The 54092-nt window shown below is 59.3% G+C and carries 67 protein-coding genes (1 of these 67 running past the window's edge); 49 read left to right on the forward strand and 18 right to left on the reverse strand.

The window, feature by feature from the left end; translation table 11 throughout:
* The 7 genes from DUPY_RS01180 to DUPY_RS01210 form a co-directional block, all read left to right on the forward strand.
* Positions 1 to 939 (forward strand): type II and III secretion system protein family protein (locus DUPY_RS01180; RefSeq protein ID WP_371851722.1); only part of this gene is annotated, 939 nt, incomplete at its 5' end.
* A 15-nt stretch (positions 940 to 954) separates the two neighbouring features.
* On the forward strand, positions 955 to 1218 hold the full coding sequence (locus DUPY_RS01185; RefSeq protein ID WP_070245897.1) for a hypothetical protein: 264 nt from the start codon (positions 955 to 957) through the stop codon (positions 1216 to 1218).
* A gap of 9 nt (positions 1219 to 1227) precedes the next feature.
* On the forward strand, positions 1228 to 2412 hold the full coding sequence (locus DUPY_RS01190; protein ID WP_070245898.1) for a CpaE/TadZ family protein: 1185 nt from the start codon (positions 1228 to 1230) through the stop codon (positions 2410 to 2412).
* A 10-nt stretch (positions 2413 to 2422) separates the two neighbouring features.
* Complete coding sequence (locus tag DUPY_RS01195) at positions 2423 to 3778, forward strand: TadA family conjugal transfer-associated ATPase (RefSeq protein ID WP_070245899.1); 1356 nt, start codon at positions 2423 to 2425, stop codon at positions 3776 to 3778.
* A 3-nt stretch (positions 3779 to 3781) separates the two neighbouring features.
* Complete coding sequence (locus DUPY_RS01200; RefSeq protein ID WP_070245900.1) at positions 3782 to 4768, forward strand: type II secretion system F family protein; 987 nt, start codon at positions 3782 to 3784, stop codon at positions 4766 to 4768.
* A gap of 22 nt (positions 4769 to 4790) precedes the next feature.
* The gene (locus tag DUPY_RS01205) at positions 4791 to 5723 is read left to right on the forward strand and encodes a type II secretion system F family protein (RefSeq protein WP_070245901.1); all 933 of its coding nucleotides are present in this window, start codon (positions 4791 to 4793) and stop codon (positions 5721 to 5723) included.
* 14 nt (positions 5724 to 5737) lie between these two features.
* Positions 5738 to 6520: a LytR C-terminal domain-containing protein gene (locus tag DUPY_RS01210; RefSeq protein WP_070245902.1), complete on the forward strand. Its 783-nt coding sequence runs from the start codon at positions 5738 to 5740 to the stop codon at positions 6518 to 6520.
* A gap of 99 nt (positions 6521 to 6619) precedes the next feature.
* Here the strand turns inward: DUPY_RS01210 and DUPY_RS01215 are convergent, their stop codons facing one another.
* The 3 genes from DUPY_RS01215 to DUPY_RS01225 all read right to left on the reverse strand — a co-directional run bounded on the left by DUPY_RS01215 (position 6620) and on the right by DUPY_RS01225 (position 8651).
* Positions 6620 to 7387, reverse strand: a complete 768-nt coding sequence (locus DUPY_RS01215; RefSeq protein WP_070245903.1) for a GIN domain-containing protein — start codon at positions 7385 to 7387, stop codon at positions 6620 to 6622.
* Between the two features lie 28 nt (positions 7388 to 7415).
* The gene (locus DUPY_RS01220) at positions 7416 to 7622 is read right to left on the reverse strand and encodes a hypothetical protein (protein ID WP_070245904.1); all 207 of its coding nucleotides are present in this window, start codon (positions 7620 to 7622) and stop codon (positions 7416 to 7418) included.
* 135 nt (positions 7623 to 7757) lie between these two features.
* On the reverse strand, positions 7758 to 8651 hold the full coding sequence (locus DUPY_RS01225) for a LysR family transcriptional regulator (protein WP_070245905.1): 894 nt from the start codon (positions 8649 to 8651) through the stop codon (positions 7758 to 7760).
* A gap of 170 nt (positions 8652 to 8821) precedes the next feature.
* Here DUPY_RS01225 and DUPY_RS01230 point away from each other — a divergent pair, with 170 nt between their 5' ends.
* The 3 genes from DUPY_RS01230 (at position 8822) to DUPY_RS01240 (ending at position 11807) form a co-directional block, all read left to right on the forward strand.
* A complete protein-coding gene (locus DUPY_RS01230) occupies positions 8822 to 9691 on the forward strand; it encodes an alpha/beta fold hydrolase (protein ID WP_229255200.1) in 870 nt (289 codons plus the stop codon).
* A 185-nt stretch (positions 9692 to 9876) separates the two neighbouring features.
* On the forward strand, positions 9877 to 10872 hold the full coding sequence (locus tag DUPY_RS01235) for an alpha/beta fold hydrolase (protein ID WP_071651563.1): 996 nt from the start codon (positions 9877 to 9879) through the stop codon (positions 10870 to 10872).
* A 146-nt stretch (positions 10873 to 11018) separates the two neighbouring features.
* On the forward strand, positions 11019 to 11807 hold the full coding sequence (locus DUPY_RS01240) for a transporter substrate-binding domain-containing protein (RefSeq protein ID WP_084640487.1): 789 nt from the start codon (positions 11019 to 11021) through the stop codon (positions 11805 to 11807).
* A 42-nt stretch (positions 11808 to 11849) separates the two neighbouring features.
* Here the strand turns inward: DUPY_RS01240 and DUPY_RS01245 are convergent, their stop codons facing one another.
* The 5 genes from DUPY_RS01245 to DUPY_RS01265 form a co-directional block, all read right to left on the reverse strand.
* Positions 11850 to 13928 carry a TonB-dependent receptor gene (locus DUPY_RS01245; protein WP_070245906.1) on the reverse strand — a complete coding sequence of 693 codons (2079 nt, stop codon included), beginning with the start codon at positions 13926 to 13928 and terminating at the stop codon, positions 11850 to 11852.
* Entirely contained in the window at positions 13928 to 15826 is a 1899-nt protein-coding gene (locus tag DUPY_RS01250) for a M56 family metallopeptidase (RefSeq protein ID WP_070245907.1), read from the reverse strand. Before DUPY_RS01250 ends, DUPY_RS01245 begins: the two co-directional genes overlap by 1 nt.
* Positions 15823 to 16215, reverse strand: a complete 393-nt coding sequence (locus tag DUPY_RS01255) for a BlaI/MecI/CopY family transcriptional regulator (protein ID WP_070245908.1) — start codon at positions 16213 to 16215, stop codon at positions 15823 to 15825. The genes DUPY_RS01250 and DUPY_RS01255 overlap by 4 nt, the downstream gene beginning before the upstream one ends.
* Positions 16216 to 16268: 53 nt before the next feature.
* Positions 16269 to 16535, reverse strand: coding sequence for a hypothetical protein (locus tag DUPY_RS01260; RefSeq protein ID WP_070245909.1), 267 nt, complete (start codon positions 16533 to 16535; stop codon positions 16269 to 16271).
* Between the two features lie 153 nt (positions 16536 to 16688).
* On the reverse strand, positions 16689 to 17000 hold the full coding sequence (locus DUPY_RS01265) for a HigA family addiction module antitoxin (RefSeq protein ID WP_070245910.1): 312 nt from the start codon (positions 16998 to 17000) through the stop codon (positions 16689 to 16691).
* A gap of 218 nt (positions 17001 to 17218) precedes the next feature.
* Between DUPY_RS01265 and DUPY_RS27650 the strand changes: the two genes are divergently transcribed.
* From DUPY_RS27650 to DUPY_RS29095, 8 genes are all read left to right on the forward strand, one after another.
* The gene (locus tag DUPY_RS27650; RefSeq protein ID WP_141749369.1) at positions 17219 to 17602 is read left to right on the forward strand and encodes a hypothetical protein; all 384 of its coding nucleotides are present in this window, start codon (positions 17219 to 17221) and stop codon (positions 17600 to 17602) included.
* A gap of 140 nt (positions 17603 to 17742) precedes the next feature.
* The gene (locus DUPY_RS28260; RefSeq protein ID WP_167359008.1) at positions 17743 to 17880 is read left to right on the forward strand and encodes a hypothetical protein; all 138 of its coding nucleotides are present in this window, start codon (positions 17743 to 17745) and stop codon (positions 17878 to 17880) included.
* A gap of 16 nt (positions 17881 to 17896) precedes the next feature.
* Positions 17897 to 18388, forward strand: coding sequence for a type II toxin-antitoxin system antitoxin DNA ADP-ribosyl glycohydrolase DarG (gene darG / locus DUPY_RS01270; RefSeq protein WP_070245911.1), 492 nt, complete (start codon positions 17897 to 17899; stop codon positions 18386 to 18388).
* A 354-nt stretch (positions 18389 to 18742) separates the two neighbouring features.
* Positions 18743 to 20080: a tyrosine-type recombinase/integrase gene (locus DUPY_RS01275; RefSeq protein ID WP_070245912.1), complete on the forward strand. Its 1338-nt coding sequence runs from the start codon at positions 18743 to 18745 to the stop codon at positions 20078 to 20080.
* 539 nt (positions 20081 to 20619) lie between these two features.
* On the forward strand, positions 20620 to 20997 hold the full coding sequence (locus tag DUPY_RS01280) for a hypothetical protein (RefSeq protein ID WP_070245913.1): 378 nt from the start codon (positions 20620 to 20622) through the stop codon (positions 20995 to 20997).
* A 163-nt stretch (positions 20998 to 21160) separates the two neighbouring features.
* The gene (locus DUPY_RS28760; protein WP_071651564.1) at positions 21161 to 21535 is read left to right on the forward strand and encodes a hypothetical protein; all 375 of its coding nucleotides are present in this window, start codon (positions 21161 to 21163) and stop codon (positions 21533 to 21535) included.
* A gap of 168 nt (positions 21536 to 21703) precedes the next feature.
* Positions 21704 to 21895 carry a hypothetical protein gene (locus DUPY_RS27655; protein WP_141749370.1) on the forward strand — a complete coding sequence of 64 codons (192 nt, stop codon included), beginning with the start codon at positions 21704 to 21706 and terminating at the stop codon, positions 21893 to 21895.
* A gap of 803 nt (positions 21896 to 22698) precedes the next feature.
* Positions 22699 to 24339 carry a methyl-accepting chemotaxis protein gene (locus DUPY_RS29095; protein ID WP_084640488.1) on the forward strand — a complete coding sequence of 547 codons (1641 nt, stop codon included), beginning with the start codon at positions 22699 to 22701 and terminating at the stop codon, positions 24337 to 24339.
* Between the two features lie 267 nt (positions 24340 to 24606).
* Here DUPY_RS29095 and DUPY_RS01295 read toward each other — a convergent pair whose 3' ends face one another.
* Together DUPY_RS01295 and DUPY_RS01300 are read right to left on the reverse strand one after the other, a co-directional pair.
* On the reverse strand, positions 24607 to 25236 hold the full coding sequence (locus DUPY_RS01295) for a tyrosine-type recombinase/integrase (protein ID WP_070245916.1): 630 nt from the start codon (positions 25234 to 25236) through the stop codon (positions 24607 to 24609).
* Positions 25237 to 25366: 130 nt separating this feature from the next.
* On the reverse strand, positions 25367 to 26263 hold the full coding sequence (locus tag DUPY_RS01300; protein ID WP_056140013.1) for a LysR family transcriptional regulator: 897 nt from the start codon (positions 26261 to 26263) through the stop codon (positions 25367 to 25369).
* 144 nt (positions 26264 to 26407) lie between these two features.
* Here DUPY_RS01300 and DUPY_RS01305 point away from each other — a divergent pair, with 144 nt between their 5' ends.
* Positions 26408 to 27400 carry an aromatic alcohol reductase gene (locus tag DUPY_RS01305; protein ID WP_371851723.1) on the forward strand — a complete coding sequence of 331 codons (993 nt, stop codon included), beginning with the start codon at positions 26408 to 26410 and terminating at the stop codon, positions 27398 to 27400.
* A gap of 124 nt (positions 27401 to 27524) precedes the next feature.
* On the opposite strand, the gene DUPY_RS28775 is transcribed toward DUPY_RS01305, so the two are convergent.
* Genes DUPY_RS28775 through DUPY_RS01315 form a run of 3 tightly spaced genes read right to left on the reverse strand, consistent with a single transcriptional unit; the run spans position 27525 to position 29190 of the window.
* Entirely contained in the window at positions 27525 to 27875 is a 351-nt protein-coding gene (locus tag DUPY_RS28775) for a substrate-binding domain-containing protein (protein WP_229255201.1), read from the reverse strand.
* Positions 27875 to 28132 carry a substrate-binding domain-containing protein gene (locus DUPY_RS28780; protein WP_229255202.1) on the reverse strand — a complete coding sequence of 86 codons (258 nt, stop codon included), beginning with the start codon at positions 28130 to 28132 and terminating at the stop codon, positions 27875 to 27877. The genes DUPY_RS28775 and DUPY_RS28780 overlap by 1 nt, the downstream gene beginning before the upstream one ends.
* Before the next feature lie 47 nt (positions 28133 to 28179).
* Entirely contained in the window at positions 28180 to 29190 is a 1011-nt protein-coding gene (locus DUPY_RS01315; protein WP_056139903.1) for a YeiH family protein, read from the reverse strand.
* 100 nt (positions 29191 to 29290) lie between these two features.
* On the opposite strand from DUPY_RS01315, the gene DUPY_RS01320 reads away from it, so the two are divergent.
* The 7 genes from DUPY_RS01320 (at position 29291) to DUPY_RS01350 (ending at position 34442) form a co-directional block, all read left to right on the forward strand.
* A complete protein-coding gene (locus DUPY_RS01320) occupies positions 29291 to 30175 on the forward strand; it encodes a LysR family transcriptional regulator (RefSeq protein ID WP_056139900.1) in 885 nt (294 codons plus the stop codon).
* 88 nt (positions 30176 to 30263) lie between these two features.
* Positions 30264 to 30695 (forward strand): nuclear transport factor 2 family protein, encoded by a 432-nt coding sequence (locus DUPY_RS01325; RefSeq protein WP_056139895.1) that lies wholly within the window; start codon positions 30264 to 30266, stop codon positions 30693 to 30695.
* An 11-nt stretch (positions 30696 to 30706) separates the two neighbouring features.
* Complete coding sequence (locus DUPY_RS01330; RefSeq protein WP_056139892.1) at positions 30707 to 31225, forward strand: RNA polymerase sigma factor; 519 nt, start codon at positions 30707 to 30709, stop codon at positions 31223 to 31225.
* A complete protein-coding gene (locus DUPY_RS01335; RefSeq protein ID WP_070245918.1) occupies positions 31222 to 32013 on the forward strand; it encodes an anti-sigma factor family protein in 792 nt (263 codons plus the stop codon). The genes DUPY_RS01330 and DUPY_RS01335 overlap by 4 nt, the downstream gene beginning before the upstream one ends.
* Positions 32010 to 32450 (forward strand): DUF305 domain-containing protein, encoded by a 441-nt coding sequence (locus tag DUPY_RS01340; RefSeq protein WP_082488630.1) that lies wholly within the window; start codon positions 32010 to 32012, stop codon positions 32448 to 32450. Before DUPY_RS01335 ends, DUPY_RS01340 begins: the two co-directional genes overlap by 4 nt.
* A complete protein-coding gene (locus DUPY_RS01345; protein WP_070245919.1) occupies positions 32437 to 33837 on the forward strand; it encodes a YncE family protein in 1401 nt (466 codons plus the stop codon). The genes DUPY_RS01340 and DUPY_RS01345 overlap by 14 nt, the downstream gene beginning before the upstream one ends.
* A 14-nt stretch (positions 33838 to 33851) precedes the next feature.
* Entirely contained in the window at positions 33852 to 34442 is a 591-nt protein-coding gene (locus DUPY_RS01350; RefSeq protein ID WP_065306379.1) for a uracil-DNA glycosylase, read from the forward strand.
* A 10-nt stretch (positions 34443 to 34452) separates the two neighbouring features.
* Here the strand turns inward: DUPY_RS01350 and DUPY_RS01355 are convergent, their stop codons facing one another.
* Positions 34453 to 35694 carry a TDT family transporter gene (locus DUPY_RS01355; protein ID WP_084640489.1) on the reverse strand — a complete coding sequence of 414 codons (1242 nt, stop codon included), beginning with the start codon at positions 35692 to 35694 and terminating at the stop codon, positions 34453 to 34455.
* On the opposite strand from DUPY_RS01355, the gene DUPY_RS01360 reads away from it, so the two are divergent.
* Positions 35688 to 35993, forward strand: a complete 306-nt coding sequence (locus tag DUPY_RS01360; protein ID WP_070245920.1) for a MafI2 family immunity protein — start codon at positions 35688 to 35690, stop codon at positions 35991 to 35993. The two genes, DUPY_RS01355 and DUPY_RS01360, sit on opposite strands and share 7 nt — an antisense overlap.
* Before the next feature lie 158 nt (positions 35994 to 36151).
* Here DUPY_RS01360 and DUPY_RS01365 read toward each other — a convergent pair whose 3' ends face one another.
* The 4 genes from DUPY_RS01365 to DUPY_RS01380 all read right to left on the reverse strand — a co-directional run bounded on the left by DUPY_RS01365 (position 36152) and on the right by DUPY_RS01380 (position 41532).
* Positions 36152 to 36577 carry a TetR family transcriptional regulator gene (locus DUPY_RS01365; RefSeq protein WP_141749371.1) on the reverse strand — a complete coding sequence of 142 codons (426 nt, stop codon included), beginning with the start codon at positions 36575 to 36577 and terminating at the stop codon, positions 36152 to 36154.
* Positions 36531 to 38621 (reverse strand): site-specific integrase, encoded by a 2091-nt coding sequence (locus DUPY_RS01370; protein ID WP_070245921.1) that lies wholly within the window; start codon positions 38619 to 38621, stop codon positions 36531 to 36533. The genes DUPY_RS01365 and DUPY_RS01370 overlap by 47 nt, the downstream gene beginning before the upstream one ends.
* Positions 38618 to 40234, reverse strand: a complete 1617-nt coding sequence (locus DUPY_RS01375; protein WP_167359009.1) for a site-specific integrase — start codon at positions 40232 to 40234, stop codon at positions 38618 to 38620. The genes DUPY_RS01370 and DUPY_RS01375 overlap by 4 nt, the downstream gene beginning before the upstream one ends.
* A gap of 101 nt (positions 40235 to 40335) precedes the next feature.
* Positions 40336 to 41532 (reverse strand): tyrosine-type recombinase/integrase, encoded by a 1197-nt coding sequence (locus DUPY_RS01380; RefSeq protein ID WP_070245923.1) that lies wholly within the window; start codon positions 41530 to 41532, stop codon positions 40336 to 40338.
* Between the two features lie 283 nt (positions 41533 to 41815).
* Between DUPY_RS01380 and DUPY_RS01385 the strand changes: the two genes are divergently transcribed.
* The 22 genes from DUPY_RS01385 to DUPY_RS01470 all read left to right on the forward strand — a co-directional run.
* Positions 41816 to 42487 (forward strand): tyrosine-type recombinase/integrase, encoded by a 672-nt coding sequence (locus DUPY_RS01385; RefSeq protein WP_070245924.1) that lies wholly within the window; start codon positions 41816 to 41818, stop codon positions 42485 to 42487.
* Positions 42488 to 42676: 189 nt separating this feature from the next.
* Positions 42677 to 42868 (forward strand): hypothetical protein, encoded by a 192-nt coding sequence (locus tag DUPY_RS01390; protein WP_070245925.1) that lies wholly within the window; start codon positions 42677 to 42679, stop codon positions 42866 to 42868.
* A 580-nt stretch (positions 42869 to 43448) separates the two neighbouring features.
* Positions 43449 to 44051 (forward strand): hypothetical protein, encoded by a 603-nt coding sequence (locus DUPY_RS27665; protein WP_141749374.1) that lies wholly within the window; start codon positions 43449 to 43451, stop codon positions 44049 to 44051.
* Positions 44052 to 44718: 667 nt separating this feature from the next.
* Positions 44719 to 44919, forward strand: coding sequence for a hypothetical protein (locus DUPY_RS27670; RefSeq protein WP_141749375.1), 201 nt, complete (start codon positions 44719 to 44721; stop codon positions 44917 to 44919).
* A 59-nt stretch (positions 44920 to 44978) separates the two neighbouring features.
* Complete coding sequence (locus DUPY_RS27045; protein ID WP_071651566.1) at positions 44979 to 45389, forward strand: GNAT family N-acetyltransferase; 411 nt, start codon at positions 44979 to 44981, stop codon at positions 45387 to 45389.
* A 451-nt stretch (positions 45390 to 45840) separates the two neighbouring features.
* Positions 45841 to 46047: a hypothetical protein gene (locus DUPY_RS27675; protein ID WP_141749376.1), complete on the forward strand. Its 207-nt coding sequence runs from the start codon at positions 45841 to 45843 to the stop codon at positions 46045 to 46047.
* A gap of 240 nt (positions 46048 to 46287) precedes the next feature.
* Positions 46288 to 46515, forward strand: coding sequence for a hypothetical protein (locus tag DUPY_RS01405; protein WP_070245928.1), 228 nt, complete (start codon positions 46288 to 46290; stop codon positions 46513 to 46515).
* Between the two features lie 341 nt (positions 46516 to 46856).
* The gene (locus tag DUPY_RS01410; RefSeq protein ID WP_070245929.1) at positions 46857 to 47129 is read left to right on the forward strand and encodes a hypothetical protein; all 273 of its coding nucleotides are present in this window, start codon (positions 46857 to 46859) and stop codon (positions 47127 to 47129) included.
* Between the two features lie 12 nt (positions 47130 to 47141).
* Positions 47142 to 47948 carry a hypothetical protein gene (locus DUPY_RS01415; RefSeq protein ID WP_070245930.1) on the forward strand — a complete coding sequence of 269 codons (807 nt, stop codon included), beginning with the start codon at positions 47142 to 47144 and terminating at the stop codon, positions 47946 to 47948.
* Between the two features lie 50 nt (positions 47949 to 47998).
* Positions 47999 to 48289: a hypothetical protein gene (locus tag DUPY_RS01420; RefSeq protein WP_070245931.1), complete on the forward strand. Its 291-nt coding sequence runs from the start codon at positions 47999 to 48001 to the stop codon at positions 48287 to 48289.
* A gap of 21 nt (positions 48290 to 48310) precedes the next feature.
* Positions 48311 to 49132, forward strand: a complete 822-nt coding sequence (locus tag DUPY_RS01425) for a restriction endonuclease (protein WP_070245932.1) — start codon at positions 48311 to 48313, stop codon at positions 49130 to 49132.
* A 19-nt stretch (positions 49133 to 49151) separates the two neighbouring features.
* A complete protein-coding gene (locus DUPY_RS01430; RefSeq protein ID WP_070245933.1) occupies positions 49152 to 49340 on the forward strand; it encodes a hypothetical protein in 189 nt (62 codons plus the stop codon).
* 17 nt (positions 49341 to 49357) lie between these two features.
* The gene (locus DUPY_RS01435; protein WP_070245934.1) at positions 49358 to 49639 is read left to right on the forward strand and encodes a DUF6283 family protein; all 282 of its coding nucleotides are present in this window, start codon (positions 49358 to 49360) and stop codon (positions 49637 to 49639) included.
* A gap of 12 nt (positions 49640 to 49651) precedes the next feature.
* Positions 49652 to 50041 carry a hypothetical protein gene (locus DUPY_RS01440; RefSeq protein WP_141749377.1) on the forward strand — a complete coding sequence of 130 codons (390 nt, stop codon included), beginning with the start codon at positions 49652 to 49654 and terminating at the stop codon, positions 50039 to 50041.
* 34 nt (positions 50042 to 50075) lie between these two features.
* Positions 50076 to 50324, forward strand: coding sequence for a hypothetical protein (locus DUPY_RS27680; RefSeq protein ID WP_141749378.1), 249 nt, complete (start codon positions 50076 to 50078; stop codon positions 50322 to 50324).
* A gap of 97 nt (positions 50325 to 50421) precedes the next feature.
* Positions 50422 to 50772, forward strand: coding sequence for a hypothetical protein (locus DUPY_RS01445; protein ID WP_070245936.1), 351 nt, complete (start codon positions 50422 to 50424; stop codon positions 50770 to 50772).
* 285 nt (positions 50773 to 51057) lie between these two features.
* Positions 51058 to 51318 carry a hypothetical protein gene (locus DUPY_RS01450; protein ID WP_070245937.1) on the forward strand — a complete coding sequence of 87 codons (261 nt, stop codon included), beginning with the start codon at positions 51058 to 51060 and terminating at the stop codon, positions 51316 to 51318.
* An 8-nt stretch (positions 51319 to 51326) separates the two neighbouring features.
* Positions 51327 to 51770, forward strand: a complete 444-nt coding sequence (locus DUPY_RS01455; protein WP_070245938.1) for an HD domain-containing protein — start codon at positions 51327 to 51329, stop codon at positions 51768 to 51770.
* 14 nt (positions 51771 to 51784) lie between these two features.
* Positions 51785 to 52219, forward strand: coding sequence for a hypothetical protein (locus DUPY_RS01460; protein WP_070245939.1), 435 nt, complete (start codon positions 51785 to 51787; stop codon positions 52217 to 52219).
* Positions 52220 to 52226: 7 nt separating this feature from the next.
* Entirely contained in the window at positions 52227 to 53069 is an 843-nt protein-coding gene (locus tag DUPY_RS27685; protein ID WP_141749379.1) for a hypothetical protein, read from the forward strand.
* Positions 53070 to 53183: 114 nt separating this feature from the next.
* The gene (locus DUPY_RS27690) at positions 53184 to 53453 is read left to right on the forward strand and encodes a hypothetical protein (protein ID WP_141749380.1); all 270 of its coding nucleotides are present in this window, start codon (positions 53184 to 53186) and stop codon (positions 53451 to 53453) included.
* Positions 53454 to 53845: 392 nt separating this feature from the next.
* Positions 53846 to 54092 carry the 5' portion of a hypothetical protein gene (locus DUPY_RS01470; RefSeq protein WP_070245941.1) on the forward strand. The gene runs 125 nt beyond the window's last position, so only the first 247 of its 372 coding nucleotides appear in the window; its start codon is at positions 53846 to 53848; the stop codon falls past the right edge of the window.

A 54092-nucleotide genomic window follows, 5' to 3' on the forward strand; every position in this document is an offset into this window, starting at 1 on the left:
AGCGGCGACAAGGAGGGCGCCGCCGCCAGCGCTGCCGGCGCGGGCACATCTACCGGCGCCGGCACCGGTACTGGCACTGCCCAGGCCCGCGTGATCAACTTCCTCAACGTCAGCGCGCCGCAGCAGGTGATGCTGGAGGTGAAAATCGCCGAGGTGTCCAAGACCCTGCTCGACAAGCTCGAAAGCGGCGTCTCGCTCGGCGTGGGTGGCGGCAGCTGGGCCAGCGTACTGGCGGCGAACTTCCTGACCGGCACCCTGCGCGGCGGCCTGGCCGTAGGCCGTCCCAATGGCGACCGCTTCGGCATCGCGGCCGAGAAGCAGGAAGGCCTCGTGCGCATCCTGGCCGAACCGACGGTGATGGCGATCAGCGGCCAGGAAGGCAGTTTTCTCGCCGGCGGCAAGATCCTGATACCGGTGGCGACCGATAACAACAAGGTCACGCTGGAGGAGAAGGAGTTCGGCGTGGGCCTGCGCTTTACGCCGACCGTGCTGGCCGGCGGACGCATCAACCTGCGGGTGGCGCCGGAAGTATCGGAACTGTCGCGCGAGGGCGTGGGCATTTCGGCCAGCGGTGTTGGCGGCGTCTCGATCCTGCCGCTGATCACCACCCGGCGCGCCGCCACCACGGTGGAGCTGCAGGACGGCCAGAGCTTCGCCATCGGTGGCCTGATCAAGAACAACCGCACCACCAACATCAACGGCCTGCCGATCCTGGGCGAGCTGCCGATCCTGGGCGCGCTGTTTCGCAGCACCGATTTTCAGCACGACCGCACCGAGCTGCTGTTCGTGGTCACGCCGCGCCTGGTGCGGCCGCTGCCGGCCGACTACCAGCTGCCGACCGACAGCATGACCGCACCCACCCGCACCGAGCTGTTCTTGGGCGGCAAGCTCGAAGGCGCACCACCGCCATCACCAGTACCAGGGGCACCACCCCGATAAACCTCAGGAACCTTTATGCGACTCTTTTTCGTGATGCTGGCGGCATGCACGCTGGCCGGCTGCGCCTTGTCTCCGCCCGGTACGCCGTACTGGGACACCCACTTCGGCGCCAACGCGCGCCTGGCGCTGGCAGCGCAGGTGATCGATGCCGATGCCAGCCGCAACCCCGACCCGGTGGCCGGCATCGACGGCAAGGCTGCGCAGCAAGGTTATGTACGGTACCAAAAATCGTTCAGCGATCCGCCGCCACAGCCCACCTTTGTCATCACCGCCAAGTAAGGAACCGCCATGAGAGCACTGATGATCAGCAACGACAGCCTGCTGCACGCCGAGGTGGCGGCGCAGGGATCGGCGCGCCTGCCGGCGGTGCAACTGGTGGCTACGCGCCACGGCCTGCGCGATGCCGTCGAGCGCCAGTTGCCGGAGGCGCCGGACCTGGTGATTTTCGATGCCAGCGACGTCGAGCCGGCCGAGGGTGAGCTGGTGGAACGCCTGTCGAGAAACTATCCGGCGGCGTCGTTCATGCTGCTCACGCGCGCGCCGCAGCACGACCTCCTGATCCGCGCCATGCGCGCCGGCATGCGCGAGGTGCTGCAATTGCCGCTGGTGCACCGCGCCTTCCACGAGGCGATGGACCGCATCGAGGTGGCGGCGGGGGTGAGCCGCATGCGCGCTGGCCGCGTGCTGGCCTTTATCTCCTGCAAAGGCGGCAGCGGCGCCACCTTCCTGGCCACCAATTTCGGCTATGCACTGGCCGCGCTGGCCGATAAAAAAGTGCTGCTGATCGATTTGCACGGCCAGTTCGGCGACGCCACGCTGTATGTGTCGGACCAGAAGCCGGCCATGACATTGTCCGACATCTGCGGCCAGATCGGCCGCATGGACGGCGCCTTTCTGGACTCGTGCCTGGTGCACGTGGCGTCCAACTTCGGCGTGCTGGCGGCGGCCGACGACCCGCAGCACCTGGTGGAGATGAAGCCCGAGCACATGGACACCATCCTGCGGGTGGCGCGCCAGCACTACGACTACATCGTGCTCGACGTGGGCCGCCAGATCGACGCCATCTCGCTGCGCGCGCTCGACCAGGCCGATTCGATCTTCCCGGTGCTGCAACTGGCGCTGCCCGACATTCGCGACGGTCGCCGCCTGCTCGACATCTTCCGCTCGCTCGGCTACCCCGGCGAACGGATGCGCCTGATCGTCAACCGCTACGAGAAGGGCGGCAAGCTGCGCCTGGTGGACCTGGAGCAGGCGCTGGGCGCGGAGGTGATGCACACGGTGCCGAACGATTATGTCGCGGCGACCGATTCGGTCAACCAGGGCATCCCGGTGCTGCAACTGTCGCGCAGCAGCGCGGTAGCGCGCAGCCTGGCCGACATGGTGGAACTGGTGACGGCGCGCCGCGTGGCCGAGAGCCGCGGCCTGTTCGACCGCCTGTTCGGCCGCAACAGCAGCGAACACCACATCGACTAGGAGAAACGACATGAGCTTGCGCGAACGCCTGGCCCTGGCCGGCGATGGCCGCCCCGGTGTCCCCAGTGTGCCCGGTATGCCGTCTTTGGCCGCTGCCGCCTACCAGGAACTGAAAAAGAGCATGCACCACATGATCATGGAGCGCATTGACCTCGAACGCTTGCAGCGGCTCACGCCAGAGCAGTTCAAGCACGAGCTGGCGCTGCTGGTCCAGCGCATCATCGAGGAAGAGCGCATCGTGCTCAATCAGCACGAGCGCCACAGCCTGGTGCTCGACATCCAGCACGAGATGCTCGGCTTCGGCCCGCTCGAACCGCTGCTGGCCGATCCCGGCGTCTCCGACATCCTGGTCAACACCGCTGCCATGGTGTACGTGGAGCGCGCCGGCCGGCTCGAGCTGACCGATGTCACTTTCAACGACAATGCCCACCTGATGAAGATCATCGAGAAAATCGTCTCGCGCGTGGGCCGCCGGGTGGACGAATCGAGCCCGATGGTGGATGCGCGCCTGCCCGACGGCTCGCGCGTCAACGCCATCATTCCGCCGCTGGCGATCGACGGTCCGATCCTGTCGATCCGCCGCTTCGCGGTCAACCCGCTCACCATCGACAACCTGCTGGCCAACCGCAGCCTGACGCCGCCGATGGTGGAGGTGCTGGCCGCGCTGGGCCACGCCAAGGTCAACATCCTGATCTCGGGCGGCACCGGCAGCGGCAAGACCACGCTGCTCAACGTGCTGTCGGGCTTCATTCCGGCCCAGGAGCGCATCGTCACCATCGAGGATGCGGCCGAGCTGCAAATGCGCCAGCCGCACGTGGTGCGGCTGGAAACCCGGCCGCCGAATATCGAAGGCAAGGGCGAGGTGAATCAGCGCTCGCTGGTGCGCAACGCGCTGCGCATGCGCCCCGACCGCATCATCCTGGGCGAGGTGCGCGGGCCGGAAGCGCTCGACATGCTGCAGGCGATGAACACCGGCCACGAAGGCTCGCTGGCCACGGTCCACTCCAATACCCCGCGCGATGCGCTCGCGCGGCTGGAGAACATGGTGGGCATGGCCGGCGTGAACCTGACGCCGCGCGCCACCCGCCAGCAGATCTGCTCCGCCGTCACGGTGGTGATGCAGGTCTCGCGCCTGACCGACGGCACCCGCAAGCTGGTCAGCCTGCAGGAAGTGACCGGGATGGAGGGCGACGTGATTGCCATGCACGAGATTTTCCACTTCGAGCAGCGCGGGGTCGATGCCAAGGGCCGCGTGCAGGGTGCGTTTTCCGCCACCGGCGTGCGGCCGCGCTTTGCCGACCGCCTGCGCATGTTCGGCGTGCCGGTGCCCGACGCCGTGTTCGATCCCGCCCGGGTCTTCGAGTAAGCCATGGACGCGGTCTTTTCCGCCTTTGCGGTGCTGCTGTTCGCCGCCGTGATCCTGCTGGTCGAAGGCGCCTGGTTGTGGTGGTCGGCGGCCCACGGTGGCGGCGCTCGCCGCATCTCGCGGCGCCTGCGGCTGATGGCCGAGCGCGGGCCGGGCGGCGCCGAGCGGGTGGACATCGTCAAGCGCCGCACCTGGAGCAGCCGGCCGGCGATCGAACGCCTGCTGCGTCGCCTCGGCCCCTGGTGCAAGCTGGCCGCGCTCGACGCGCTGCTGTTGCAGGCCGGCGTGCAATGGTCGGTGGCGCAGTTTCTCGGCGCGCTGCTGGTGCTGGGCGCCATCGGCCTGGTGGCGCCGGCCATGGCCGGGCTGCCGGGCGTGGGGGCGTTGCTGGCGCTGGGGCTGGCAGTGGCGCTGCCGTGGATGGTGCTGCTGCGCACGCGCCGCGAACGGCTGACCAGGCTGGAACAGCAGTTGCCCGAGGCGGCCGATTTTTTCGGCCGCGCGCTGCGCGCCGGCCACTCGTTCGCCAACGTCATGCAAATGGTGGCCGACGAACTGCCCGAACCAATCGCCGGCGAGTTCCGCACCGCCTACGAGGAGATCAATTACGGCGTCTCGATGAGCGAGGCGCTGCACAACCTGGCCTACCGGGTGCCGCTGACCGACCTGCGCTACCTGATCATCGCGGTGCTGATCCAGCGCGAGTCGGGCGGCAACCTGGCCGAGGCGCTGGGCAACATCAGCCGCCTGATCCGCGCGCGCCTGAAGCTGCTGGCGCAGGTGCGGGTGATGTCGGCCGAAGGGCGCATGTCGGCCTGGATCCTGGGCCTGTTGCCGCTGGTGGTGATGTTCCTGATGTCGCTGACCAACCCGGAATACATCAGCGTGTTGTGGACCGATCCGATCGGTGTCGCGCTGATGTGGTACGCAGGGGCGATTGCGACCGGTGGCGTGTTATGGATGCGAAAACTGATCCGCATCCGCATCTAGGATATTGACGAGGGAGCATGGCATGACTGGTCAGCAGATGATTTTTCTCGCGCTGGTGTTTGCGGTGGTGGCCGGCCTGGTATTCGTGGCGGTGCGGCTGTTTGCGCCGGTGCAGGTGCGCGAGCGCCTGGGCGGCGCGCTCGCCCCCGAAACACAGGCGGACGCGCCGCAGCAGGGCTGGGTGGAAAAGGTGGCGCACGCGGCGCAGCCGTTCTCGCGCCTGTCGCTGCCGGAGGAGGGGTGGGAGCGCTCGCCGCTGCGTACGCGCTTCATGAACGCGGGCTGGCGCAGCGCCTCGGCGCCGTCGCTGTACTTCGCCGCCAAGACCGTGCTGGCGCTGGCGTTGCCGGCGCTGGCGACGGTGCTGGTGGCGCTGCTCAGCGGCCACGCGCCGCAACAAGGCCACATGGCGCTGCTCTTGATCGCCGCCAGCGTCGGCTACTACCTGCCCAACCTGGTGCTGTCGCGCCGGGCAACGCGCCGCTGCCGTGAAATCTTCGAGACCTTTCCCGACGCACTGGACCTGCTGACCGTGTGCGTGGAAGCTGGCCTGAGCCTGGAGCGCGCGCTGGCCAAGGTGGCCGGCGAAATCCACATCAAGAGCGTGACCCTGGCGCAGGAACTGCAACTGGTGCTGATGGAAATGCGCGCAGGCTTCAGCAAGGAAAAGGCGCTGCGCAACCTGGCCTTGCGCAGCGGCGTGGAAGACGTCGATACGCTGGTGGCCATGCTGATCCAGTCCGAGCGTTTCGGCACCAGCATGGGCGATTCGCTGCGGGTGCACTCCGACAACCTGCGCAGCAAGCGCAGCGTGCAGGCCGAGGAGGCGGCGGCCAAGATCGCGCTCAAGTTGCTGTTCCCGCTGATCTTCTGCATTTTCCCCACGCTGATGCTGGTCCTGATCGGACCGGCCGGCATTTCGATCTACCGCTCGGTGCTGCCCACCGGCCAATAAACCAGGAGCGCATGATGAAGAACATCCCGATCGCTGCCGCTGCCACATTCGCCGGCTTGTTGATGGCGGCGTGCGGCGGCATGCACACCGCCAGCGTCGCGCCGTCGCCATCATCGGCAGCGCCGCAGGACACCATCACGGCGCTGGAGCGCGCCTGCCTGCTCGAACCCACCAATGCGGCCAACTGGGCGCGCCTGGCCACTGCGCTGGAAGCGGACGGCCAGCGCGAACGGGCCGCGCGTTTTTACCAGCAGGCCGCCACGCTCGCCGCGCACGATGCCCGGCGCGACTACGCCTTGCTGGCGGCTGCCGCGCCGGCTGCCGCTGCATCTGCTGCGGCTGCGACGCCAGCTGGTGCCGCCCACGGTCCATATGCCGACATGCCGCGCACGCAGGTGCAGCAGATCGGTGCGGCGCTGGTGCAGGTGGTCCGGGTGGCAGCGCCGCCGCTGGTCGCGCGGATGGAACCGCCCGCAGTGTCGTCAAAGTCGGTCACAGCGCCATCCGCGCCGGTGCAGCTGGAAATTTGCAACGGCAACGGCGTGACCGGCGCGGCGGCCAGCCTGGCGCGCGTGGCGCGCACACTGAACCTCGATGGCGTGACGACGGTACGGCTGACCAATGCGCGGCCGTTCACCGTGGCGCGCACCCGCATCGAGTACCCGCACGCGCAGCGCGCGATGGCCGAGGAACTGGCGCAGCGGCTCGACATCGCGCTCAAGTTCCGGCGTAAGACGGCGCCGCACGAGCTGCGCATCGTGCTCGGGCACGACGGCGGCCGCGGCCGGCCCAAGTAAAAAAAACCGCCCGGAAGGAGATCATCCCCCGGACGGTGAAAAAAACACACCCATGTGTTTTCCTGTTGCTGCCTTCGCATTCCTTACCGAGATAGATTCTTACTGCCAGCTCACGCTGCCCAGCCCCTGTGCCGAGGACTGGCGGTTGGCCGGCTTGCCATAGACCGTGGCCGAACCGAGTCCGCTCAGGTTCATCGTGGCGCGTGTTTTGGCGTACACGCTGGCGCTGCCCAGTCCCGACAGTCGTACATCGACCGATTCGGCCCGCAGTTGCTGGGCATCGAGGCTGCCCACGCCGCCGAGGGAGGCGTTCAGTTGCCTGGTCTGGCCGATCATCTCTATGCGGCCAGCACCGTTCAGATGCAAGTCGACGTTGTCACTGTTGCCGGCATTGACGGTCATGCCGCCGATCCCGCCCAGGTGTACGTCGACGTTGCGATATTGTGCGTTGACCTTGACCGCCCCCGCGCCTTGCAGCGTGAGGCGCAGCGTGTCGCCGCTAAAGCCGTTCACTTCGGTGGCGCCCACGCCACCGGACACCACTTCGCGCAGGTTCGGCAGCGTCAGTTCCGCGCGCAGGTCGTGCTTGTTGCCGAAGCTGATGTTATTGGTTTTGCCGGTGTCGATGCGCAGCTGGTCGCCGCTTTGCAGCACCGTCACTTTCTTCAACGCTTCCGGTTTGCCGTACAAGGTCAGCGATGCCACCGGCCCTTGTTTGACCTTGATGCTGATGACGCCATCGAGGTTGAGATTGACAGTGCGCGCATCGACGCTGCGGCTCTCGCTGGTGATCTCCGCAGCCAGCGCGGCAGGGGTGCCGCTGCACAGAACCGCAGCCAGCATGGCGGCCTTCAGGGTGGTTTTCATCATGCGCTCCGTCGTCGTCGGGGTGGGATTACAGCGCGGCTTTTTCAGCGGCGGTCAAGCGCTTGGCGGTGATGGTCACTACCTGCATAGCTACTGCGTTGGCAGTTTGTGCGGCCACGTTGTCGGCGGCGATGAAGATGCGTGGCGCCGGGGTGCTGGCCGTGGCCAGCGAGGTGGCGCCGGCGATGATGGCGGTGGCGATGAAGACGGCTTCCATGTTTTTTGCGATGTTCATTTTTGAGCTCCTTGGGGTGGTTGGTTCGTTGCGATGAGTGAACTATAGACAAGGGCTCCCGGTACCACCATCGGGATGTGACGAACTGCAAAAAACGGGGGGCAGACTGCGGAAATGCGGTGAGATCGAGGTTTGTTATTGTGCGCCGCAGAGGCTTTGCTGGCTGTCGGCATACAGCGTGGTGATCCAGGCGGACACCGTCTTGAAGCGGGCGATCGAGCCGGCGTCGCGGTGGCTGAGCAGCCAGATGTCGCGCAGTACTTCCACCTGCTCGCCGAGGCGCTGCAAGCCTTCCTGCTCGCCCATGATGCAAGGCAGCAGCGCCATGCCGACGCCGGCGCGGCAGCCGCGCACCATCGTGCTCAGGCTGTTGACCTTGAGTACCCGGCGCGGTGCCGGCGTCATCGCGGCCAGCCACTGCATTTCGCCGGTGGCGGCCAGGGCGTCGTCGTAGGCAATCCACGGTTGCTCGCCCCAGGCGTCGCGTGCAACGCCGGCAAAGCGCGGATGGCCATATACGGCAAAGCCGAGATCGCCGAGTTTGCGCATCACCAGCGCCGCATCCTCGCTCGGCTTGCCCAGGCGCAGCGCGAAGTCGGCCTCGCGCCGGGTGAACGACAGGTTCTGGTTTTCCGCCTGCAAGGTCAGCGTGATATGCGGGTGGCTGGCATGCAGTGCCGGCACGTGGTCGAGCAGCCAGTAATCGAACAGGAAGTCGATCGAGGTGATGTTGACCGGGCCGGCGGTGGCGTCCGCTTCCTGGCTCGCGGCTTGCAACATGCTTTGCACATTGCCGAACACGCCCTCGGCGTGGCGCACGAACACCTGGCCGGCGTCGGTGAGGCAATAGCCGGTGTTGTCGCGGATGAACAGGCGCAGCTGCAGGGATTTTTCGGCGGCGGCAATACGCCGGCTGATGGTGGAGGCATCGACACCGAGCTGCCGGCCCGCCGCGCTCATATTGCCGCTGCGGGACAATGCGAGGATCAGGGGAATGTCGTTCCAGTCGAAGTCGGTGCTCGTCGGCATCTTGGGTTCCAGGCATGGAGGGTGGGGAGGGAGCTCTGCAAGATTGCAAAGTGACCTTGCAGGCTTGTCTGTTCCACAAACCGGGCGGCAGGCCTAAGATTCACTCCATCGCAACGCCGCCAGCCAGAGACTCTAGCACAGCGGCCACCCACAAAAAATTGACTAAAAGGATGAAGATCATGAACACCCCCGCTCCCGTTACCCACACCGTCAGCACCATCACCACCCGCGACGGCGTCGAGATCTACTACAAGGACTGGGGTCCGCGCACCGGTCAACCGGTAGTGCTGAGCCACGGCTGGCCGCTCAATGCCGACAGCTGGGAGTCCGCAGCCTTCCACCTGGCCAACAACGGCTTCCGCGTGATCACCCATGACCGTCGCGGCCATGGCCGCTCGAGCCAGCCCTGGGACGGCAACGACATGGACCACTACGCCGACGACCTGGCGCAGCTGATCGAGACGCTGGACCTGAACAACATCATCCTGGCCGGTTTTTCCACCGGTGGCGGTGAAGTGGCCCGCTACGTCGGCCGCCATGGCACCAAGCGCATCGCCAAGCTCGGTTTGATTTCGGCCGTACCACCGCTGATGCTCAAGACCGCCACCAACCCGGGCGGCCTGCCGATCGACGTATTCGACGGCATCCGCGCCGCATCGGTTGCCAACCGGGCGCAGTTGTACCTGGACCTGGCCTCCGGTCCGTTCTACGGCTTCAACCGGGCTGGCGCCAAGCCGTCGCAAGGGCTGATCAACGCGTGGTACGCCCAGGGCATGCAGGCCGGTCACAAGAATACCTATGACTCGATCAAGGCATTTTCGGAAACCGACTTCCGCGACGACCTGAAAAAATTCGACAAGCCAACCCTGGTGATCCACGGCGACGACGACCAGATCGTGCCGATCGACGCTGCCGGCAAAGCCTCGGCTGCGCTGATCAAGGGCTCCAGGCTGATCGTGTACCCGGGCGCGCCGCACGGCCTGACCGACACGCACAAGGAAAAATTCAACGCCGACTTCCTGGCGTTCGCCAAGTCGTAAGACATGCATGACCGGGGCCGCCCATGGGCGGCCCGGCATCGGCGTCAAAAAATATCTTTATAAATCGCTTGCTACAAGATAGCGCACGATATATATTACGCACATCGGCGCTGCACTTGTGACCGTAACAAGTGCAAACATAGCGCACTACCAAATCGTTTACTACTAAAATTCAGGAGCAGATCATGAGCAACGTTAATCAAACCCAGGAAGTGAGCCTTTCCCGTCGTTCCGCCTTGTTCAACAGCGTCGGCGTCGCCGCTGCCGCCGTGGCGATTCCACTCACCGCCATGGCTGCAGGCACCGCCGAAGCCGCTACTGCCAAAAACGCCGGCCCGGTGAGCCACACCGTCAGCACCATCACCACCCGCGACGGCGTCGAGATCTACTACAAGGACTGGGGTCCGCGCACCGGTCAACCGGTAGTGCTGAGCCATGGCTGGCCGCTCAATGCGGACAGCTGGGAGTCCGCCGCCTTCCACCTGGCCAACAACGGCTTCCGCGTGATCACCCATGACCGTCGTGGCCATGGCCGCTCGAGCCAGCCCTGGGACGGCAACGACATGGACCACTACGCCGACGACCTGGCGCAGCTGATCGAGACGCTGGACCTGAACAACATCATCCTGGCCGGTTTTTCCACCGGTGGCGGTGAAGTGGCCCGCTACGTCGGCCGCCATGGCACCAAGCGCATCGCCAAGCTCGGTTTGATTTCTGCCGTACCACCGCTGATGCTCAAGACCGCCACCAACCCGGGCGGCCTGCCGATCGACGTATTCGACGGCATCCGCGCCGCATCGGTTGCCAACCGGGCGCAGTTGTACCTGGACCTGGCTTCCGGTCCGTTCTACGGCTTCAACCGGGCTGGCGCCAAGCCGTCGCAAGGGCTGATCAACGCGTGGTACGCCCAGGGCATGCAGGCTGGTCACAAGAATACCTATGACTCGATCAAGGCATTTTCGGAAACCGACTTCCGCGACGACCTGAAAAAGTTCGACAAGCCAACCTTGGTGATCCACGGCGACGATGACCAGATCGTGCCGATCGACGCGGCCGGCAAAGCCTCGGCTGCGCTGATCAAGGGTTCCAGGCTGATCGTGTACCCGGGTGCGCCGCACGGCCTGACCGACACGCACAAGGAAAAATTCAACGCTGACTTCCTGGCGTTCGCCAAGTCCTGATGCGCTGATCACAGGCAGGAGCACGCCACGGCGGGCCGCGAGCAATCGCTGCCCGCCGGTAGTGACTGGTCGTGCGCACCCGCGTGTACATTTGGTTATTCTGTTCTACAGCCTTTATACTCGTTCCCTACCATTGGAGTCCGAGTATGAAAGTCCTGGCAACAGCCGCCTTGTTGATGTTATGCGGTCATGTCTGTGCCAGCGATTGCGTGGTGCGCGTGGCATATCCCGACCGTGACCGGCCGCCGTATTACATCGGCAACGGCCCCGCCATTCCGGCGGCGCCCGGTGCTGGCGCCGAACTGCTGCGGCAGGCGTTGCGCACCACAGGCTGCACGCCCGAGCTGGTGCGCTTGCCGCCGGCCCGCATCAAGCTCGCACTGACCAACGGCAGCATCGACTTTGCCCTGGTCGATTTGCCCGACAACGAAACACCGTATTCGGCGCTGCCCCTTACCGCCGCCGGCGTGCCCGACGCGCGGCGCGGCATGCGCGTGACCGCCGTGGTCTATGTGCGCGCCGCCGACGCCCTGCCGGCCAGCACCGTTCCACGCGACTATTTCCGCAACCGCATCCTGGCCTCGAACCAGTCCTCGTCGCTGGGCGACCAGCTGCGCGCCGACGGCTACAAGATCGACGACGGCGCGGCCGACGCCTTCAGCAATATGGACAAGCTGCTGCTGCGCCGCGTGGACGGCTTCACCATCGCCGTCTCCAGGCCGGATGCCGCCGACACAGCGATCGCCGGGCGCCACGGCGCCAACCTGGTCCGCCTGCCGATCCCGCTGCGCACTTCGACGGTATGGCTGTCGGCCAGCACCGCGTACCACCAGCAGCACGGCGAGCAGGTGGAGGCGGTGTGGAACTGGTGGAGCGAGAATTCGGCGCGCAGGCTGGCGGAGTTGATGCGGGTGTATGGCAAGGCAGCACCTTAACCAGGGGCCATTCTCATGTGGCCCCGACGCTGAGCCTCGCTCTTATCCTGCCCCGAACTTTTTCACCAACCCCACATACCACCGCCGCGCCACGAAATGGTCGGCACCGCGCTGGCGCAAGGTGCTCGCGTCGGTGCGGTAGGTGCGCCGGCTGCCGTCAAAGATGTCGTTGGCGTTGACGGTCAGGCTCAGCGTGCTGCTCAGCTCGCGCTTCCAGGTGGCGTTGACGCTGCTGGTCGCGCCATAACCGCCCAGCGGCGTAATGCTTGACGACTGCCACTGGGCGTCGAGCGACAGGTCGTCTCGTCCTGCGCGGTAACCGGCGCGCAGCTTCAGATATCCAGCCACGTCATGCTGGCGCACGTGGCCGTACAAATCGGGCGTGTCCAGTTGCACGGCATACGCGCCGCCGTCCAGCCCCAGGCGCAGCGCGGGTAATGGGGACGGCGATTGCGTCCAGTCGAGCGAGCCACTCACGCCGGTGGAGCTGGCGCGGCCGCCATTCTGGCGCGACGTGACCAGCACGTTGTCGTTGGTAAAACTGCGGGCCTCGATGACCGTTGCGCGGCTGACCCGGTGGAAGGCGCCCACGCTGGCGTTCACTTTTCCGGCTTGCACGTTCGCGCCCAGTTCCCACGAGGTGAGCCGTTGCGGTTGCAGGCCGGGATTGCCACGGCTGAGGTTTTGCGCATCGATATAGGTGATGAACGGATTGAGGTCGCGCGGATCGGGCCGTTGCAAGCTGCGGCGGTAGCCGAGCGTGAGATCGATTTTGTCGCTCAGCGCATAGATGCCGTGCAGGCTGGGATTGAACGCCTGCCAGCGCCCGGTTTGCGGCGCACCTTGCGCCGGCGTGATGCGCAGCGCCATGTGCTCGAGGCGGCCACCGAGCAGCACTTCCCAGCGCCCGCGCCTGATCTTGTCGGTGAGATAGGCAGCGGAGAGCCTGGTGGTTACCTTGTAGCGATTGGTGGTGGCGGGGTCGGGCGTTTCGGTCCCGGCTGCGCGGTCGACCGCCGCCTGGTAGTTGGCGAGATCGTTGACTTCATCCTGCACATCGACGCCCATGCCCCATTGGCCGGATTCGGCGGCGCGGGTCCAGTCCAGCGTGGCCTGGTCGAGTTGGCGCGCGGCCCTGGTTGCGCCGCGGCTGTCGCTGCTGGCGCGCAGCGGTTCCACATAAACGTCGCGGTACGATTTATCGACCAGGGTACGCGTGCTGCTGCGTGCCAGCACGGCCTTGAGCACCGAGCCTTGGCCCTGGCGGGTATAGGCGAGACTGGCGTCGTGGTCGGACTGCTCGTTGGGCCCGGTGGAGATGCGGTGGAAGATCGTTTGTTCGGCGCCGGTGGTGTTGAGCACATCGAGCCATGGCCGTGAGCGGCGCTGGTTGTAATGCGCAGACATGCTCAGGCTGTCGGCAGCGCTGAGCGCGTAGTCGACGCCCAGGCCGGCACTGTGCACGATGCGGCGCACGAACACCGACGAGGTCTGCCTGGTCTGTCCGGTGGCGCCGTCCTGCGGGTTGTTCCAGTCAACCGTGGACTCGCGGAATTTTTGCGTGCCATCGCGCCGGTATGCCAGGCTGCCGTTGACGCTGAGCTTGCCGGAGGTGACGTCGCCCGAAGCACCGGCATTCCACAGCCCTTGATCGGCTGCGCTGGCACGCAATTGCGCATGCGCGCCCGGCTGGCGCTGGCGCTTCAAGACGATATTGACGATGGCGCCGCCATTGGCGTTGTAGGCCGCCGACGGATTGGTGATCACTTCCACGCTGGCGATGTCGGCGCCGTTCATGGTCTGCAGCGCCACGGCCCGCTCGTCGCCGGCCAGCATGGCGCTGGGCTTGCCATCGACCAGTACCGTGACGTTGGTATTGCCGCGCACCGCGATGCGGCCGTCGGCGGCAACCGATACTTCCGGCGTCGATTGCAAGACATCCTGGGCCGTGCCGTTTTGCGCCCTGGCCATGGTGGCGACATCCACCACGGTCTTGTCCACCTTGCGGACCACGGTGTCCTTGCTGGCGGTGATGGTCACGCTTGGTGTGTCGGCCTCCTGCGCGCACGCGACCGCAGGCAACGCCGCCAGGCCCAGCACCACCAGCAGGGACGGTTTCATCAGAGCGTGCGCTGCGCCAACTCGCCCAGGAATGCCTGGCGTGTCTTCAGCCCGGCATAGCTGTTCGAGTCGGCCGGGTATTGCATCAGCCGCGCGAACACCAGCTTGCGGCCATCCTTGATGGTCCAGCCGACGAACCAGCCGATATAGTTGTCCTTGTCCGCGCTGCCGTCGGCCAGCCGCACCGGTGCGGTGCCGGTCTTGCCGTGCACTTCCCAGCCGTTCGGCGTTTCCTCGACCTTGAGCAGGCGCGCCGTCACGTCGTACGCCTGCGGCGACAGCGCCAGTTCGCGGTTGACCACTTTGCGCAGGAACTCGGTCTGCTGTTGCGGTGTAATGCGCAGCGTGGGCGACAGTTCGGACACCGCGACCGCATCGGCCACGCCGGCCACGCTGGCAAGCGTACGGTTACCGTAATCGAACGCCCGCACATAGTTCCGTACGCTGGCCGCACCGAGGCGCTTGGTCACTTGCTGCGAATACCAGACGATCGACTCGCGCAGCCAGCCGGCCGGATCGGTGCCATGGCGCCAGCCCGGATTGCTCGATGCATAGCTGGCCTTGTACGGCAGGTAGGGTGCGTGGTCGTCGCGCAGCACGCCGCTGTCGAACCCCATCAGGCTGATGGCGATCTTGAACGTGGAGGCGGGCGTGACGCTCGCATCGCACGTACCCTCGCGCACCAGAGCCACGCCGCTGGCGGCATCGACCAGCATGGTGCAGTCGAGCGATGCCGGTGTTGTTGCGGCGGCTGGCGGTGCTGTGGTATCAGGGCTGTGCTGCGCCGGGTTGTGGCCGGCCAGCAAGCGCGCTGGCTCGATGACCGGCTCGGCCGCCTGCCAGGCCAGTGCCGGTTGCAGCGCGAAGTTGGCCAGCGCCACCGCCGCCAGGCTGGCCAGCGCAACCCAGCGAGGCCAGGCGCGCGCAGTGGCGGGTGTTCGGATCAGGCCGATGCGCGCGGCCAGCGTGGGCGCATCGGTGCGGGCACTGCCGGCATCGCTGGCGCCGAACGCCAGCGCCATGCCGGCCGGGCGGCATTGAAGTTTCAGCTGCGCCACCAGCGCCGCCGCATACGCCTTGCGCTCGGCTGATGGACGGCCGCGCAGCACATCGCGGTCGCAACCGAATTCCTGCGCCCAGCCCAGGCGCGCACCGAGCAGGCGCATGAAGGGGTTGAACCAGAACAGGCTTTGCAGCAGGAGGGCAGCGGCGCTCCAGTGCAGGTCGCGGCGACGCCAGTGGGTCAGTTCGTGCTCGACGATCAGTTGCTGCTGGAGCGTATCGAAGCCACGCAAATGGCGTGGCAACAGCAGGCGTGGCCGGAACAGGCCCAGCAACATCGGCGACATCGGCACATCGACTTCGACCACGGCCAGCGGTACCTGCGTCCTGCTATGCTGCGCAAAACCTTTATGCTCGGATACCGCCAGCGGCAGGCCACTGGCGGCCAAGCCATCGAGCAAGCGCTGGGCGCGGCGCCAGCGCCACAATGCGTGGACCAGTCCCAGCAGGTACAACACCAGCCAGGCACGGCCGGCATCGCGCGCCCACGCCGACAGCGGCCGCTCGGTGGCGGCAGACGCCAGCGCCAACACCGGCGCGGCCGCCGCCTGCGCTGGCGGCACGGCTGGCATAGGGGCCGCTGGCGCCGCCTCCTGTTCGACGATCTCGATGATCGGCATCACCCGCAAGCCTTCGTCCGGCGGCAACAGCATCGCCAGGAACACCGCCGCCACCGCCACTTGCCCGCACAGCCACAGCGAACGCTGCTGCGCCAGCGCCGGCAGGGTGCGCCGGCACAGCACCGCCACCGCCCACACCGCGCCGCCAGCCGCCAGCGAACCGGCGGCGGCCAGCAGCAGGCGTGCCAGTACGACGTCGAGATCGATCGGCATCATGGCGCACCGTCCGCGCCATCGACGTCTTCGGGCCAGTGTTGCAGCAGTTGCTCGAGCTGATCGAGCTCCTGCTCGTCCACCAGCTTGCTGCCGGTGAACATCATCACCGGCAACGGCGTATCGATCTCCATCACGCGCTTGCCGAAGTCGCGCGCGAAGGCGGCCAGCGTATCGACCTTTTCCAGCACCGCCTCGTAGACCTGCACCCCGTGGCGCACCCGCTGCGTCACCATGCGTTTTTCCAGCATGCGTTCGAGCGTCTTGCGCGTGGAAGAATAGGTCCAGCCCAGCTCTTCTTCGACATGCTCGTGCAATTCGCGCGCGCTCAGGGGCTGGTGGCGCCACAGGGCTTTGAGCAGGGCCAGTTCGGTCATGGATGGGGTGGACATGGTGGGCTTTCTTGTGACGAGTATGGCAATGATGTGACAGATGTCACATGGCGTCAAGCATTTGCCTCCATATTCTCCGGAATCTTACTGTTATCTTCCTTTATCCAGAAACGGATAAAGGTATCCATTCTTGGATAATTCAGGATAAAGCCCTGAGCAGCTGGCGACCTGATCGCGACTGCGATCGGCAAGAGCTCGGTAAACACATCGGCATCGTTGCGTGCCGTGCCAAAGCAGCCGGACTGGACCAGGTGACCATCGCCGGGACCTTGCGCATCGACACCAGCAAGATAGGCGAGCTCAATGCCCTGACTCTGCATGAAGCCCTGCGTGTGCTTGCCGACAGTCAGCGAATCAAAGTTTTAGACGTCTTTGGACGGGGCTTTGGACTTTTTTGCAGCACCAGCCGAGTGCCGGGCTCTTGCTTGCTGGAGATGACGCTGCCATTAGTCAGCGTGGTAGAGCAGTGGGGCTTAGACTGCCAGTGGTGCCGGCTGAACCTTCATGGGGACATTGACGAAACGTTGCGCAGCCTGCCATACGTCGTATGCGCTTTGTTCTGCTAACCAGAGACGAGCTTCCCCGCCCCGCTCCACGCCTAACCAAGCCTCAATGCGCAGAGCCATTTCAGGCGAGATTGCGGCGTGGCCGTTGAGAACGCGCGACAGCGTAACGCGATTCACATCCAACTGCTGCGCAGCCTCAGTCACCGACAAGCCCAGCGCAGGCAGAACGTCATCGTGCAGCGTCAGCCCCGGATGTGGCGGGTTAAACATGCGTGCCATGATATTTTTCCTCAATGATAATCTACAAGTATGATCGATGAACTACTGGAAAAGTTGTTGGACCATTTGAACAGACCGCTGACTGCCTGTCGGCGTTGGTGCGCGGTTGCCATTGCTGCGTGGCTGTGTGGCAGTCGCAGTGCATCATTTTTAAGTAAGGGGTGATATGATCAAGCCACTGGTTACGGCGCCCTGAACATTCTCATTGCGATATTTTTATGAGCAGCGATGAACAGCATAAAGGCAATCACGGCGGTGCAGAGATTTTTTCAGCGCTTGCCGATCGTCGCCTTGCCAAGCATGAGCCGATTGCACGTGCGTTACGGTCAGCATCCTGCGCTGTCGTGAACGAAATAATCTTCTTGGCGTACGACCAGATATGTTTGTGGGAGAAGGATGCACTTTGCAGCAAGGATTACATCGACGCTTGGCGCGACCTTCTCAAAAGCCCCGCTGCTGCTGCCTCCATGCTGGAAGAACGATCACCACGTGCAGCAGCGTTACGCCAGAACTCACCCTTTGTCGCGACCGTCCGGAAATTGCAGGCGTCGGCTGATGAGAGAAATAGAGATTTGCATGTATACCCTCTGAGTGGGGAGTGACCCGAGCGGATGAAGCAGTCTAACTGATGATCCCAACCGGCTCGCTCCCCCAGTTACCTGAAGGCAAGCCCTGCTTTTGCGGGGCTTGCCTTTTTGGCTGTTGCTGCCGGCGCGGTGGGCTGCAGCGATTGAATCCGAAGATGACCGAATTCCTGGTTGCCGATCGTTTTCCGGGTTCCGCCCTGATCGGCATCGGTTGTGAACACCGCGAGACGGCTGAAATGGCTCGTCAGATTGTCGCTCCATATTATCCGGACCTGCCCGTCAAAGTTTTTTGAGAGTGGTACTCCTGACATGCTGCACATCTCAACTGGAAATCTCCTCAATGCCGACGTGGACGCACTGGTCAATACCGTCAACACGGAAGGCGTTATGGGCAAAGGTATCGCGCTGCAATTCAAGCAGGCCTACCCGGCGATGTTCCGCGCCTACGCCGTGGCCTGCAAGGCGCGCGAGGTACAGTTGGGCCGGGTCCACATCTACGATCTCGGTGGCCTGGTGGGCGGGCCGCGCTGGATCATCAATTTCCCCACCAAGGGGCATTGGAAGTCGAAAAGCCGCATCGAGGATATCGCGAAGGGTTTGCTGGACTTGACGGCCAAGGTGCGCGAGCGGGGCATACGCTCCATCGCTGTTCCGCCCCTCGGTTGCGGCTATGGCGGCCTAGACTGGGCTGACGTGAGCCCACTCATCTTCGATGCCTTTAGCAAAATGCCGGAGGTGAATGTGAAAATCTATCCGCCTGTGGGAGCGCCAGCTGTTGAAACGGCGACCATGCGAATCTAGCGCCCCGGTATGACGACAGCTGGAACAATTGCTCGTGATGGATTTACCGTAAGCATGAACGTAAAAAAACCCGGAATTCCCCCTGCGAAAAGGTGGAGTTCCGGGTTTTTTGAGGGTGCTAATAGCTGGTGCCGACTGCCGGTTTCGAACTGGCCACCTGATGATTACAAATCATCGCAAGTCGGTATTCAGGACTGTTGAAGGGTGTTGAATTTTTCATGAATATTCTTATAAATCAATAGCTTACGTGATTTTGATTTTTATTTCATGCAGATGTGTGTTGATCGTTATGCTACCATTTGGGTTACATGGCGGTTACATGGCGCTTACACAGAACGTCTTCATGAGGTAATAGTGAAAAAAATAAAGTTCGCGGCGGGTAGGGTAGAAGAGTTCGCCTGTGAGGGTGGAAATAGTCAGTCATTCCTTTGGGATACCGCTTCACCAGGCCTCGGTTTGCGGGTGACGTCGAAGGGTGCAAAGTCCTATATTTTTCAGGGCAAGCTGAACGGCGCCACCATCCGGCTGACGATCGGTGATCCTCGTACATGGGACATTGCCAAGGCCCAGGCCGAAGCACGGCGACTGAAGGTCCTGCTCGATAACGGGCAGGATCCACGAAAGGTCCGCGACGATGCGCTTGCTGCAGTGCGAGACGCGCGCGCCATGCAGGAAGCTGCCGTTGTGGCGGAGCAGGAAAAGCAGCTGCGCGAATCGGTGACCCTGGGCGGCGTCTGGCCTGAGTACATTGCCGATCGCATTGCCACGCGAGAAGCTGGCTGGTCAGAACATCATATTGTTGCGCATCGCAAGATCATTCAGGATGGTGGCCATCCGAGAAAACGCAGTCCGGCCCTGACGAAAGCCGGTCCGCTCTGGTCCTTGTCCTCGCTCCGACTAATCGACCTTACAAATGAGCGCGTGGAAGCTTGGGCGCGAGAGGAAGCAAAGACCCGTCCATCCAGCGCACGGCTGGCATGGCGACTGCTCAAGGCTTTTATGAACTGGTGTGCTTCGCACAAGACGTATTCGAGCATGGTCACTAGCAATCCGACAAAGAGTGCACGAGTGCGCGAGAGCCTGGGTAAAGAGAAGCGGCGCCATGATGTCCTTCAACGCGAAATGCTGCAGTCGTGGTTCAGCGCAGTGCGCAAGATCGGAAACCCGGTCATTGCAGCCTACCTGCAAGTTCTGTTGCTCACCGGCGCCAGGCGCGAAGAGCTCGCTGCACTGAAGTGGACAGACGTAAATTTTCAGTGGGGCAGCATCAAACTGTCCGACAAGGTCGAGGATTTTCGAATGGTCCCGCTGACGCCCTTTGTTGCTCAACTCCTGGCCAACCTGCCGCGCAGGAATGCCTTCGTCTTCTCAAGTCCCGCTTCCGCATCAGGACATATCGCAGAGCCGCGAATCGCGCATAACGAGGCCGTCGCGGTGGCGAATTTGCCGCAGCTTACGCTGCACGGCTTGCGACGCTCATTTGCCACATTAAGCGAGTGGATCGAGATGCCGAATGGCATCGCCGCGCAGATTCAAGGGCACGCGCCGCAGGGGGTGCGCGAGCAAAATTACATTCGCCGACCGCTTGACCTGCTTCGTGTCTGGCACGCGAAGATTGAAACTTGGATTCTTAAGCAGGCGAGTGTGGAGCCTGTATCTTCACCGGTAATATTGCGCGTTGTGGGCGTTTAGCCGAACAGTCGTTGGCGTTTGGAGCGGTATGCATGCGCAGCTCAGCCGTCCCCAGTGGACGCGCAAGTTGACAGCGTATCCCTATGATTGTTTGAAATTGCTGCTACGGACCTTTCCGAGGAAAAGGTATGCAAGCATTTTTGTTACTTGATGGTTTGCGAATAGAAATCTCATGGTAACGAAATTTGATGTTACAAAATGCCTTCCTAAGGCACGGAATCCGTGCTATTGCTTGTCCATTCTCAGATGTAAAGCTTGGAAGGAAAACCGCCAATGCGACTGACTGTGTACGTCGACGATATGACCGCGAGCATTGGTGCGTATTCTCATCTATTTCCGCCAGCTGTTCTCGTTCAAACCATGCCACTCATTCCTGCCCAATGCCGTCCAATAGCCCATAGCTTGAAGCTCGGCTGTATTCATGGAATTGTCGGCATCGCCATTCGAAGTAGAGAGATTTCGCGTATTTTTCAGCTACGCAAGATGCTATCCTCACGGACACAGGCCGAGTTCGGCCAGGAGCAGTCATTGGAGAAACGATGGAGTGGGAACCAATTTCAGAAGCAGACCTATGGTCAAAGATCATAGGTGCGGAAGACCGGATGAGCCCTCGGATTCTCCGATTGTGGGAAGCCATCAAAGTTCGGCCGCAAAAATGGGCTGAGCAGACCTATGGCACAGTTGGCGGAGGCTTTTGGGTCGTAGCCATCATGGGCAACAAGGTAATTTGGTTCAACGACATCGAAGACGGCTTTAACTGTTCGCCTTACGTATTCTTTGGAAGGCTCGACGAGTATTTTTGCAACCAAGATGAACTTGAAGTTGCGGTTCAAGATGTGCTGACAATCATCGAGACAGGTAGCGGTTCAATCGCACGGTGCTCCGCTCCACTCCCAGGGGAATGGAAGTCGAGATAAGGCAGGCATCGAGCGTCCGCTTAAGGTGACTACTGGCGTCGCCCTTGCTGCGGCAACGGCGCATCAGCGCAGATCATAATGTTTTCACAACGGCAACATGCTATGCTGGCGCGACCGGCCGAGAACGGCCAACAACGGACCTTCAATAACTATCGGAATTTGAATGCCAGAATTTTCTTGGGAACCGCTAGATTTTCTTGACGCCTTGGGCGTCGTACCTGTGGGCGAGGAGTATGGCATCTCCTACGGCTATTCCGTCGAACGCTCGCCGTTAAATTTAGCTCTTACCATTTGGCCGATGGCAGGTGACGTGGAACTAGCGATTCGATGTGATGGAGTTGCCGAGCCAGTGATACTTTTGAATCTTTTAGGTAGCCCTGGGGCGAGAATAGTCAACGGTAAGGACGGTAAATTCATCGAGTTCGCTGGGGCCAATTTATTCACTGGACGTTACGATATCACGCGTCCGGCCCCTTACGGTTTCCGTCTCAGGCTGGAACCTAGTTGGCAGGTAACGGCGTTTAGCTACGACGTGTAGGGCTAAATTCGGCCAGGAGCCGACACCCAATTAAATTCGAGATATAGAACTATGAGTAGTATTGGGATAATTTTTCGAGAGAATCGCCAGCTGAAGGAACTCCCAGAAGACTGGATTCCAACGCCGCTCGGCACTCGCCAGAAGGTATGCGAGATTGTAGGGGACATCATGCGTACGGTACCGTCGGGAAGGTTGGCTCTGACGGTCACGGTCGAAGGCGAAGATGAGAGTCTTGACCCAAGAACTATCTCGGTATCGGGAGTGTGGGGTGATGCAGAGATGATGGTTATCCGCGCGCTTTGCTTGGCGTTTGATGGTCGGTTCTATGACGCGGAAACAGCAGAATTCATTGAGCTGTAAGCCTGAAATCGGCCAGAACCAGACAGTCGAAAAGGTATCTCTGAAAATATGAATGGAGAAAGACGGTCATTGCGTACCACTCAGGCGCTGAGTTTGCCCACCATCGGATGAGGTAACTATTGCTGAGGCTGAAAAGGTATTCCATGTTGAATTCCCGCCAGACTCGAGGAGTTTCTTTTTGGAGGCTGGCGGCGAGGACATCCTCTGTCCTCAACAGAATTTGACTCGACAGAGCAAGCCCTTGCTCAGCAATTGCCGTCAAATTTCAACAACAAATTTCGAAAATCGAGATATCTATGCGCCTATCTTGCATATTTGAGTTGGCAAAATACTCCCGTTCGAAATAAATTATTAGCAGCGGAATTCTAATAAATAAATCTTTCGAGAAACTTTGCCACTGCAAAGCTACCCCATCACCCTTACGTGCATATATTTTGAATTTATCCGTTTCTGTGCGCATGTGATAGCAATTAAAAATATTTGAAGCCATTGGAAGAACAACAGTGCATAGGGCTGGCGTTTTTGGCAAAATACAACGCTTTCCCCACTTAAAGTCACATGGAAATGTTTAATGGTGTATCCTCAAAGCGAACGTTGCTCTTGAGCACCGCATTCCTTTCGAATAGGCCCACACCCCTCTCCCCGTTGTGGCATCCGCAAATTTCGCTGTAGCCCAATCCCGCTGCCCGATCACCGTTAATTGAATCGTCAAGCTGCCCGTCCCACTTGGAGGGCGTGCGTCAGGCAGCTTTCGCAATTTACCTCACATGTAATGGGTGCGACCCAGCACATATCGGACAAAAATGAATATGACACTTAAAGTACGCCTGAGCGCCTTGATCGGCTTTCTTTCCCTGATCGCCGTCCTCATAGGCTCGCTGGGACTTTATGGGATGAGCCTGTCCAACGGAGGCTTGAAGTCCGTCTACGAAGATCGCACCGTGGCATTGGAGCAGGTCTCGCGAATAGACCGTCTTCTGGTCAGCAATCGGCTGAATTTGGCGGAGGCGCTGCGGGAAACCGACGATACGACGATCAAGGCTAGAACCGATCAAATTGAAAGAAACATTGCCGAAATTGTCAGCACGTGGGATAGCTACATAGCTACCTACCTTACGCGGGAAGAGAAGGTCATCGCCGACAAGTTCGCTATCGACAGGAAGAAAATGACTACCGAAAAATTGCTGCCGGCAATCGCAGCATTAAAAGCGGGCGAGCATGAAGCGGCGGCTCAATTGTCGGCGCAATTGCAATTATTGATCCCTGCGGTAACAGATGGCGTAAATGCTCTGCGAAAGCTGCAAGTCGACGAGGCCAGGAAAGAGTATGAGGCATCAAATGAGCGCTACGGCCTGATGCGCGCCATCGTTCTGGGTGCGATCATCCTGGGCACGCTGGTGGGCGCAGCGTCCGGCTTTTTCTTAGTGCGCAATATTTATCGTCAACTCGGCGGGGAACCGGAATACGCTTCTCAGATTGTGCACAGCATAGCCGCCGGCGACCTGTCCGTGACCGTCGATACCAACGGCAACGATAAACAAAGTTTGTTGTTTGCGATGCAAACCATGCAGCGCAACCTGGCGCAAACGGTGGGGGAAATACGGGTCTCCACCGATGCGATCGCCACTGCGTCAAGTCAGATCGCCAGCGGAAATCTGGATCTGTCGTCGCGGACCGAACAGCAAGCCAGTTCGCTGGAGGAAACTGCCTCGGCCATGGAAGAACTGACCTCGACCGTTAAGCAAAATTCGGACAATTCCAATCATGCCAACCGCCTTGCCATCTCCGCCTCTGCCGTGGCACAGCAAGGTGGCAGCATTGTGACGCAAGTGGTCGATACGATGGGTGCGATCAACGCATCGTCGCGAAAAATCGTCGACATCATCGCTGTTATCGACGGTATCGCTTTCCAGACCAATATCCTGGCCTTGAACGCGGCAGTGGAGGCGGCTAGGGCAGGTGAACAAGGCCGTGGTTTCGCCGTTGTCGCCTCTGAAGTGCGCAACTTGGCGCAACGCTCCGCCGGAGCCGCCAAGGAAATCAAGACCCTGATCGGCGACTCGGTTGAAAAGGTCGAGATAGGCGCCAGATTGGTCGACCAGGCCGGTTCGGCGATGCGCACCATTGTCGACAGCGTCAAGAACGTGACAGACATCATGGAAGAGATCACGGCCGCCGGCAACGAGCAGACGGCCGGCATTGAGCAGATCAATCAAGCGATAGTCCAAATGGATGAGGTGACGCAGCAAAACGCCGCATTGGTGGAACAGGCCGCCGCCGCCGCCGCATCGTTGCAAGATCAAGCCAGCTCTCTGGCACAGTTGGTCAGCGTATTCAAGGTGGCCGCGAAAATCCCTACTCCCGCCATATCGATTGGCAGCCGGCGGGATCCAGCGACCAAGCCAACGCTTTATTTAGCTGGGAAGCCTGTTTTATCGGCATAGGTAAGCAAGAGAACGGGTGTCCGATTTGAGATCCCAAAAGATGTCTAGTTTCAAATGCAAATCGGTGTGAGGCTAGATATTAGAATAAGTGCCCATATTTACCAAATTGTAAATTAATAATTTATGCGGCCATTTATCTGGCGAAATTAGAATAGAAGCAATGCAACTCAATATATTTTCGCGCCTCTTTAATGCTGTACCGGATATATTTACCTTCCCAAGCGACCGCCCGCTTTGGGGCGACTACTGGCGTCGCCCTTGCTTGTCTTAAGCATCCGTTTGCTCGGCCATTTCGAGTGCGTCATCGACTTCGATACCCAGATATCGTACGGTGCTCTCTAAGCGCGTATGGCCCAGCAACAGCTGCACCGCTCGCAAATTTTTTGTGCGCCGGTAGATGAGTGTTGGCTTAGTCCTCCGCATCGTGTGCGTGCTGTATGCCGTCGGGTCTAACCCTATTTCGTCGAACCATTGGTGGACAATACGTGCGTATTGCCGAGTCGAAAGGTGCGGCGATTCTGAGATTCGACTGGGAAAGAGAAAATCGCCGTGGCGCAGCGCTGCGGCCGCTATCCAGTCCTCCAAGCTCTTCCTGGTCCCTGCGGTAACTTCGAACTGGACGGGTTGCTTCGTCTTCTGCTGCATCACGCTGGCTCGCGCTGCCACATGGCCTCCATGGCAGAGATCGTTGACGCGCAGTCGGACCAAGTCGCACCCACGCAATTTGCTGTCGATGGCCAAGTTGAAGAGTGCCAAGTCTCGGACCCTGCCGAAAATTTGCAGGCGAACGCGAATTGCCCAGATTTCGCTTACGCGAAGCGGTGCTTTTTGCCCCACCAACTTGCCCTTGTTCCACGGCGTACTGTGGCATGCGGAACCTTTCAATGGATTGTTCATGATAGACCTCCTGGATTGAAGCTCTACTATGCGCTTGACTGACGGCGGTCGTATCCGAAGGCGATGTGGTAATTAGTGAGCTTTCCCTTCGGGCAAGATGGTATCCTTGCTCATAGGCCGAATGCGGCCACTAGCTGACATTGCTGAAAAGCTCGGTGGTCCAATCGACGAACGCTTGCATGGCCGGCGAGAGAAAGCGGTGGTGAGGGTATATCAGCGACACCGGCACGGGTTCAGGTCGCATGTTGGCCAGTACCTCGACTAAGTCTCCGCTGCGCAAATGGTCGGCCACCAAAATCTCAGCCAATTGCATCAGGCCGCCTCCGGCTAGGCCGAGTTTGATATACAGCCCAGTCTCGTTAACTGCAACCGTGCCGGCAACCGGCACAGCAACCCTGTCTCCGGCCTCCACGAAATGGAGCTCGCCCGTCCGCCGAGTCGTGCTGGAAAAGTAGTGAACCGCGCGATGGCATTGCAAATCCTCCAGACTTTCGGGAATGCCCTGTTGATTCAGATAGGATGGTGTCGCGCATGTGATCCAGCGCAACTCGCCTAGGCGGCGCGCGACCAGCGTCGAGTCGTGGAGGCTACCTGTACGGATCACGCAATCGACGCCATCCTGTATCAAATCCACCTGACGATCATTTATGCTGATCATTAGATAGATATCGGGATACCGCGCCTGGAATTGCGCCAACTGGGAAAGGATAACGGCATGAGCGATTCCGCCAGGCATATCTACTCGCACTCTCCCTTGCGGGTGCTCAGCGGAGCCGTGCAGGCTGGATTCCGTGTCGTCAATCAGGTCAAGTATCTCGCGGCAGCGGTGAAAGTATCGCTCGCCCTCTGGTGTCAAGCTGAGGTTTCTGGTGGAGCGGTTGAGCAGACGTGCCCGCAAATGTTTTTCCAGCCGTTTGATGATGCCGGTCACTGATGACGCCGGTAAGCCTAGCGTCCCTGCTGCACGAATAAAACTTCCGCTTTCGACCACGCGAAGAAATACCTGCATTGCTTGTACGCGGTCCATGTGTTGCCCTCATGCGATTAGTGAAAAAGGAACTATAACTCATGATTATTCGGATTTTTCGAATGTTGAAAACCTCCAGTGCCACTTTTTCTGCATCGCGGCAATCGCTAAAGTGCAGCTAGCAAATTCACAGGAGAATCAATAATGTCCGATCAAGTCCGCCAACAGCTTCTACCACTTATGCTGAACCCAGCAGATCCTGACGCCATGTCCCAAAACATTCTGGTGCTCGGCGCCGGTGAACTCGGCCTGCCGGTGCTGCGCAGTCTCGCGAACCGCGCGAAGTCGATTAGTGGGGTGAAAATCAGCGTCCTGCTGCGTGCAAGTGCTGTTGAGTCAAACTCTGAGGACAAGCAGCGTGATATCGCGGAGATTCGGGATCTTGGGATTGAGATCGTCATAGGTGATCTGGTGAAGAGCTCCATCGATGAGCTCGCCGTGGTATTCGCGCGGTATGACACCGTCGTCGGTTGCGCGGGCTACGCGGCTGGCGTCGACACACCAATGAAGTTGGCGCGCGCTGCCTTGCAGGCGCGAATTCCAAGGTATTTTCCATGGCAGTTCGGCGTCGATTTTGATGTGATCGGACGGGGCAGTCCGCAGGACATTTTCGACGCACAGTTGGACGTGCGTGAGCTTTTGCGCAGCCAGCACGTGACCGAGTGGGTCATTATCTCAACCGGCATGTTTATGAGTTATCTGTTCGAGCCGGAATTCGGCGTTGTAGACCTGCAAAGCAATTTAGTCCATGCACTGGGCAGCCTAGACACCGCTGTGACGCTGACAACTCCCGATGATATCGGAGCGCTGACTGCCGAGGTGCTGTTCGCTTTACCTCGAATCCGGAACGAGATTGTCTTCCTGGCCGGCGACACCGTGACTTATGGCGAGGTTGCGGACAAACTGGAATCCTCCCTAGGCCACACCTTCGGCCGATCGGTTTGGAGCGAGGAGTATTTGCTAGACGAACTGGCGCGCGATCCGAACAATATGATGCGCAAGTATCGTGCAGCCTTCGCTCAAGGACGGGGTGTCGCTTGGGACAAGCGCGGCACGTTCAATAGCCAACGCGGCTTCGCGGTTACCGACGTGGCTTCGTGGATCAATACGAACCTGATTTCCGGCGGCAGCAAGTAATCGTCGTCAATGGGCCAGGTGAAGGCATCGACGACTGTTGTCAGCGTTCTGATAACTGTCTGTCTGCTTTGGGGCGGCTCCGGCCCAGGGTGAGAATGTGTGAGCTTTGCAGGAGGGCAAGCTGCTATCCTGAACGCCATCGGCCGGTACCGGCCATAAGCCACGCGTCGATGTCGGTGCGCGCGGTCCAGGTACCGCGCGCGCTCGCGCTGTTGGGTGCGTAACTGGCAATATTTGCGCGTACCTTGCGCACCGACTCCATGCTGCCTTTGCGGCCAGCCATGTCTTCCCAGACGCCGTTCTGGCCGGCACCGTTGACCACCAACAGGCGCACGCCGGGCTGCATCAGGTCGGCCACGCCGCGCAGGTGCTTGGGATTGCCGGGACGCACCAGGATCGCCAGGGGACGCATATATAGCGGGGTAATGCTTGCCTCCTGTATCTTGCCGCCCATCGCTAACGTAAAGTCCGTCATCATCGTTTCCGAACCGCTGTAGATGATGTCCGCATCCTGTTTTGCGTGGTCGACCAGCTCGGCGTGGGGCCAGCCGTGACGGTGACTTTGATGCCGTTCGCGTGCTCGAATGCCGCCGCCGCCTCTTTCATCGCAGGAGCCGGTCCACCCGGGCCGTACACCAGCAACGGCTGCTGGGCACACGCGATACCAGCGGTGAGCGAGACTGCAACAACAAGGCTGCAGCGCGCCGCGGTCAAATAGTGATGTGATGTCATGGCGTTTTCTTTCGCTTTTGGAAAATGGATGGCGTACTGCTACGTCCTTAAACACCCAGAAATTTGATCAGGGCGAAACTGATGACACCAAGGCCGAGCAGCGAAAAAATGACAACCCCGGCAACCTTGCCGCCGGCACGCAGGACAGCGCGGGCATCGACGCCGAGGCCGAGCGCGGCCATCGACATAATGGTGAAGAAATTGGCGGCAACGTGCGCTGGCGCCAGCGCTGCCTGCGGAATCCAGCCCAGCGAGCGCAAGCCCAGCAATGCAAGGAAGCCGACGATAAACCACGGCACCAGGTGCGCGACGTTCAGGCGGGCGCCTCCCCGTCCGCGCCCTGTCAAGGACAACACCAGCACGACCGGGCCCAGCATCAACACGCGCACCAGCTTGACCAGGGTGCCAATGTGCACGCTGGCTGCGGACACCGAACTCGTTGCCGCCAGTACCTGTGGCACGGCATACACGGTCAGCCCGGCAAACACGCCGTATTGAACCGGCGTGAATGACAACAGCCCGACTAGCAACGGCAACCCGAGCACCACCACCACACCCAGCACCGCCGTAAAGGCGATGGAGGCGGCCACGTCCTTGCCATCTGCGTCGATCACTGGGGCCACCGCCGCAATCGCCGAGTTGCCGCAAATTGAATTGCCGCAAGCAATCAGGATCGCCATCTTTTTCGGCAGACCGGCGCTGCGGCCCAGGAAATAACTGAACAGAATTGCCAGCACGACTACCCCGGCAATGCCGCCGACCAGTCCCATGCCGTTTTCGAGCAGCGCGCCGGCGCTGACGGATGCGCCCAGCAGCACCACGGCAATTTCAAGCAGCAGCTTGGCGCCCATATGGATGCCTGGCTCGAACCGCTGATCGAGACGGTGCACGGTGCGCAGTCCGGTTCCGAGCAAGATCGCCAGGACCAGGCTTTCAAGCCACGCGCGTCCGAACAGATGGGCTTCTACAGCTTCCAGCCCATACGCGGCCAGCGTGACGGCGCCGCACAGTAACAGGCCGGGTACAAATGGAGCGCATTTTTGATAGTGGGATGTCATGGTCGACTCTCGTTCAGATATTTAGTGCATGCATTATTGAACGGCGATTTCGTTCGGTCCATCGTATAATTAATGACAAATCATTAGATTGGATCGAACGATGACATTGGACCAGCTACGCATTTTTGTTGAAGTCGCACAACGCCAGCACCTTACTCAGGCGGCTTCCGCGCTGTTTCTATCCCCGTCTGCCGTCAGCTCATCGATCAAGGCCCTGGAAGAGCGCTATGGCACGGCACTGTTCCATCGGATAGGACGGCGCATCGAACTCTCCGACGCCGGTTTGATTTTCTTGATAGAAGCGCAACGCACGCTGGCCAGCGCGCGTGCAGCGGAAAACACGTTGTCGGAGCTGGGCCAGATGCGGCGCGGCACGCTGGCAATCCACGCCAGCCAGACCATCGCGAGTTACTGGCTACCGCGCTTGCTCGTGCAATTCAGTCAAACCTACCCGGCCATCGACCTCACCCTGGAAGTGGGCAATACCGACAGCGTGGCGCAGGCCATCCTGCTGGGTGGCGCCGATCTCGGTTTCATCGAAGGCGATATCGACGAACCCTCCCTGGCCATCGAAGCTGTGGGGGAGGATCAGCTCGTTGTCGTGGTAGCACCCGATCATCCATGGTCCGCCGGGGTGCCGCTGGCGGCTGCCGACCTGGTGCAGGCGCAATGGATTTTGCGCGAAACCGGTTCCGGCACGCGTTCGGCGTTTGAGAAAGCGCTGTCGGACATGGGCGTGCCGGTCGCCGCAATGCAGGTTGCTCTCAGCCTGCCGTCCAACGAGGCGGTGCGCAGCGCGGTGATGGCCGGTCCCTTTGCCACCGCGATTTCCGAACTGGTCGTGGCATCGCATGTTCAGGCGGGCCTGCTGGCGCGCGCGGCGCTGGTCCTGCCGGCGCGTGGGTTCTCGATGCTGCGTCATCCTGAACGCCATCGCAGCCGTGCGGCGCTGGCATTTGAAGAATTGATGAACACAAAAAAATAAATACAAATACATGGAATAAAAACAGGGCAATGACGTTTGCACCTGTAGCAAGCCCGTTTTTCAACCTGACCTGTACTGGACCGCACCCATGAAAACCACCCACCTGATGTTCCTGTTGGCCAGCACCATCGGCATCGCCACCACGGCTGTTGCCGGGCCTGCGCTGGATATGGCGCAAGCCCACTTCGCCGCCATTGGCGCCGGTGAACACGCCGCCATCGTGCATGATTACGCCGACAATGCGCGGCTGACCTGGGTTGGTGGACCGCTTGACGGCAGCTACGACGGTGCAGCCGCCATCGGCGCCGTATGGAGCAAGTTCGGCGCGATGGGCCCGCTGCGCGTCACCGTTATGGGCGCGTCCGAGTCGGTCAATCCGAAGGGTGCGACCGTCACGGCGGCAGTGCAATTCGACGGCAAGGCCTCCATCAAGGTGCGCTACGTGCTGACCTACCGCGACGGCAAACTGGTCAATGAAACCTGGCAGATCGATCCGAAGCTGGCCGCCAGCGCGATGTAATCACTGGTTCCATGAGCGTCCTGCCCCTTCTTCCCGGCGCGGAGTTGCTGGCGTGTGTCCCGCGGCTGCGGCGCTACGCGCGCGCGCTCGTGGGCGAGCGCGCCGCGGCCGATGACCTGGTGCAGGACACGCTCGAACGCGGCTGGGCCCAGCGCGCCGCGCTACAACCCGGCACGGACGCGCGCGCCTGGCTGTTTGCGATCATGCACAATATGCGTATCGACCAGATACGGCGCGGCGCACTGGTCACCGAGCCGCTCGACGATGATACGCCGATGCCGGCCCTGGCGGATCGCAGCACGGTCGGCATCCAGGTGCGCGAGATGGATGCCGCGCTGCGCCTGCTGAGCGAAGAACAGCGCGCGATCCTGCTGATGGTCGGGCTGGAAGACATGCGTTATGAAGAAGTGGCGTCGACGCTCGGCATCCCGGTCGGGACCGTCATGTCGCGGCTCGCGCGCGCCCGCGAAAAGCTGCGCAGCCTGATGGACGGCGGCGCCCGCGTGAACTCGTTGAAAGTCGTGAAATGAACCTGCCCGTGACTGAAGCCGATCTGCACGCGTACGTCGACGGCGTGCTGCCGGCAGCACGCGCTGCCGAGGTCGCCGCCTACCTGGCAGAGCGCCCCGAGGAAGCTGCGCGCGTGCGCGCCTACGCGGCCCAGAACGACGCCATGCATCGCCTGTTCGATCCGGTGCTGGGCGAACCGGTCCCGGCGCCCATGGCAGCGGCCACCACGCCGCAGCGCAACCGGCACTGGCAATGGCAGGCGCTGGCGGCGTGGTGGTCCGGTGGCGCCGGCTGGGGCTTGCGCGGCGCGGCAACTGGCCAGTCCCTGGCGCGTATGGAGCAGCAAGCGCCCGCGTATCAGCAGGCAGCGTGGTCCGGCCTGGCACACCAGGCCGCAATAGCCCATGCCGTGTACAGCCCGGATGTGCGCCGGCCAGTGGAAATTCGCGCCGACCAGGAAGACCAGTTGGTGACCTGGCTGTCGAAGCGCATGGGCAGCAAGATCCGTCCGCCGCATTTGGGCAAGCTGGGCTATGAACTGATCGGCGGGCGCCTGCTGCCCGGGGCCAGCGGGCCGGTAGCGCAATTCATGTACCACGACGGCGCTGGCCAGCGCCTGACGCTGTACGTGTCGACGGAGCAGGCGCGCAACAAGGACACCGGCTTTCGGTTCGCCAAAGAGGGCGACGTCAACGTGTTTTACTGGATCGACGGGAAGTTCGGCTATGCGCTGTCCGCAGCCGTCGACAAGGGCGAACTGGCACGGGTTGCCAGCGCCGTCTATGAACAACTGGAGGGACCGGTTTGAAATTTTCACTTTTTTTGGGCGCCATGCTCTGGTGCTGCACCGCCACAGTCTCGGCGCAGCATGCTGGCCACCATGGCGCGACTGCGCCGCCTGCCTCGTTTATCGCCAGTAGCGACAGGCCCTATGCGTCTCTCGCGGATGATGCCATGGCGATCATGGATGACGGCATGCGACGCGCGCCGACAACCGGGGACCCCGCGCATGACTTCATGAGCATGATGATTCCTCACCATCAAGGCGCGATCGATATGGCCAAGGCCATCCTGGTGCACAGTAACGACCGCGAACTGCGCAACCTGGCACAAGGCATCATCGTCGAACAACAGAACGAAATCAATGTAATGCGCGCCTGGTTGCAACGCTACCAGGCAGCCCACGGCGCAAGAGCCGATTCCACCAACGCAGACACCAGGAAAGACTCTCATGCAACTCACTGAATTGAATAAGCTCACCTTCGCCATGACGCTTGCGGTCGCTGCCATGGGTACTGCGCAGGCTGCGCCAGGCACACAGGACCGCGTCTATACAGCTGACCAGAACAGCAACACCGTTTCGGTGATCGATCCATCCACCAATCAGTTGCTGGGACAAATCCGGTTGGGTAATCAGCGGCCCGACATCCTGTCTCCTTTGTACAAGGGGCAAGTGAATGTTCATGGACTGGGTTTTTCGCCGGACCATAAAACCTTGATTGCGATATCGAATGGCTCCAATTCGGTGACCTTCATCGACACGGCCACCAATAAGGTCAAGGGCGTTACCTATATCGGGCGGTCGCCTCACGAAGGATTTTTCACCGCGGACGGTCGCGAAGTCTGGGTCGTGGTACGCGGCGAAGATTACGTCTCGGTCATCGATCCTGTCACCTTCAAGGAAAAACGCCGGATCCAGACAACAGGTGGTCCGGGCATGGTGATGTTCCATCCCGATGGCAAACTGGCGTTCGTGGTATCGAGCTTTAATCCTGTCGTCGATGTCATCGACATGAAAACATCCAAAGTGATCAAGCATATTTCTGTCACTAGCCCGTTCTCGCCGTTCTTGCAGTTCACGCCTGATTTCAAGGAAGTCTGGATGACGCACAAGGACGTTGGCAAGGTCACCCGCATCGACGTGGCGACGCTGACAGTCAAAGGCGTCATCGACACCGGTTTTATTACCAACCACCTGGCGTTCGGGAAGAACGCTGGCGGCGCAAGAGCCTACGTGACAGTGGGCGGAGAAAATGTCGTCAAGGTCTATTCCACCGGTGATCAGCCACAACTGATGGCGACGATACCGACCGGGGCCTTGCCGCATGGCGCATGGGCGTCGGACGACGGCAGCAAAGTGTACGTTGGTCTCGAAAACGGCGATGGTGTCGACGTGATCGACACCGCAAGCAACAAGGTCGTCGCGCATGTGGCGGCCGGCCAGGCGCCGCAAGCGCTTGTCTACGTGTCCCATGCCGTGCCCACCGGTGCTGGTACCAGCAACCTGGTGCCGCGTGTGAACGGCGAGTCGAGCAATATCGCTCTCAAGTCCCGCGGCGACGCCAAAGGATTCGTGGTCGTGCGCAGCCTGGGCGTGACCGATGCACTGGAAGTGTTCTTGTACAAACTGAAACCGGAGACTGTTTACAACGTCTACGCCGGTGGTCAGCGCGCGCCGGTGGGTCGCTTCAAGACTGACGGCAAAGGCATGGCGAACGGTACTGCCATTGGGCCCATGCGCGACGTGCGGCCGGGCCTGGCGCAGCAGCCGGCTGGCGCCAGCCGGATCCTGGTGATGGAGGGCGACACGCCAGCCGGAGCGGAGCAGGCAGCGCTGGCGAGCAGCGAGTGACGTCTGGCGTGCCGGTGGCTCCCTTGCTGGACGATGTAGCCGAACTGGCACGCCGCGTCGAACTGCTGTCTCTTCCCCATGTGGTCGCGCTCAACCAGTGGGTCGACACGCACGCAGCCGTCCGCGCGCTGCCGTACTTCGATCCGCTGGACGGCGGCGCCGATGCGTCCATTCTCATCTTGCTGGAAGCGCCGGCGCGCCATGCGATGCGCCCGCGCTTCGTCTCGCGCGACAATCCTGGTCCTGCGCAGCGCAATCTTCAACGTTTCCTGGCGCAAGCCGCCGTCGCGCGTGCGCGTACCGTGCTGTGGAATACCGTGCCCTGGCTGGCCGACGAGCAAGCTCCGCCGGCGCGCCTGGGTGTGGCGGCGGTACGCGCAGGCATCGCCATGCTAGGCGATGTGCTGGACCTCCTGCCATGCCTGCGGGTGGTCGTGCTGGCCGGACGCACGGCCCGCCAGGCCCACGCTGCCATCGAGGCCAGGCGGCCGGGCTTGATCGTACTGGAAATGCCTCATCCGAGTCCGCTATCTGTTTGTACGTCGCCAACTGTGGCCCCGCAAATCGTCGCGACACTGGCGCGCGCGGCGCAACTGGCGCGCTGAACGTTGGCCTTCAGGGCCGGTTCATCGACGCAATACAGGGAGAGACGAACAGGTTGCCACGGTAAGCGCCGAGCGCGGTGCGCCATGCGACAACCAGCCACAGGCTTGCCAGTACCACTACCAGCGCGCTGCCGAAGACCTCGAAGAACAGCGAATCGAGCACCTTCGCCAGACGCAGCGTGGTGACCGCGAATACGCCGAGCGGAAAGGTATAGCCCCACCAGCCCAGGTTGAATGGAACGGCTGCCCTGAAGTAGCGCAGCGTAATCAGGGTTGCCAGCATCATCCACCACAGGCCGAGTCCCCAAAGCAGCAGGCCGCTCACCACGCCCATCCCGTTGGCCACGTGGCCAACCTCGGCCAGGCCAAACGGCGCCAGCGTCGCCGGCGCGGCGGCGCCGAGCACCAGCATGCCGAGCGCGCCGGTGCCCACTGGCCCGAGCGCCAGCCAGCTTGATGCCGCCATGCTTTCGTGCGGCAGTTTGTGCAGGGCCATGCGTAATAACAGAATCGCGAGAATGCTGAGCGCCACTGGCACCGAGTATGCCCACAGCACGTAGCCGGTGATCAGGACTGTGAAGCGCGCGCCACCATCCTGCAGGTGCGGCACAAGCAGCCCGGCGCTCGCCGCTGCAACCTCGGCAGCGACGACCGGCAGCAGCCAGACCGCCGTCATTTGGTCGATGCTGTGCTGCTGGCGCGTGAACATCAGGTAAGGAATGAGGACGCCGCAAGCAAGTGCCATGGCCACATCGATCCACCACAAAGCTTCGGCCACCGCGACGGCGGCGGCGCCCCAGCGCGACACGCCAAAGCTGAGAAATCCATTGATAATTGTAGCTAAGCCCATGGGAATGGTACCGAAGAACATGGAGACGGTCGCATGGCCGAACACCTGTTTCGCTTCGTCGAAAAACATGACCCAGCGCGCGCTGTACAGCGCGGCAAACAATACGAACAGCGCAATGTTAAAAAGCCAAAGTCCCTCGGCCAGGCGGGCCATTCCCGGGAGCGCGCCTGGAAGTTGGGCGAGCGCGAGCGACAAGATGCCGGTGCCCATCGTTGCCGCAAATGTGACTTTCCGAAATAGATGCGACGTTTTGGAAATTACTGCGACGACAGGGCATGAAGTAGCGAAATCCACCGCTTCTTGCTGAGTTACACTGGCGACGACGAACTTCTGCTTTCGGCCAGCAGCGGACTTCCACGATCTGAGCAATCGGGGCACCTTGTAAGGAACATTCGATGACATCTACCGATATGCGGGTCCGCGTTCTGCTTAGTGTGCAACGAACACTTCTTGGGCACATCGGAACTGCCGTACGCGCAATCATGTGCCGGTGGACGAAGGATGAAATCCATGTCCGCGCTGTCTTCGACGGCGAGATAAACGACGAGCATGCCGAGGCAATTTCCGAAGCAGAAACCGAAATAATCGCAGATTTTCCGTCCCAAGTGGCAGTCTGTTTCAAGCTTGAACGCTGTGATTATCCCGCTTTAATCCAGCATGAAATTGACGAGGTTGCGGTATTTCGACGAATGGAAAAGTGAAGCAACGAAGGTCTGCTTTGGGGCGTAAGCGGGCCTTCGCGTCGCGTACTCCCTGGTGCAATTTGATGTCCGGATAGTAGAACAGGTGTCCGGCTTGATATGCCATTCGCTGTCCGGCTGGCCGTGAGAATCGCTGTCCGGATTGATGAGAATACTCACTAGCCCTTCTTCGATTTTGAAATCGAAGTAACGGTCGCCGTCCTTGTACTTCGCAAATCCTTGAGTTCGAGCGAAAGGCGAAGATTGATGATCGCGATCTTCTTGAGCTCCGCAGTTCGCTCGGCCAGCGCCGACTGCAGTTCTTTGTTTTGCCGCTTGAGATCGGCAAGTTCCGACCTCTGCCGATCAGTCTTAGCCTGGCCATCCTCCTGTTGCAATTGGCGAATATGCTCGACCAGGGCGGGGTAACGGTTATGGAGGGTCGCATTGCTAACACCAGCCTCTTCTGCTACGGCGGCGATGCTAAATTTGCGCTCCTTCGCTATGCGCTTCTGCCGGCCATGGCGGATACGTGCGATCGCCAGTTTGATTTCGCGTTCAGTCTTTGCCCGCATCACCGGCCCCTTCACTTTGATACGGCTCAACGCGCTCGCCCAGATCGGCCAATACCTGTTCGGCAGCCTGGATGTGATCGAGCGCGCGTTTGACGACCGGCTGCCCAAGTTCAGGCCAGGACAGCGTTTCGATTTGCTGACGGCGGATTTCTCTCCAGATACCGATGTGGCTTTGATCGATGACGCTTTCCCGGCAGTTCACGCATCGGATGGCGTCATACAGGCCTTCCCCGCCACAGCCGGCGGTCGTAGCCAAACACCAACTGTGCCCTGTCCCTCGAATGAAAACGCCGTCACCAAGTGATTTGGCGACTTCAGTTGGTCCCTTCACGGTCTTTGGCTTGTCTCGCTGCCGGAACTGTAATATGTGCCCGCTGCGTCCGCCGGTGAGCGGTTTCTTACCTGTGAGCCAGTCGCTCAGGACGGTGGCCTGTAGCTCGTCCCTGGTCGTGAGCGTCGTCTCCAGCAGGCTGTCGTCGAAGAGCGGGTCGCTGGCATAGTACAGAGTCATATCGATTGACCAGTGTTTGAAATGGTGACGCAGATAGCGCACGTCGCCGAGCATGTTCCTGGCCACGAACACGGCGAACGTACGGCGGAATTGATGGGTAGCCAAGGGCCACGTGGCGCCGGCGACGATCTTCTTCCGATCCCTAATCTCCGCCATGTCCTTGGGTGCGATTATGAGGCCAAACCGCTCGGAGAGTTCTTTCAAGCGCTGGTTGGATGTGGCGTTGTCTAGCGGCCTTGCCCGCATCAAGGGCCCAGTCCAATCCGCGAACAGATTGCGCCGGAGCCTGTTGAGCTCCAGGATTCGATTTGCACGCGCCCTGTCGAACTCTTCGATGCCCTCCATTGGGATCGAGCGCAGCTGGTCCAATTCCACTTCGATCAATTCGTTGATCGGCGCCGCCAGGCGAGAAGCTACGTTGACAGCCTGCTCCACAGCGTCCGGCACCATCCATCGAGCCGGGCGGGGATCGATCTCCAGCTTATAGGTCGTGCCTGAAAGCCAGCAGTACTCCTCATTGTCAAATCCTTGGGAGCGCGAGAACGCGCCCATTTGGAGGGAACACAGCTCGGAATCCCGCATACCGCTGAACATGGCGCACACGACATAGCAGCATGTGCGCGCAAATTCCAACTCACTCCAGAAGTGCTTCAGATCGGAGAACCCGTACTTTTGCGCGATCAGCGGAAATCGACCTCGGATTCTCGACGTGACTGCTGCTTCGATAGCTGGAATTCCTGTGGCAGACAGACGATGCCGGGAGCCATCCCGTCGATACTGCTTTGACGCATTGACTGCGTCCATCGCGCTCTCTCGGATCGATTGGAATTCGTCATAAGCTGTCAGCAAGTTCGGTGCAGCTTCAGTGAGGTAATCAAGGGCGCTGCGTCCCAGCTTGATGTACAGGCGCTCCGGAATGATTTCGGTCGTAGCCTGATAATGGTCGCGCAGGCGTGTTCTTCCCATGAGCATATGGCTCGTCGATTCCGGCCATGGGTGTCTCGGAGGGTGATCAGCCAGGTATTCGCGGTACAAGTACAGCAGGTGCAGGATCTCGATCCTGGTAATCGCAGTTCTCACCCCCCTACAGTGCTCCCGCATGTCGGCCTTTACGGCGGCCACGTAAGCCATACAAACCGATGGGGGCAGTTGTCGGAGGCTCGAAAATTCACGCGTGACCATCCACTTGAGAAGGGCCCTGAAAGGCGTCCAATCTGAGATCACCGTTGATGCGGACACGAACTTTTTGGACACCGGCGACTTGTGCATCCACCTGGCGTAGAAGTATTCCTTCGCACTGTGTAAGAGCCGATGGTGGGTGGGATCGATGAGCGACTTACCATCGGGCAGAACAAAGTCGAAATTCAGGAACCCGTCGCTCCTTGCGCCATTGCTGCGTTGAATGTGGCGGCTGAAATCCCAAATATGATCGCCATACTTGGAGATGGTGAGTGTGCGCCCGTCAGGATATTGGTAAGAAGTCACGTCGAAGTCGGCTCGACGTTCCTGCGGACAATCGTGAATCATGATCCACGCGGGGCGGATCGCTGCGAATCGGCTCATATGACGCTCACTCCCAACATGCTTCGGTCCATCCACATCGGATGCGGGTTGGTTCTGGCGCGGGCCTTTTCGCGCTCGACTATTTCAATAGGAAACTGGGCTGCTATTGCGTTGTCAATTTCCCGGATGACCCAGGCGTAAACCTGCTTCCATTTGTTCCGTCCAAGGATCGCGCGTTCCTTCCACAATAGCCAGTAGAAGCTGTAGAGCCGGTGTAGGTCGGACTCCATCACGACCTGGTTCGGGCAGCGGAAACAGTGCAGAAAGCGCGTGCACACGTCCTTGCCATTGCGAGGGGCGAAGCGGCCGTACAAATAATCCGAGCACCGCCCGACCCCTGTATTGTTTTCCCCCGCGAGGATCTGGACAACCCGGTCGATGGAGACGCCCAACTTGGTAGCCAAATCGGCCTTGAAGGCGTCCGTGCCGGCGATGCCGCTCACGGTCGCATGCAGGATCGTCCCGACAAATTTATGATTTCGCTCCATATCGGGCGTCACGCCGAGATAGTGCGAGTCTGTGATGCGCGGCGTATTGCCGAGCAAATTGGCGGTTCGCAGGAGGTTTCCGCCGGAGAGTTCCCAGATGCGCTGGCCAAATGTCTTGCGAAGTCGGCTGACATTGAGAGCCAATGCCTTGGTCGACCCATCGAACTTGAGGTCATCCGAAGTCAGGGCGTGCCGGCCGATAAACCGTGAAATGGCGCGGTTCAAAGCAAGACGCTCAATTGCCTTTGGCCGCCCAGAAGGGTCAGGCGTCAGCCAGACACGGTTGTGCAACCCAGCCGGCGCTTGTGCGCGCATTGGCGCTCCTAGGGCAATCGCTTCGTCAATAAGGTGCTTCACATCGGTCAAGACCGAGGCCGCGTCCCCTTTCTTGACGCCAAAACGAAGTGGCATCACGTTCTTCTTGTACCCCCTACGCTTGTACACCTGAAATACCCACATGTCGTCGCGCAGAGGATGTGGCTCCAAGCAATCGAGTCTGAGCTCAAGGAGCGGCGTCAGGTTTCGGCCAGTCCTCGCGGCCACCAAGAGGAAGTAGACGGCCATGCGATCAAGGTGTTCGCCGTCAAATGTCCCGTCGCGGATCGCGGCAAGGTCCGCGCCCAGACAGCCGAGCACCTTCTCCATCTCCGATTTGCTCAGGGGGGCTTGGCCGCGATATTCGCGGTCTGCGCTCGGGAAGGGATTGAGCGGGAATACGGTTTCCTTGAGCATTCCGAATCGGACAAATTGCGTCCAGACGGACTTCGTGGCCGAGTAGATCGCCTTGGCGGACGTGTAACGCAGTTTCTTCGCGGACTTCACCGCAAATCGCTTGATCAGCCATTCGATATAGCGCTCGATATGCTTGGACGAAATCTGCTTGACTGAATCGAGCCCAGCCTGTTTGCCCAGAAATTCGTCGAGGAACATGAACCAGTGGCGCATACCGGACGCGCACAGATTTAATACGGTGGCCTCCATGGCGCCGCCGTTCTTGATCTCCCAGATTGCATCACGTACCGTCTCGACGAGATCATCGCGCTCGGCCGACGGCGTGTCCTGGAGCGGCGTCCCATTGCCATCCACGCGGGGCCACCCAACGTACAGCCAACGCCTGAAATCCACGGACTGTCCGCGAAGCACGATGGTCCAAGGCCTCTCCACCGAGGACCCGATCCCCACGACATTCGCTGCCCCGGTCGCGTCAAAATATTGTTTCCGATTCCTCATGCTGAACCTTTGCCCGCCACCATGGCGTCAAGCTGTCCCTGATACATGTTCAGTTCGTCATCGTCCATGAGCTCCATGGTGTGAAGATAGATGCTGGTCGTTTGGATCGAGTTGTGGCCGAGCCGGTCTCGGACCCATGCCAAGGCTTGGGCTGTCGGCATGCGCGTGCTTTGATGGAACAACTCCAGGGTCGCATAGGTATGCCGGAGCATGTGCGGGGTTACGTGAAACGGCAGTCTTCCGGGACGTGCCCACAACTGTCGAAAGGCATTGTTTAACGCCTTTTCGCTGAACTCGTTCCCGAACTTGTTGAGAAAGACAGGGCGTGGGGCGGGTGATGCACCCCGCCGGCCGCGATTCGCGCGTGCCGCGCCTTCGCCGAATGACAGGTAATCGAACAGGGCGCGCATGCATTGCCAAGTCACGAACACGGTTCTCGGCTTGCTGTTCTTCAAATCCATGTCGGACGGGCTCAGGTCCAGGCGGATCCTTTTTCTGGTGCTGAGGCCAGATGGATCGAACACATACTTTCTCGGGAAACTGCGGCACTCTTCATTGCGCAGGCCGGTCTGGAGCATCAGGGCCGCCATCAAACGCGTGGTCGGGGAGCGACACTGCGCATAGAGGGCTCGGCACTGGTCCAGAGACAAAACCTTGGGAGGCTCATTGAACACCTTCAGGCGCAAATCGTCCTTTTCCACGTAGACGGCGGCATGCGTATGCCGGAGAAAGGACGGGTGGCCTTCGGGGACGCGGCGCAAATCCGCATCCCACGGCACTTCCGCAATCAGGCCTCGCTTGCAGGCCCAAGCGTAAAAGCCAATCAAGCAGGTCAGGCGCTGGTTGATCGTCGACCGCTTCAGACGGGCGCCGCCGGTCTTGGCAGATGTCAATGCTAGGGACCAGTTACGGTAGGAGGCCAGCGGACTGATGTGCCGACCGCCGGCGCCGGACCTGGCCGGTTCGTTCCAGCGGCGGTCGTTCGCTTCGAGCCAGGAAAAGAAGTCATAAATGGCCTCGCCGTGGTTTCGCCAGGTCTTCGGGCTACGGGTGGCACCACGCTCGGCCGCAACGTAGAGCAGATAGTCATTTGGCACGTCGACCAGCTCGCATTCTTGATCGATCAGGAAGGGAAGACCTGGCAGCGCGGCGCCATCAATCTGAAAAGTCGGATCTGTGAACAGCAGCCTCATAGTGCATGTCTCCTACATTGCCAGGTTCCGACGGTGGCCACCTGCGTGTGGGGTTTAGTCCAGGAAAATGAGGTTTCCCCTGGCGCCCTTCGGTTGCCCAAGCAAATTTGAACGAAAGCCCTGGTACAGCTCTCTAAGTGCCTGATTTAGTGGGTAATCGACTGTAACAGATTCAAGCTTACCCTACGAGGACGCAAGGGTTAATGCGGTGTTACACTCAAAAAGAGCCTGATAGGTTCTCACTCTGAATTAAGCAGTTTTCAACCCTATTCAGAGGACGACCATGCCGCAAGCCGCAGTTTTGAAGCAGGGCCAATACCGGCACCTTCTCCGTGTCACCAAAGCCACCAGCCGCAATCCAGAGCGCGATATTCTTGTCCTAACGCTGGGCATACACACAGGGATGCGTGTGTCCGAAATCGCTCAAATCGAGGTCGGCGACTTGCTGTTTCCATCCGGGGCGATCCGGTCAGAGGTATCGCTCCGGGCGAGCATCACGAAGGGGCTGCGGCAGCGCTGCATCTATCCGACAAACCACGACCTGATCGCCGCGATAGATGGATACCTCGCGCTGCGCGTCTCGCGGCGCTGGCGTATGAGCGATGATCCGAAGCGATATCGTGGTCTGCGGCCAGATAGCGCGCTGGTGCTCACCTTCAAGGGCTATCGCTACTCCATGAACACCAAGCGCCGGATCAATCAGGCTGGCCAGCAAGTCGATTACGCAGCCTGCGATGCCCTGCAAGCGCACGTAACGAAGTTGTACCAGGATGCCGGGATCAAGGGCGGTACTTCGCACAGTGGTCGGCGCACGATGGCGTCAAGGCTTTTAGCCAATGGCGTCGAGCTGAGCACCGTTCAGTTGATGTTGGGGCATGCTGAGCTGGACCATGTCGACCCATATCTGGAGGTATCTCCTGCACAACTTCGTCAAGCATTCGCCGAGGTTTTGTGATATTTGGTGAGATTCAATAAGCTACAAATAATATAAAATACTTATTTCTTGGGGAAAAGGTTTATTGGCAAGGCCATAACCGGCTTAGAAAAATTCGCTGGCGCATGCGCCACTTGTCCCGGCCGACTGCCGGTTTTGTAGAGGCCGAGCCTTCGGCGCTGTGGCGCCGGTGATTGGAAGGAAATCGCCATGACCGTTAGTGAACTGCGCGAACTGCTGGCAACCCTGCCACCGGACATGCCTGTGGGTGTTGAGTATCCGGATCAGCAACATGCCAATATCGCAAATCAGACCACCGACGTGCGCGGCTCGCGTGTGTCGGACCCGTTCCATAAATTCGCAGGGGCGACGAAAGAGATCTTCGTCCTTGAAGTGTACTGATCTGCCAAGGAAAACGCCCCACAGCAGCACCGATGGCCGCGCATGACGCGGTCTGTAGCGTTGAAAGGGGTGGGTGCGGTGCCGACTTATCGAATGAGGGGGCACGCATGCAGAAGTGGTACCGAGGTATGACCAAGGGACAAAAGGTCTTTGTGTACGTCGTTTCGACCGCGTTAATTTTGTGCGCTGGTATCGGACTGCTGCCGCTGGCCGTATTGATCTACTTAGAGCTTGGTAACAAAGACGAGGCCGCGTAGTTTGGAAAAGCCGAGGCCCAGTGCGCCCGCACCGGCCGGCGCCGGCAAGGAAAAGCCAAGAGTTTCCATTTACACTGAGAAGGCCAGGCGCAGGGCCGAAGAGAGAGTCATATCGTGATAGAAAAATCCAGCTTAGACGCTATCAAAACTGAGTTGATGGCAGCAAAAGAAAAGCATGAGCAATCGTTGAAAAGATTGAACGAGATCAAGAGCAAACTCGCGGACCCTGTTCAGCTTGCGGAGATCAACAAGACTATCAGGGTACTTGAAAAATCTCTTAAAGCTTACGCGGACCTTTGATCGGAAAACGCCCTGCAGCACCCATGGCCGCGCACGACGCGGCCTGCGGCATCGAGAAGGCCTGCGAAGTGCCGGCTGCCAATAAAAGGAAAAAGATGCTTGAGGGAGTTACTGATCTTTTTAAATACTTCAGGGGATCGAGGCTTGCAAGCGCAGCGTTACTGGCTACAACGCTGTGTCTAAGCTTCGGTAGGCGCTATTCCCCCTTGGTGCCCACCGTTCCCAGTGACTGGCAATGGCTTTTGTGGGCCGTTATGATCTTTACGGCATTGCAATGCGTGTACTGGTCGCTGGAGGCGCTTGTCCGAGTAGTTCGTGGAGCTGGACGCTCAGTGCGCAAAGGTGTGTTTCCTCTTAAGGTTCGGCATCTTTCCGAGGCAGAGCAATTCGTTTTGGTAGTCGCCGCAGACAATGGAGGCCACTTTTTTGACGAAAGAGCCGAACAATATAATCCTCGACCTGAAATGATAGCAATATCGTTGGCTCAGGAGAATTTGGCGCGACGAGGGTTGATGGAGATGTCATTTGCCGGTAGTTATCTGACAGAAAGTGGGAAGATTTTTTGCCTAGAGAATGAACTATCGAAGCGTGTCAGGCGGGACCCCCAAAAATCAAGGTCGTTGTGAATTTAGCTCCGGCTTAGTCGGATATAGGAAAACGCGCTCTGGTGGCGCCGACAGCGGCACTCGCGCCCGGCTCGACAGGGCACCGGCATCGAGAAGGCCAGCGCGATGCTTTCTAGCGAGTGGGAAATCCGATCCGGCCGGTCGCCGGTTTGTCTGCAATAGGAGAAGCAATAATGGCATCATCTTACAAAGGCTTGTATTCGATCAAGACTGAGGCTGGCATCATCACGGACGTTCAAGTGGAGGCTCCTGGCGGCCACAGCTTGCCGCTACCAATTGACATATACCGTGAACGCGGTGTCGAACCGCCGGCCGAGTCTCTGCCCGACCAGAATGCCTACTCTGCATCTCGGTCAGCGTAAGGTCCGTCTAGGAAAACGAGATGTTTGAGGGACGGACATACAAACAGGTTGGGTACGGGGCACGCACGATCCGCTTCGCAGATGCCGACTGCGGCGTGGCGACGACGACGTACAGCTACAAGCTCAATGATGATGAGCGGGCAGCTTTACGCACCAGAAGTTGGAATCGATATGTATGCGATCGCGCCTCAAATCGAAGAGATGAAGTCACGGGCGATAGCACGGTTAGAGGAGATGGCCACGCAGCATGATGCGCCTGCAGATGGCTCATTTACTGACAACGTGCCGTTCTAGGGAAAATCGTCATGACGGTACTGCACGACAAACGCTTACGACCCCTTTTTGATTTGCACAATCAACTTCGTCGGATGGCGCTGTACGACCCGAAACGCGACGCTTTGATCGGCAAGATTCGAGCGGAGCAAACACGGATGGTACAAGTTGGGGTGACGGGTGATCAGGTGAATAACCTGATTCATGATCGATTAGCGAAATTCAAGGAATAACCACGCCCCAATGCGCACCGTGTCAACCGTCAAGCGCGGTGGTGGCCTGCGAGAGAACAATGATTAGAATAGTAGCGGCCCACGGGCAATTAATGGTGCAGAACGAAGTTCTTCGAGAGCGGCTTGAGGGGGGGAGAAGCCCCAAGACAGAGGAATTCATCGCCTTGTTTGACGAGGTTGAGGTCGGCTTGCTTATTTATGAAGATTGGGGGCTGCCAAGTAGCTTTATATATGAAATTTTTGTAATTCATGAAGCAAGGAACAACGGTATCGCGACTCTGCTTCTTGCACACGCCGAAATGATAGCGGCGCAGCTTGGCCGTAAAAGCATTCGTCTTATTGCTAGATCTCTATGTTTGAGATCACTGAGTCACGTTGAGCTATCAGCCTGGTATGCCAGAAAAGGCTACGTTGAATGCATTTCTGAAGAAGGACAACTTGAGAAGTTTCTTAATCAATCAAAAAATTAATGAGATTTGCAAAGATCAAGGAAAACCCTTGAATACGCGATAGGAAAAACTTTATAAACGGTTTAGACGAAAAAAGATGAAAATTCTACTGACCTCGGCAGTTTTACTGCTCATAGTCGGATGCGCGGATAAAGACGCTGCTGGTGTTGCAGGCGCAAAGGACCAGACTCCGGTGCGGTACGTCATATGCGGCGTGGGCGAAACCAACTGTTTTGTAAGTGCAAGGTTCAAGGATATGGCCGGATGTGAGAGCCACAAGACATGGTCGGAGATGCTTTGTGATAGTAAGTCCAACCCCGGCACGATGGTCTGTAAAAAAGATGCTGGGTCGCAGATCGCGATAACCCACTGCACACTCTAGGAAAATCGCCCACAGTAGCACCGACGCCAGCCACGAGCTGTTGAGAAGGTCGGGTATGATGCCTGGCAGACATTCTAAAGGTACTGACACATGACACAAACCGTTGAACAAGCCGAAATAGCGCTGGCGAAGGCTAAAGCCGAATTTTTAAGTGAGCTTGAAACTTTTGCCAATAGTGGTGATGGGAGTGGCGCACAAGAGCGTCGTCGCGAAGAGCGCCTGCAACGCCTCCGCGACGCTGAGTATCAGTGTGAGCGTGACCTCGAACAGGCGAAGCGCAACGCTACGCAGGCATAAGGGGAAAACGGTATAAACCGTTTTATTATTTAACGTAACGAGTAACAATAAATAGAAAATGAAAAATCAGAAACTTAGTGCTCAGCTCCCAATTGGCTCCTATGCGTGGGCAAAAGCAAGGCTACGCGAGAATACCTACGACCCTTACGCTTTAGCGATAGTTCTTGAGCATGAACTCCCTAAGCGCCCTTCCGGTGGCCGCCGCGCTGCGATCTAATGTCGTTCGAGGAAATTTAGCGCATGTTTTTACTCAAGACCCGTGTTGGAACCTTCGTGATTTGCAATCACTCGGACGGAGGGTGCGAACTCACGCTTGATGGTGAAGGTCTTGGGAAGTATCAGGACCAACAAGAGGCGGCGGATGCACTTGCCGACGGCTCAGTGTTCCAACCACGCAATCAAGATATCGACTTTGATGAAATCGAAGCTCCCCGTAATTTAGCGGAGTGGGAATACATTTATAGTTAGGATGATCCATGACAAAATTTTCGGTAGGTCGACCGATTTATGGGCGTCTAGCTCAGTTGATAGAGTCGGACCATCCTGACTATATCGAAAGGTTGTCTGAGCCGGAATTGAGGGCCTGCATTAGAGCTGACTTTCGTACTCCTGAATGCTTTTCGGTGCTGTCGAAATTGAACTGCCAGTTGCGATTCTGCCGTGAGACCGCTAACCATCAGCGTAACGCAAGAAAAAGATAGGAATACGTCCAGCAGCAGCACGCTAACCGCGCATGACGCGGTTTCCGCAGTGAGAGGGTAGGCATGGTGCTTGCTCCACCTGAAAGGCCGCCTAGTAGCGGAAATGCGATGTCCGAACTGAATAAGCAAGAAATTGACGCGTTGAAAGCCACCTCGGAAGCGCTGGTGGCGATTCGCTCCTTGGCATCTAAGCCCGTAACGGAAGAGTCGCGCCAGATTATCATGGCGTTGGCTGACGCTTTCCACAACATCCCGGATTACGCAGCAATGCCGGCGGCGCAGCGCGAAGCTAACGCATTCTTGTTGGCGGCCGGCGTTAAGCAAGCGCAAAAGGTGAACAGCCGTCATGGTTTGAACAGCAACCACCTCGCGCCGCTTTGATCGGAAAACGCCATGATGCATGACGAAACAAGAACGCTGGACGACGCCGATGCCTACGGCGCTGAATCAGCGCAGGACCACGATCCCTTGTTCTGGCAAGTGACGGCCGGACCGCAAGCCGGTGGCGCCGTGGTCGTGGATCTGGGATGGGCCGGGATGATGCTGGCCGAAACGCTTGGCGTCGAGCACCTGGCTGGCGTCGAAGGCTTTGCCAATGCTGACTCCTTTTATCGCTGGATGCAGACCGCCAGCGGCAGCCCGTTGCCGGATTGGTACGGCGTGCAACTGCGTCTGTACGAGTGCGGCTACCCAGAGCCCACGGGCGAGGCGTGGTGTTATCGCACCTGGCGCACCGCGCCGGACCCGGAGGCCTTGAGCAGCCGAGCCGTCGACGTGTACTGCCTGCGGCACACGGCCTGGGCCCCACAGGGCCAGACACGCCGCGCCAAGAACAGCGCCCGCACCCGTAGCTATTGCGAGGCAGCCCACATCAAAACCAACCCCGGCGTGCCGGTCACGCCGGAGATCTTGGCTAACATCCCCGGCGACGGCTTGAAGGTGTCGGGCATTCGTTCTGGACATGAGCGTGCGGTGGTGCTGGACTGGCCAGCGGCGGATATGGCGGCGGCGCTGGACCAGATTGCCAAGGCGCGGGGCGAGGGCGTGCGCGCGCTTACGCTGTCAGAAAACGGTGTCGGCGTGGCCCTGGACAGCTTCACCGCAGCGCAGTTGCAGCAGCTGCGGGAGGTGGACCGCCACTACGGCGGCGACATCATGCTGTCCGATGCGCTGGCCCGAGCAGGCTTGGTCACACGCTAAAGGAAAAACGGTATAACCCGTTTTTAAGATTAACGTAACGAGTCACGAAAATGAAGAAAGATTTCTTTCAACCGCAGGACCACGTTCAGACCGAGCTTAAAGAATATTTGCGCCGTGTGTTTCCCGACTACTTCGCAGAAGCGAATGTGCACCCTTTGCCGCTGGGGATCAGCTACGAGAACAACAAAGGCGTCGTGATGGCATCCGTCACGCTGCGCTGGCAGCGTAAGCCTGATTTTAAGGAAGGGCAGCACGTGGCGCATTTCACCTACCAGGAGACTCGCGGAGTCAACAGCCTTGAGTACAATTGGTATTGCACTTCTGGTTTGCCAAACGACTGATCTCTTCAAGGAAATTGCCGGATGATCGAAGATCCCTATCCACCTGACTGGAAAGCGCTTCAGGCTGGCGTTGCAAGGCTCTTCAACGAAATTGGATTGACTGCCAAGACTGAACAGAAGCTGACGACCCCGAGAGGGGAGGTGGAGGTCGATGTTTTTGCTGTTGATGATGCGTCGGTCGACAAAATTCGTTACCTCGTCGAATGTAAAAACTGGAATTCCGCGATCCCGCAAACCGTAGTGCACGCGTTTACGACCGTTATGGCTGAGACTGGCGCAAACATTGGGTTTATTGTGTCTCAAAAGGGTCTTCAAGTAGGAGCAGAGCGATACACGAACAGCACCAACATCGTTGGGATGACGTACCTGGAGTTGCAGCAACGGTATTTCTCAATATGGTGGGAACGGTGGTTCTGCGGGCAGGTGGGCGATGTAGGTGAAAGTCTAGAGGGATTCGTGGAACCTTACAACCCTCGGCGCGACGAGTTGGTAGCGAGGATGACGCATGAACAAAGCTGCCATTTTGACGCCCTTCTGCACCGCTACGGGACGTTTGGCCTGGTTATGGGTCACATGAACATGGCGAAGTACGTAAACATGGCGACATGGCCGGCTGAACGAAATAGGATGGCGCATAAGCCAGAAAGCGTCGGTCAGTACATCGCTGAGATTCTTGAGCCGCATTGGCCGCACTTCGGGTGGAAGGCAACGACCTTCCGGGACCTGATGGCTGAAATAATTGGGCATCTGCGGGCAGCTGATGAAGCTTTCCGCAGGGTCTTTGGCGGCGATATTGATGAGGTGTATGAGCGCGCTCAAAATGCTCCGCTGCAAATGGAATGAGTGATCGAGGAAAACGAACATGCTGAATGAACTGCAACCTGACGTGCGCAAGCTGTTGGACCTGGTGCGCAAGATGGAAAACTTTGATGCCACCCTGGCCGCAGCCCGTGCAGCCGGCAAGCCACTCGAGCCAGCAGAGGCAGCGCTGGATGAGCGCAAGCGTATGGAACTGGAATCCATGCACCTGCTTGAAAAGTGGGGCATCTAATTCACGGAAATTCGCCTGTGAAATTACCGCACATTCCAAGCCCTTGCCGCGACTGCCCGTTTCGCAAAGACACTTTGCAGGGCTGGCTTGGCGAAGACAGGGCGGCCGAAATTCTGGAGGCTGACTCGTTCGTCTGCCACAAGAAAACCGACATGCAGTGCGCGGGCCACATGCTGGAAAAAGGCGAACAGAATGCGTTTGTACGGCTCGCTGCCCGGCTGCGGATCGAGCTGAACTTAACCGGCGCTGAGCAGGTTTTTTCAAGCAAGAACGCGTGCATTGAGCACCACAAGAACTGAGAAGGAAACACGATGCGTATTGTACGTAATATGGGTTGGCTGTTGGGGCTCGTCGTTTTGCAGGCCGTTTCAGCACCAGTGCAGTACACAATTTTCACGTTCAAAAATGGGCAGCAGATCGGAGTTCGCAAGGTTAAGCCAGTGGAGTTGCGAAATGCGGCCATTGCTATAACCAATGCCTTTCAAGAGCAAATCCCACCATATGAACATATGGTAAAGGTAGCAAAAGGTATGACGGCCAAGGATCGATGTTTCAATTTGTTCAGTTCAAAGATCGCGTTGACATCGATTGAAGCGGGAAAGCTTGACGCCTCGCAGTATGCGCAGGACTTTCTGAGCGGATCAGTATCTTCCATTGAGTCTGTCAACAGTCAGACTCAAGTGACTTGTGAAATGCGATAGCACTAATTACTGAATATTGTCGAGGAAAAGCACCATGACTTCTATGACTGAGAATTTCGCAATTGGCCGTGTTGACCATATTGAACAGGGGAGCAAAGAAATCGGCAGCACCGTTCGTTACAAGGTCAGTGTTCGTACAGCTACGATCGTTTGCCGGATCTGTAACCACACCTGGATAGCAAGCGAACGCTCAGGTCTTCGCCAAGTCATGGGCGCGATGCACATTGAATGCCCAGAATGCCGGACGACTGAACAGGTGCATCCTTCCGTGTTCGGCCTGTAGGTTTTTAACCAGGAAAAACGGTATAAACCGTTTCGGTATTAACGTAACGAGTAACGGAAAACGCCACCAGTTTCATCAACCAAAGAAAGAGACCAAGATGCGCACAGTATTAGCCACCGGCCTGATGGTCGTAGCAGTTGCTACCAGTATCGCAGCCCATGCGACAGAAGTTCAGATTCCTCGCACCATGGCCGACAAAGGCAAGTATTACCTGCTGGATACGAAGACCAACAGCGGCATCACCGCCACGCTGCATAAGCGTGTTGGCGTCAGCGAGACTGGTTACTCGAAAACCGAGATCAACTGCAAGACCATGCAGTATCGCGATATGGGATACAGCGAAGTTGGTCCGGACAGGCTCGCGGGGGGGCCTGGCAAGTGGACCGACATTCTCTCCGGATCGAGCAAGTCCGACCTGGTGAACTTTGTGTGTAGCCGAAAGCCATAATCAGCCATCGAGAAAAAATATGACTTTTTACATTTCTCCTATAGTTGCTCAAGCAGAGAGCCCAATTCATCCGGACGATCACTGCTTCTGTTGTAGCAAACCTGTTGCCAAGGCATCTGACGGCCCGGTCGTTGCCTACGATGCCTACCCTGTCGAGGGAAAGCTCTCCCGCGTATTGATGCATCGGGACTGTGCTTTCGCCATGGCCCAGCGCATCATCTGCGATGCATGGCCTAAGCGTCGGGTTGGAGACGCAATGATGCAGAACGACCGCTAGGAAAAACAATGAATTCAACCATCTCATCGGGAATCTGGAAGCAGATCCGCACAGGCGACGAAATCGAAGCCAAGACCACCATCGAGATCCCGGATGAGCAAGGGCATCTTCGTCGGTCCATAACGGCTGGAAAGCGGTATCCGGTGACGGTGTATGCCGAACAAGCGGGACTGATGGCGCGCATCGTTGGCGACGAAGGTATCCCGCACGAGATAACAGGGGACTACATCGAGAATTTTAAATGGATCTCTCGCAAGCCCACCGAATAGGAAAGCGGATGAACACAGCTACATCACTCCAGACTCTTGTCGAACGTGCGATTGCCATCGCGGAGCAGCAGCATGCTGGTCAGGTGGACAAGGCAGGGCGTCCGTACATCGCGCACCCGCTACGTGTCATGAAGGCCATGTCCAACGACGCCGAGCGCATCGTCGCAATCCTGCACGATGTGATCGAGGATACCGATCTAACCCTCAACCAGCTCGCGGCTGAAGGCTTTCCCGGCTACGTTCTTGAGGCGTTGGATTCTGTGACGCGGCGAGCTGGCGAGACCTACGAGGCATTTGTCGCACGAGCGGCTAAGAATCCGATTGGCCGACGCGTGAAGTATGCGGACCTCCAGGACAACGCAGACCTGGCTCGCATTGCGGCGCCCACGGCTGCCGATCTAGCGAGGACCGAAAAATATCATCGCGCAATGGCCCAGCTGGATGCAGCATAACTGTCGAGGAAAATATGAAATCTCATCAATTTAGCCTAGCCCTCGGCGCGCTTGCGATTGTTGCCAGTACGGCGACTCAGGCGACTGCGGCTTCTTCGATAGTCGATATCCCGAAGCTTGCAGGTCGGAGCATGAAGCAGGTCGATGATTTGTTGAAGGCGAAGCCGACGTGCGTTCGGAACAAGCGCGGTACGAAGTGCGCCTACAACGATGGTCGGATCGAAATCACGTTCATCAATGGCAAGGCTGACTGGATTACGGTCAACGGTCTTGAGCAAATCCCATTTACCGATGCGGGAATCGTGCGATTGGGTTTTAGCGAGAAGTCGCCAGCGTTCCGCTCACCAGTGGTGATGCGTTGGAACGGTCTGCCTGGTGTGCTGGAGGTGTCTATGTTCAAGGGTCAAACAGGAACCGACTACGCGTACATCAAAGTTAAAACTCCGTAGGAAAAACATGGCTTTTACGATGGGAATCACCTATAGCACTATCGAGATTGTCGATTGTCTCGTTTCAGGGATAGGATTGCAAACGGGTCGTACACTATACGAACGTCTACTCGATGTTACGCCCAGTGGCGTGCCAAGGATAAGACGCCATTGCGTGCGCTCAGAAGCCGAATTCTGGCTATGCCTTGGCAACATCGAGTCTGAATGCGAGTCCGGTTGGAAAGCACTTGTCCATATCGAGGCGCATGCGGACAAGCGAGGCCTGGAGGTTCCGAACCCTGGCAGTTCGGCTGGTTCGATCGTCCCTTGGAATTCCCTAGTCGACCACTTGCGGGCAATCAACGTCGCTAGCGATTTCAACCTTGGAGTTTTCATCGCGGCGTGTGAAGGAATCGAGGCACTCCGGCCTATGACGATAAAAAAGCCCGCGCCTTACATGTTTCTAGTCGCGCCAACCGCGCCAATCCCAGCTGGCGAGTTGGAGACCGCAGAGCGAAATTTCTACGATCAAATACTGTCCGGGACCGACCTAAACACCGCATTTGCACGGCTTCCTGGGACCTTTAAATCATTCCTTGCCGAAAGATTCTTCGCAATCGTTTACGCTCGTGTGTTGAAGAAGCAGAGCTTCGGAAGAAGGCGGATCGAACGCGTCAACTCGCTCGTGAAAATGGTACTCCCCGACGACGCCGCTCCGGAAAAGCTCCACAACGTGCGCGGGATGGCAAAGCATTTTTCTCGGCCAGACCGAGAACGCTTTGAGGCGGCGCAGCGCGCTTATCTCCCTGGTGGCGTGAGTTACGACTTTGATGAACTCGTAGAAGTGGCCCGCACAGGCAAGATCGATTAAGTAACATGAAACGGTTGGCTGCCTCCTGATCTCATAAATTGAATGCAGTCAAAGGAAAACCCGGCGCCCGCGAGGCGCCCCGAACCCGGCCGGTAGCCGAAGACGTTTGGAAGAATGAGCGAGAACAGCAAAAACCTGCCTGCCGGTACGTCAAACGAGGCTTACCCGATGCTCGTTGACGGGCCAGTGTACTTGAGCGTAGATGGAACGACACAAGAATTGACCGTGAAAGCATTTGCTCCAGTGATGGGGCGTTCCGATCCAGTCCCGGTGCATATTCACTTCACGAACGAGGCCTTCGGTCAACTTGCTGGAGGCATCGTGCAGCTGATTGAACAGGGGAATGTAACGCTCAGCCCTGGTACCCGAAAGCCTGTCCAGTAACCACGGCAAATTGCCTACAGCAGCACCCACGGCCCGCATGACGGGCAAGGTGCATTGAGAAGGTCGGCATGGTGCCGGCCAGCGAGAAAAACTATGACAACTCAACGAGTAGTGCCACAGCCGGGTGGCACGTAAATCATGCATTCGGGCGAACCCAAGACCATCATTTTTGAGTTTGTCAACCTCGGGCACTATCGTGTCGACGGTGTCGACAAGTTTGTGTCGTCTCATAGCGATCTGGCCTCACCCTGGACCATCAGCGCTGGCCCTTTCGTCCACAAGCTACCGTAGCGCGGAAAACTCCCTACAGAAGAATCCATGGCCGCGCACGACGCGGCCTGTGACATTGAGAAGGCCTGCGGGGTGCCGGCTGCCAAAAAAAGGAAAAATACATGTTTTTGAATTTGGAACTATGGGATGAAGAACCTCGTGCCGATCAATTGCCGATCATCGTTGGAAGCGCGGTGGACTCATACCTGGACATGAAAGCAATGAAGGCGAAAGTGCGTCCTGTGAACGTATTCACTATTATTTCTTTCGAACACATCACCATAAAAACCGTCGGCCGCCCGCGCTCAAGCGAAAACAAGCAAGATTTTCTGACGGGTGTACGTATTCGATTGTCCGATGGAACACAAC

It is taken from the genome of Duganella phyllosphaerae, assembly GCF_001758785.1.
Classification (GTDB): domain Bacteria; phylum Pseudomonadota; class Gammaproteobacteria; order Burkholderiales; family Burkholderiaceae_D; genus Rugamonas; species Rugamonas phyllosphaerae.

Bases quoted from the DNA above. Each gene is read 5' to 3' on its own strand.
- DUPY_RS01250 (WP_070245907.1), bottom strand. From the start codon at position 15,826: ATGATGCCGATCGATCTCGACGTCGTACTGGCACGCCTGCTGCTGGCC.
- DUPY_RS01200 (WP_070245900.1), top strand. From the start codon at position 3,782: ATGGACGCGGTCTTTTCCGCCTTTGCGGTGCTGCTGTTCGCCGCCGTG.
- DUPY_RS01240 (WP_084640487.1), top strand. From the start codon at position 11,019: ATGAAAGTCCTGGCAACAGCCGCCTTGTTGATGTTATGCGGTCATGTC.
- DUPY_RS01370 (WP_070245921.1), bottom strand. From the start codon at position 38,621: ATGAGCCGATTCGCAGCGATCCGCCCCGCGTGGATCATGATTCACGAT.
- DUPY_RS01415 (WP_070245930.1), top strand. From the start codon at position 47,142: ATGATGCATGACGAAACAAGAACGCTGGACGACGCCGATGCCTACGGC.
- DUPY_RS01330 (WP_056139892.1), top strand. From the start codon at position 30,707: ATGAGCGTCCTGCCCCTTCTTCCCGGCGCGGAGTTGCTGGCGTGTGTC.
- DUPY_RS01265 (WP_070245910.1), bottom strand. From the start codon at position 17,000: ATGGCACGCATGTTTAACCCGCCACATCCGGGGCTGACGCTGCACGAT.
- DUPY_RS27655 (WP_141749370.1), top strand. From the start codon at position 21,704: ATGCGTACGGTACCGTCGGGAAGGTTGGCTCTGACGGTCACGGTCGAA.
- DUPY_RS27680 (WP_141749378.1), top strand. From the start codon at position 50,076: ATGACTTCTATGACTGAGAATTTCGCAATTGGCCGTGTTGACCATATT.
- DUPY_RS01355 (WP_084640489.1), bottom strand. From the start codon at position 35,694: ATGTCATCGAATGTTCCTTACAAGGTGCCCCGATTGCTCAGATCGTGG.
- DUPY_RS01255 (WP_070245908.1), bottom strand. From the start codon at position 16,215: ATGTCCACCCCATCCATGACCGAACTGGCCCTGCTCAAAGCCCTGTGG.
- DUPY_RS01220 (WP_070245904.1), bottom strand. From the start codon at position 7,622: ATGAACATCGCAAAAAACATGGAAGCCGTCTTCATCGCCACCGCCATC.
- DUPY_RS01420 (WP_070245931.1), top strand. From the start codon at position 47,999: ATGAAGAAAGATTTCTTTCAACCGCAGGACCACGTTCAGACCGAGCTT.
- DUPY_RS27675 (WP_141749376.1), top strand. From the start codon at position 45,841: ATGACACAAACCGTTGAACAAGCCGAAATAGCGCTGGCGAAGGCTAAA.
- DUPY_RS01305 (WP_371851723.1), top strand. From the start codon at position 26,408: ATGTCCGATCAAGTCCGCCAACAGCTTCTACCACTTATGCTGAACCCA.
- DUPY_RS01320 (WP_056139900.1), top strand. From the start codon at position 29,291: ATGACATTGGACCAGCTACGCATTTTTGTTGAAGTCGCACAACGCCAG.
- DUPY_RS27690 (WP_141749380.1), top strand. From the start codon at position 53,184: ATGAGCGAGAACAGCAAAAACCTGCCTGCCGGTACGTCAAACGAGGCT.
- DUPY_RS01295 (WP_070245916.1), bottom strand. From the start codon at position 25,236: ATGAACAATCCATTGAAAGGTTCCGCATGCCACAGTACGCCGTGGAAC.
- DUPY_RS01215 (WP_070245903.1), bottom strand. From the start codon at position 7,387: ATGAAAACCACCCTGAAGGCCGCCATGCTGGCTGCGGTTCTGTGCAGC.
- DUPY_RS29095 (WP_084640488.1), top strand. From the start codon at position 22,699: ATGAATATGACACTTAAAGTACGCCTGAGCGCCTTGATCGGCTTTCTT.
- DUPY_RS01430 (WP_070245933.1), top strand. From the start codon at position 49,152: ATGCTGAATGAACTGCAACCTGACGTGCGCAAGCTGTTGGACCTGGTG.
- DUPY_RS01300 (WP_056140013.1), bottom strand. From the start codon at position 26,263: ATGGACCGCGTACAAGCAATGCAGGTATTTCTTCGCGTGGTCGAAAGC.
- DUPY_RS28775 (WP_229255201.1), bottom strand. From the start codon at position 27,875: ATGACGGACTTTACGTTAGCGATGGGCGGCAAGATACAGGAGGCAAGC.
- DUPY_RS01380 (WP_070245923.1), bottom strand. From the start codon at position 41,532: ATGAGGCTGCTGTTCACAGATCCGACTTTTCAGATTGATGGCGCCGCG.
- DUPY_RS01455 (WP_070245938.1), top strand. From the start codon at position 51,327: ATGAACACAGCTACATCACTCCAGACTCTTGTCGAACGTGCGATTGCC.
- DUPY_RS01185 (WP_070245897.1), top strand. From the start codon at position 955: ATGCGACTCTTTTTCGTGATGCTGGCGGCATGCACGCTGGCCGGCTGC.
- DUPY_RS01460 (WP_070245939.1), top strand. From the start codon at position 51,785: ATGAAATCTCATCAATTTAGCCTAGCCCTCGGCGCGCTTGCGATTGTT.
- DUPY_RS01230 (WP_229255200.1), top strand. From the start codon at position 8,822: ATGAAGATCATGAACACCCCCGCTCCCGTTACCCACACCGTCAGCACC.
- DUPY_RS01205 (WP_070245901.1), top strand. From the start codon at position 4,791: ATGACTGGTCAGCAGATGATTTTTCTCGCGCTGGTGTTTGCGGTGGTG.
- DUPY_RS28780 (WP_229255202.1), bottom strand. From the start codon at position 28,132: ATGACATCACATCACTATTTGACCGCGGCGCGCTGCAGCCTTGTTGTT.
- DUPY_RS01405 (WP_070245928.1), top strand. From the start codon at position 46,288: ATGTTTTTACTCAAGACCCGTGTTGGAACCTTCGTGATTTGCAATCAC.
- DUPY_RS01345 (WP_070245919.1), top strand. From the start codon at position 32,437: ATGCAACTCACTGAATTGAATAAGCTCACCTTCGCCATGACGCTTGCG.
- DUPY_RS01280 (WP_070245913.1), top strand. From the start codon at position 20,620: ATGGAGTGGGAACCAATTTCAGAAGCAGACCTATGGTCAAAGATCATA.
- DUPY_RS01235 (WP_071651563.1), top strand. From the start codon at position 9,877: ATGAGCAACGTTAATCAAACCCAGGAAGTGAGCCTTTCCCGTCGTTCC.
- DUPY_RS01360 (WP_070245920.1), top strand. From the start codon at position 35,688: ATGACATCTACCGATATGCGGGTCCGCGTTCTGCTTAGTGTGCAACGA.
- DUPY_RS01425 (WP_070245932.1), top strand. From the start codon at position 48,311: ATGATCGAAGATCCCTATCCACCTGACTGGAAAGCGCTTCAGGCTGGC.
- darG (WP_070245911.1), top strand. From the start codon at position 17,897: ATGCTGCACATCTCAACTGGAAATCTCCTCAATGCCGACGTGGACGCA.
- DUPY_RS01440 (WP_141749377.1), top strand. From the start codon at position 49,652: ATGCGTATTGTACGTAATATGGGTTGGCTGTTGGGGCTCGTCGTTTTG.
- DUPY_RS01210 (WP_070245902.1), top strand. From the start codon at position 5,738: ATGAAGAACATCCCGATCGCTGCCGCTGCCACATTCGCCGGCTTGTTG.
- DUPY_RS01325 (WP_056139895.1), top strand. From the start codon at position 30,264: ATGAAAACCACCCACCTGATGTTCCTGTTGGCCAGCACCATCGGCATC.
- DUPY_RS01245 (WP_070245906.1), bottom strand. From the start codon at position 13,928: ATGAAACCGTCCCTGCTGGTGGTGCTGGGCCTGGCGGCGTTGCCTGCG.
- DUPY_RS27670 (WP_141749375.1), top strand. From the start codon at position 44,719: ATGACGGTACTGCACGACAAACGCTTACGACCCCTTTTTGATTTGCAC.
- DUPY_RS01225 (WP_070245905.1), bottom strand. From the start codon at position 8,651: ATGCCGACGAGCACCGACTTCGACTGGAACGACATTCCCCTGATCCTC.
- DUPY_RS27685 (WP_141749379.1), top strand. From the start codon at position 52,227: ATGGCTTTTACGATGGGAATCACCTATAGCACTATCGAGATTGTCGAT.
- DUPY_RS27665 (WP_141749374.1), top strand. From the start codon at position 43,449: ATGGCCGCGCACGACGCGGCCTGCGGCATCGAGAAGGCCTGCGAAGTG.
- DUPY_RS01410 (WP_070245929.1), top strand. From the start codon at position 46,857: ATGTCCGAACTGAATAAGCAAGAAATTGACGCGTTGAAAGCCACCTCG.
- DUPY_RS28760 (WP_071651564.1), top strand. From the start codon at position 21,161: ATGCCAGAATTTTCTTGGGAACCGCTAGATTTTCTTGACGCCTTGGGC.
- DUPY_RS01315 (WP_056139903.1), bottom strand. From the start codon at position 29,190: ATGACATCCCACTATCAAAAATGCGCTCCATTTGTACCCGGCCTGTTA.
- DUPY_RS01195 (WP_070245899.1), top strand. From the start codon at position 2,423: ATGAGCTTGCGCGAACGCCTGGCCCTGGCCGGCGATGGCCGCCCCGGT.
- DUPY_RS27045 (WP_071651566.1), top strand. From the start codon at position 44,979: ATGATTAGAATAGTAGCGGCCCACGGGCAATTAATGGTGCAGAACGAA.
- DUPY_RS28260 (WP_167359008.1), top strand. From the start codon at position 17,743: ATGACCGAATTCCTGGTTGCCGATCGTTTTCCGGGTTCCGCCCTGATC.
- DUPY_RS01445 (WP_070245936.1), top strand. From the start codon at position 50,422: ATGCGCACAGTATTAGCCACCGGCCTGATGGTCGTAGCAGTTGCTACC.
- DUPY_RS01385 (WP_070245924.1), top strand. From the start codon at position 41,816: ATGCCGCAAGCCGCAGTTTTGAAGCAGGGCCAATACCGGCACCTTCTC.
- DUPY_RS01390 (WP_070245925.1), top strand. From the start codon at position 42,677: ATGACCGTTAGTGAACTGCGCGAACTGCTGGCAACCCTGCCACCGGAC.
- DUPY_RS01450 (WP_070245937.1), top strand. From the start codon at position 51,058: ATGAATTCAACCATCTCATCGGGAATCTGGAAGCAGATCCGCACAGGC.
- DUPY_RS01335 (WP_070245918.1), top strand. From the start codon at position 31,222: ATGAACCTGCCCGTGACTGAAGCCGATCTGCACGCGTACGTCGACGGC.
- DUPY_RS27650 (WP_141749369.1), top strand. From the start codon at position 17,219: ATGAGCAGCGATGAACAGCATAAAGGCAATCACGGCGGTGCAGAGATT.
- DUPY_RS01190 (WP_070245898.1), top strand. From the start codon at position 1,228: ATGAGAGCACTGATGATCAGCAACGACAGCCTGCTGCACGCCGAGGTG.
- DUPY_RS01260 (WP_070245909.1), bottom strand. From the start codon at position 16,535: ATGCAGAGTCAGGGCATTGAGCTCGCCTATCTTGCTGGTGTCGATGCG.